Raw genomic sequence first — 57,671 nt, 5'->3', positions numbered from 1 at the left:
TTGTCGCTTTATTGATAGTGGTTTTCTCTGAAGTAATCCAATTATTGATTATGAAATTCAATGTCATTGGCATCGAACTGTAATGTCTCAGCAATTCTTCATAAGAGATCAATTCAGTTTTGATTTGGTGATTTTCTTCAATGGTTTTCAATAAATGTAATGCTTTTTCTCTCGCCTTTTTATTTCTGGATTTAATTTCAACTATTTTTTCCAGGTTTCCATATTGATTGTAAAAGAAAAAATCTGGTTTGTAACTTTTACCATCAATATTAAAAACTTGATCTTCGTAACTCCAAGGAATGGAGTAGTGATCCAAATAAACAGCATATGCATATTCATAAGAGCTTCTTAAATAAAAACCCTTATAAAATCCACCGTATCCTCTGTTCATCTATCTTACTCCTTACAAAAATATATTGAAATGTTCATTATAAAGTCATTATTTAGTGTTGCGGTCTCGTGCCTGGATTATAGTCTGTTTCCTAATTACAGAAAACAGGATCACCAGGTATGCGTTGCCCCTGGCTGAAGCTTTACCTTCAGCCTTCGGTTCGGATTGGCTTCTCAGCTTTCCCGCTTCATCCCGCAATTTTTAACGTGAGGCGAAGTCCACCACACGGGTTTGTAGCTACGACTTGCTGACCGTAAGCTTTTGCATTCGTTTCGTTATTGGCATTATCAATAAAGAATATTCCCGGTTCTGCAGAATAGGTCGCACAAATATTGATAAGATCCCATAATGCACGTGCTTTGATCGTACGGTATACCCGTACTTCACGACCAAGTCGTTCCCATTCACGGACATCTCCGATTTTATGCCATTGTTCATTATAAGCTATCATCTCGTCGGCAGAATACGACTCAACTGCCGGGAAACGCAATTGGTGTTCTCCATCCTGTTCAACCGCTTTCATAAAATCATCTGTCAACGTAATGGAAATATTAGCGCCGGTCAAAAACTCCGGATTATGAACAGAGTAAGTTCCACCATCATTGAGCTTCGTTTCTGCATCGCGCATGATCGCTTCACTAAAACCACCCATACCCGCGATTGTACGATAGTTTAATATTCCTTGGTACATTGCTTCTTCTTGAGGAGTAAGCGGCTTGAAATTCAGTTTTTCATTTACCAGTTTTTTGATCATCTCGTCTTCTGTATTCTCAATAAGATAACGAAGAATCCGGGGATTCCGCATCTTGGAGATGATGAATTCATAAATGTCAGGGTGCCAGTCCGCCAACATAATCATTTGAGCGCCGCGGCGACTTCCACCTTGTTCAACAAGATGAGTTAATTTCGCAATGTCATCCAGCCAAGACACTGATCCTGATGATTTGCCGTTCACTCCGCGTGCTAACGTGTTCCTTGGTCTAAGAGTTGAACCATTTGTTCCTACGCCGCCACCACGGCTCATGATCTCCATCACTTGCTTGCGATGATCGGAAATCCCTTCGCGTGAATCGGCTATGAACGGCATGACGTAACAATTGAAAAATGTCACTTCTGTTTCTGATCCAGCTCCGTATAATACTCTGCCTGCAGGTATGAAATTCAACTTGGACAGCTGATCGTAAAAGCGATCAAATGACACTTTGCGCTGTTCGTCGGTTGTTTCAACAGCAGACAAGCCCGTAGCATTCCTTTTGGCAATCTGCTCATAGAACACTTCAAGAGGCTTCTCAATCACTTCAAGGGGACGCGTAATGATGCCTTTTTCCTGCTCGTCAGGACTATCAAGGGACGATCGATATTCCTGTTCAATCCATATTTCCGCAAATCCTTCTTCTTTGTTCAACGACTGGATAAAGCCTAATCCACGTGCAGGGAACTTCGGATCTTCTTTCACTGTCAGAACGACAAAATCGCCAACTTTCAACGTCTTTTTTTCAGTATCTTTGAAAGAATACCGATCAATCATAACGAGACGCGATACACCATGATGAACAATTTTCATGTCCTCTGTAATGGGATGGACTTGTGGAAAGTGGGTAATATCCCCATTTAGTTGTTGCTTGTCCAATAACGGTGTCTGTTCATTTGAATAAAGAACCATTCTAGCTACCTCCTATAAACTAACTCTCAAAAACACAACATATTGTATTATTAACAATAAGATTATACTATATGTTGATTGACGATACAATACTCTTTCACTGCATATGATTATCCAAACAGTATGAATCCAGCGATTTCACTTAAAGATTAGACAAAAGTTTCATGAATTACTTTCTGTAAGTCCACTCGTCATTAGCATATTTCTTCCGTTCGATATCCTTTACGAAAAGTTCCTGATCAGCTGTCAGTTCGAAAGGTTTAAGCTGTATACACAGCGCTTCTTGGAATCCACGAGAAAACGCATCTACACATTCTTCTATTGAAATATCTCGATCAGTCAGTCTATTGATGGCGACTGCTTTTTCAGGAAGACTCTTTCTCATGCGTTCCTTACTTTCTTCTGAATCGAATTTGAACAGCGACACCAGCTTATCCTCATCAAGACCTAGTAAGATTGCTCCATGCTGTAAAATTACACCTTTTTGTCTTGTTTGCGCACTTCCAGCAACCTTTTTACCTTCTACAACTAGTTCATACCAACTTGGAGCATCGAAACACACTGCACTTTTGGGCTTTTTCAACCCGTCATTCTGCTCAACTGTAACCGGTATTGAAAACTCTGCTTGTAAACCAAGATTTTTGAAGCCTTCGAGAAGGCCGCCCGATATGACTCGATAGGCCTCTGTGACGGTTTCGGGCATATCAGGATACTCCTCAGTAACGATGACGCTATATGTAAGCTCGTGTTCATGCAATACGCCTCTTCCCCCTGTAGGACGACGTACAAATCCTAATCCGTTCTCTCTTACAGCATCGAGATCGATTTCTTTGTATACACGTTGAAAATAACCGATCGATAAAGTAGCAGGCTCCCATTCATAAAATCGGAGTACTGGACCTATTTCTCCTTTGCTATGCCATTCCAATAGCGCTTCATCAAGAGCCATATTATAAGATGGAGAACATTTCCCCGAGTTGATGAATAACCATTCCGTTTTCGCCATGTAATTGCCCCCTTTTTTACTACACAATGCTTTTCATTTTATCATTCCCATTGAACTAGTGCTACTCATTCTTTATAATGAAAGTATAGAAAGAAAGGGGAAAGTGTTTGTGAATACTAATTGGTATATTCTTGGAGCCATCGCAATCGTTGTCATTGTGTATTTTGTCGTAACGATGCTGCGTCTCCGTAAAGCTGTAAGCAATTTAACACAAGAGCAATTTATCGAAGGGTACCGTAAAGCGCAACTAATAGACGTACGGGAACCAAAAGATTTTGATGCGGGGCATATTTTGGGGGCGCGTAACATTCCTTACTCTCAATTCCGTCAGCGGTATAAAGAAATACGCCCGGACAAGCCTGTTTATTTATACGATCAGAATACAGGGAAAAGTTCAAGATCTGCGTTGTTCCTTAAGAAAAAAAATTACACACAATTGTATCAGCTCCAAGGCGGTTTCCGCACGTGGACAGGTAAAGTGAAAAGTAAATAAGTTTCTATTTAACGCATAGATTTAAAAAGGAGAAGCCCAATTAGGGCCTCTCCTTTTTGATGTTTATAAATTAAACATTTACAAGCTCTTGTTCTTTTGTATAACGCAAAACAGGATGACGGGCAGCCTTTGTTTCATCCAGACGATTGATGACCGTCGTATGTGGCGCTTCCTGAACAATTTCAGGATTCTCTTCAACTTCTTTTGCAATTTGAATCATTGCATCGATGAAGGAATCTAGCGTTTCCTTGGATTCTGTTTCTGTCGGCTCAATCATCATTCCCTCTTCAACGTTCAAAGGGAAGTAAATTGTAGGCGGATGGAATCCGAAGTCAAGCAGTCGTTTAGCCATATCCAATGTACGTACACCTAATTTCTTCTGGCGTCTGCCTGAAAGGACGAACTCGTGCTTACAGTGTTGCGTGTATGGAAGATCGAAATACGGCTCGAGTCTACGCATCATATAGTTCGCATTTAATACAGCATATTCCGTGACCGCTTTTAGGCCGTCAGGACCCATTGAACGAATATATGTGTAAGCACGCAAGTAAATACCGAAGTTTCCGTAGAAAGGTTTCACACGACCAATGGATTGCGGACGGTCATATTCAAATGTGAATGTGTCGCCTTTTTTAACTAGCACAGGTTTCGGTAAAAACGGAGCCAACTCGCTCGTTACACCGACTGGTCCTGAACCAGGTCCTCCACCACCATGGGGGCCAGTGAACGTTTTGTGCAAATTTAAGTGAACTGCATCAAAGCCCATGTCACCAGGTCTAGCTTTAGATAAAACAGCATTCAAGTTTGCACCATCATAATATAATTTACCGCCGACACCATGGACGATTGCTGCCATTTCAAGAATATCTTCTTCGAATAATCCAAGTGTATTCGGGTTTGTCAGCATCAAAGCTGCTGTATCCGGTCCGACTTTAGATCGTAAGTCTTCGATATCGACAAGCCCTTGATCATTCGATTTGACGGTTACTGTATCAAAACCTGCTACAGTTGCTGATGCAGGGTTTGTACCATGCGCAGAGTCCGGTACAAGAACTTTCGTACGGTTCGATTCTCCATTTGATTCATGGAATGCACGAATCATCATAAGTGCCGTCCATTCGCCGTGTGCGCCGGCAGCAGGTTGAAGTGTCACTTCGGGCATACCTGTAATTTCAGCCAGATGTTGTTGCAAGTCGTACATGATTTCCATCGCACCTTGCACGGTAGATTCATCTTGCAATGGGTGAATATTTGCAAAGCCAGCATAACGCGCAACTGCTTCGTTAATCTTAGGATTGTATTTCATCGTACAAGACCCAAGTGGATAAAAACCTGTATCCACGCCGTGGTTACGATTAGACAAAGCAGTATAATGACGCATAATATCAAGCTCTGAAACTTCAGGAAGTTCAGGACTTTCCTGACGTTCAAAACCGCTAGGCAAATGGCTGGATAAGTCGACTTCAGGCACGTCTAATTCCGATAGGTTATAGCCTACTCGGCCTTCTTTTGTAATTTCAAAAATAAGTGGTTGATTATCTTTATGCATGGGTAGCCTCCATTTCCTGCACAAGTGCATCGATTTCTTCTTTTGTACGTTGTTCAGTAATAGCTAATAAAACATGGTTGGATAGTTCAGGATACGTTAAACCAAGATCATATCCACCGATTATATTTTTCTCAAGAAGCTTAGCATTCACTTCTTTTACAGGCTTCTTCAATTCAACAACAATTTCATTGAAATGCGCATTACCAAACTTTACAGCGAAACCTGCTTTTTCAAGTTCACTTTTTGCATACGCTGTTTTAGCGATATTATGATAGGCAATTTCTTTCACGCCTTTTTTACCGAATGCTGTCATTGCCACAGATGCTGCCAGTGCATTTAGAGCCTGATTCGAACAAATATTAGAGGTTGCTTTATCACGACGGATATGTTGTTCACGCGCTTGTAGTGTCAATACATACCCGCGTCTGCCTTCTTCATCAGTCGTTTCACCGACCAACCTGCCAGGGACTTTACGCATCAGTTTTTTTGTCGTTGCAAAATACCCGCAATGTGGCCCGCCAAATTGCTCGGAGATACCGAACGGCTGAGCATCACCGACTGTAATATCAGCACCTAGTTTCCCAGGTGGCGTCAAAACACCTAACGCAAGTGGATTGGAGGATACTACTAATAATCCGCCATTATCATGCGCAATTTCACCGATTTTCTTAATATCTTCAATTTGACCAAAGAAGTTCGGATATTGTACAAGGATAGCTGCAGTATTATCATCAATAAGTTCTTCAAGTTTAGCCACGTCTGTTACGCCATCTTTTTGTGGAACAGTTACTACATCAATGAATTGTCCTGACGCATAAGCACTTACTACGTCACGTGATTCAGGATGTACGGTTTCAGAGATAAGAATCTTTTTACGTTTCGTATGTCCTGCAGCAAGATTTCCTGCTTCAGCAAGTGCAGTTCCACCATCGTACATTGAAGAGTTTGCAAGATCCATGCCCGTCAATTCGCAGATCATTGTCTGGAATTCGAAGATTGCTTGCAATTCACCTTGAGAAATTTCAGGTTGGTATGGCGTATAAGCCGTGTAAAACTCAGAGCGTGAAATGACATGGTCTACGATAATCGGCTTGTAGTGATCATAGACTCCTGCACCTAGGAAGGATGCATTTGCACTTGAATTCACGTTTTTAGCAGCTATCTGTGCAAGTTCCTTCGTCAAAGCTGACTCCGATTTTGCTTTTTTAATAGCTAATTCACCTTTAAAACGGACTTTTTCAGGAATATCCTCAAATAATTCATCAATTGTCGCAATACCAATCGTCGTTAACATTTCATCACGATCAGATTCCGTCATTGGAATATAACGATGGTTCATGTCAGCATGTCTCCTTTTCATTCAATTATCGTTTATAGAATGGTGTAGCAATTAGTGCCGCTTTCAAGCGCTTTCCGCGAATTTCAACTTCGACTTCAGTACCTTGTGCAGTATGTTCTGCATTCAGGAGTGCAAAACCGATGTTTTTTTTCAATGTCGGTGATTGAGTTCCTGTAGTCACTTCACCGATTTCATTATCACCGACGAAAACTTTGTAACCAGTTCTCGGAATTCCTTTGTCGATCATTTCGAGTCCGACCAGTTTACGTGGCACACCGTTCTCTTTTTGATTTGACAACACTTCTTTACCGTTGAAATCCGATTCCTTGTTCACTTTAACGACAAACCCAAGACCCGCTTCTAAAGGAGAAATATCCTTTGACAGTTCTTGTCCATAAAGAGGCAAACCAGCCTCAAATCGAAGAGTATCACGTGCACCTAAACCAGCTGGAACAAGTCCTTCTTCTTCACCCGCTTCAAGAATTGCCGGCCAAAGCGCAACCATTGACTCAGGAGCTCCGTAAATTTCAAATCCGTCTTCACCTGTGTATCCCGTACGTGAAACGAGCACTTTATGTCCTGCAACGGCTACACCTTCCTTGAAGCGGAAAAATTTAATCTCTTCCAAAGGCTGGTCTGTCAGTTTTTGCAGAATTTCCTGCGCTTTCGGACCTTGCAATGCAAGCAAGCCGTATTCATCAGATCGGTTGTCGATCACGACGTCATCAGACGCATGTTTCTCCATCCATTCCATGTCTTTATCGATATTAGAAGCATTGACGACTAGAAGATAATCATTGTCAGCTCTCTTATAAATTAGTAAATCGTCGATTGTGCCACCATTCTCATAACACATCGCCGTATATTGCGCTTGTCCATTCTTCAATTTTGAAACGTCGTTTGTCACGAGTTTCTGCAAATATGCAAGCGCGCCATCTCCGCTGACGAATACCTCACCCATATGGGATACATCGAATAGTCCAGCTTTCGTCCGGACAGCTTCGTGTTCAGCTTTGATACTTGAGAATTGGACCGGCAACTCCCATCCACCAAAATCGATTGTTTTGCCTCCGTACTGTTTATAGCTTTCAAATAAAGCGGTGCGTTTCAAAGTTTCTGCCATAGCCATTTTCCCCCTTAAAGTAATTGATGAATTGCTTAGATCGCAATATTCTTCAGACAATCTATTCAGTTATGACACTATCTTGACAGACTAGTATCAAGGAATAATTGCCATGAAAAGACAGAGATCCCCTTATCGCTAAGAGAACCTCTGTCCGTTTACCTGAAAGTTTGACCTTACGGCTTTCCTCGTTGGTGGCCGAAAAAATCGGCGCTCTCCAGAGATGCGTCCTGTATGAGTCTTGTTACCTGAGAGATTCATAACTTTCGTTACTTGCTCCTTCGGCGACGCCTAATGCGTGCTCTCCCCATACAATCATCCGCTTTAATTCAATTGATAAATATTCGTATAATGTTTCGACAACTATGTAGCCTTTCGCCTTATATCTTAACATTTTGACTTGGCAATCGCAATCTTTTTCAAGATAAGTTATTTTAACGAACAATAAACCATTTTATATTTATATCGTTCGTGTTTGTTTGTTCAGAATTTAAAATCGAGGAAAAGGTTTTATTTCTATATTTTTAACTGATATGAAGTTCAAATATAAGAAAAGCTATAGACACCATGTTGCATGAGTGTCCATAGCTTTTCCATATAAAATCTCTGGCATTAATCATTTTTCAGTCTTATTATTTGAAAAGCGATATACTGCGTAATTTCGTTAAGCGACCTACCTGCGGTTTCAACTTTGAAATGGGCACTCTCTAAATAGAGTGGTTTCCTCTTATGGTAAAGTATTTCCAGTTCATCTCTTGTTGAGCGCTGTACAATTGGTCTGTTCTTATCTGTCGACACTCTTCGCCAAATATCCCGGAAAGTAGAATTCAAACAGAAAACAAGACCGGTTTGACGCATGATTTCTCGATTCTGCGCGCGCATTGCAACACCGCCACCAGTCGCTATAATACAATACTCGTCTTGAAATCTGTGAAGAAAGTCTGTTTCCATATCACGAAACCTTTCTTCCCCGTATGTCTCGAATATTTGCGGTATTGTCATGCCTGTCCTGTTAGCAATTTCAGTATCCATATCATAAAACGGTACATGTAATACATTACTTAACCGTTTACCTACTGCACTTTTACCACTGCCCATGAACCCAATCAAATATACTTTCTTCATAATAGTAACCGCCCTGCCTCATAATCTTTGTTGTTTGATTTTCATAATACGTTTCAATGGAATCGAAAGTTCTATATAGATTACTATGCCATGAAACGAGGGTAAAAAGAAAGAGGCTAACTACAAAAAGTAAAATAATTGAGGCAGCAAGCACTGTACCACGTTCATTCTTGACGTAGTCCAATGACAAACCTCCTCTCACGGATTTTGCCATCACGCATCAGTACTTCGACAAGTAGTTCATCATCTTCATGTGTGAAAATTGCCTGTCGGATATTCGTATAAAGCGGCACGTGCCCTGTGTTATTGACGCGTTTACGGATTACGGAGTCTAGTTGACCAATTTCAATCACCCCCCTGTCATTTATAAATGAAATTGTCCGGTTTCCAACCAGAGTATTAAATTCTTCCACATCTATTAACAATGACTGTAATTCTATACCGAACAGTTCCCATTCGGTCGCATAATAATCTTCAAATTGACGTTCAATAGGAGCTTTCCAATAAAAAAACAAAATGACGAACTGAAGAAATATCCCTAAGATCAGCAATTGAAAAATGGACTCAAGTAAGGAATACCCTAATTCGTTATTCCTTTTTAGTAATCTATGCATTTTTCAACTTCATCCCCCAGCAATTCATACGACACACAAATTGTATTCCCTTCTTTTGTCCACGTGAAAGTCACTTCTTCTATAAGAGTGCTGCCTATGGCTCTCCCATAATAGTGGTTCAAAAGAGCGCCTTGATATACAATTTCTGTTGCGTGCATCTGCACTCGCTTCTTCTCCAATCCTTTTGCCATATTTGAATACAAGGGTAGTAACGTACCGAAAATGACTGTCACGACAACTAGCGCAAGAATGGATTCCGGCCATGAATAGCCTTTCTCATTGATCACGGACGAGAATCCTCCCATGTTCCATTTGCACGGTTATCAGTTTCACTCCGGTAGAAGTTTGTAGTGCAATCGTTTTCACTTCACTGACACTTCCTCTATTGTTGAAAGAAACTCCATTTTGCGAATGGCTAGAACCAATTACCCTCATACCTGGTGGGAAATCAAGTGTCACAGTGGAGGCTTCTGTAAGAGGCGTAAACAAACTATAAGAAGCACCTGAATTCCGAAGTTTGACAGCGGTCGGAACTTCATACCCGATTGCATAAGCTTGTGCATGATGAATAGTAGCAATAAAAGCATGCAGCGCTTCTGTTTCACTTTGCTTCTTCACCCATCTATCACCGCTCGGTAGTATGACTACAGTTAAAATCGCTACAATACTTAGCACTAATAGCAACTCTAAAAAAGTAAAACCCGATTGTTTACTCACCAGCATTTCCTTGCGATGTTTCTAAGCTCCCTGCTGATTTTACTATCCCGTCTGATGAAATCTCAATTGCCGTTCCGTCTGGACAGGAAGCATTTTCTGGTAAATAATCAGCGGTTTGCAACTCAGTCAAAGAAGGTACCTTATGATTTTCCATACGGTATGCCTCCACTTGACCTTGTACCATTTTCACATACGCTTCGCATCCTTTTTTATCAATGTTACTGGAATGTTTAGTGACGTTCGGTATTGCAATGAGCACTAGAACAGAAATAATTAGTAAAACGATCATCATTTCTATTAAAGTGAAGCCATTTTCATTTTTTACATTGTACATCGTCTTACCTCCTCAAATGCTATCGAACATATTGTATATAGGTAATAACAAAGCTAAATAAGCTGCCAAAATACAAATGGCAAGGATTGTGAACAATACAGGTTGTAACGAAGATAACCATTTACTCAAGTCCTCTTCTATTCTTTCGCGTAGATTTTCACTGTAGATCATTAACTCTTTAGGCAAATGACCAGCATTTGCACCATGCAATGCATACGAACTCAACTCGTTACTTAAGCCATCTGTCAGTAAAATTGCTTGGTCTAAGTTTTCTCCATAAATGACATGCTTTTTAATAGTTGTTGCAATTTCCATCATTATTTTATCCACTTGCTGATTCGTCAAAACATCGAGTGCATCTTGCATCGAAAGACCGGAATGGAGTAAACTGCCGAGTTCACTCGCGAAATCGCTTGTTTTCATCTTGACGAAAAAATCGCCGGCTATCGGGATACGCAAGAAAAACCTAATTCTCTTGGATGGTGATAGTTTGCGATAGACTATTGAGACAATTGCCACACCGATTAAAACGATTATTCCTACTATAATCATCAAATCTGGTATTTTGGAGACGATTATTGGCAAAATAGAAACGAACCCAGTACTTGTATCATTTCTCGTTATTGCTAATGCTTGTAAATTAGGAAGGAAGTAGTTGCGGAATAATACGAGCAGAACAGCCATAAAAGAAAAGAGCACAATTGGATAGAGCAAGATATTTCTTAACTTCTTGCTCCTTTCACCTGCTTTTTTCAGTCTTTCTGCAACTCCTTCCAATGCTTCTGCTAATCTACCATCCACTTCCGAAATAATAATAGGTAAAAGATTGTTTGATGAAAAACCGAGGTTCATTAATATATCTACAACCCCATCACCTGCTTTTAAATCAGTTTCAATCTGTTCGAGTAGTTCTACATAATTTTTACTGTGATATGGGAGGAGAAGTATGAGCCCGTCATGAAATGTGTAACCTTCTTTTAACAACATTGCAAGACGTCCTAGAAAGGCTGGTCGATTGATAATTCGTTCAACACGTTTATGAGAACGCTCAATTTGATGCTCAATCATGACGTAACCGTTCCTTATTTCCATATCGTTGTAAAACAGTTTCGATTTTCAATTCAGTAGGGATATTGATCCGTTCACCTTTTACAATCCCATCTGATAATTGATCGAGTAGGTCGCCATGAACAATTTCAAAAACTGCATTTGTCTGTTCTTGTTCATTGTGAACGAGTCGTTGAGCACAGATACAGACAATTGTCTGTCGAAGTTCTTCTGGTGTAATCCCAAAATCCATTAATCGATAGAAACAACCTTCCGGATCCTTCGAGTGAACGGTTGTCAAAACAAGGTGACCCGTTAGTGCTGCCGCTACTGCTGTCTTCGCCGTTTCCGCATCTCTAATTTCTCCTATCATGATGACGTCAGGCGAATGCCTTAAAATCGCTTTGAGTCCTGCAGCGTACGTCATACCGGAACGCTCATTCACTTGTATTTGCAATAAATGCGAATGATTGTTTTCGACAGGGTCTTCTAATGTGATGACATGCCGTTCCAACTCATTTACACAATGAGCAGTCAGTGAATAAATAGTAGTGGTCTTACCACTTCCTGTTGGCCCTGTAACTATGATGAGTCCTTGCCGCTCTTCTGTAGCCTGTCGAAGTTGTTGTTCCCATACAGGTTCCACACATAAATTTTCAAGCGCAACAATCTTGTCATGTTTTTGCAACCGAATGACGACACTTTCTTGCATATTGACAGAGGGAATAGTCGATACCCTAAACGAAAAATTTTCCTGTTGAATTTGTTTATGAAAAGAACCGCTCTGCGGCTTACGTTTGTCACTGATGTCTAGCGAAGATAGAAATTTGTAAAAGGAGATCATACGTCCAGCCAACTGTGGGGGAAATGAACTGGACGTTTCAAGTTTCGAATTGATTTTAAAGCGAACTTCATAATTGTCTTTCAACGGTACGAGATGGATGTCGGTCGCCTGATTGGCTATCGCATTCTCCAACAGAGCAAAGCATTTCTTCTCAATAAGATTATCCCGCTTTTCCATTGAACACCCCTCTTTCCTCAAAGACGAATGACCGCTCCTCGCCTTAACGCGAGTATACTGTACAACACCTTTAAAAGGAACAGTTTCCATCAAACTCATTTTTTGGAGGTACATAACCTATGAAAATCGATTTTTGAATCCAATTAAACCATTCCTATCCATGCATTTGTCACAATGTATGACTTCATAGGAGTTTACTTTTGAGCTTCCTATCACTTATAATGGATAAGAGAACTTTTCATCGTTTTACGTTAAGGAGGGACGGACTTATGGATAATATGTTCAAGCTATGTGGTTTCTGGACTGGTATTTTCGCAGTAATGTTTTTCATCGGCGGTATGTTGCCAGCAACCGTCATCTTTATTGCCAGCACAATTTTCTTCCTCTTGCTTGGTTATTTGAATCTTACAGAACGTATGTATATGTACATGTTCGGAGCTTATCTCATGATTTTCATGGTAGGTTTCAGTTATTACGCAACGTTCATTCACGTACCAGGTGGAGGACACTAAAAGTGTTCAAACAAAAAAACAGCCCATTCGGCTGTTTTTTTGTTTGGCTTCAGAATCCGTTCAAGAATGGATTTGAATCTTTTTCCTCACCTGGTGTTGTCGGGAACCCATGACCTGGATATATTGTATAGTCATCGTCCAGAGATAATAATTGTTCATGTATTGAAGAGAGAAGCTTTCTTGTATTCCCCCCTGGAAGATCAGTTCTTCCAATGCTCTGCTTAAAAAGGGTATCTCCTACAATTGCCGTCTTGTATTCATGAAAGACAAAAGACACGCTGCCCGGCGAGTGACCTGGTGTATGGCGCACATCAATTGTAAATGGTCCAATTTCTACAATGCCCTCTTCCAAATATGCATCGGCCGCTGCATTTTGTACCGGAGGAAATCCTGGGTATCTAGAAGATCCGTTCAAATTCGGATTAAGAAGCCAATCTTTTTCAGCTTCGTGAATAAGGACAGGGATTTTAAACCGATCCCTCACTTGGTCAACTGCACCGATATGATCAAAATGTGCATGAGTCAATAAAATAGCTATAGGTTTAGCTTCTAACTTATTTATTTTAGTATTAATTTTCTTAGATTCTGCACCTGGATCAATAATAAGACATTTTCCATCTTCGCCCATTACAATGTAACAATTGGTCCCTATCGGTCCTAATGGATAAGTATGTACTTTCAACATCATTCCCACCTCCTAAAGTAAATAATAATGAAGTGTAAAGTAAAATTCAAACTTTCGACATTTATTTGGCTCGACAAAAACTTAAATAACCATTACAATAGAGGAGGAATATTGCTAAATCGGCATTCATTTTTTCTCTATTGAAAGGAGTGTCTACCGCATGAATATATTAATGGTGATTTTCGGTCTTGTTGCAATCTTATCGGTTATAGGTACTGTACAAGGATTCAAAGAACGCAATCTGTTGAGCATCGTTTTCAACGTTGCTGCAGCTGTTATCTTTGGCGGATTTACAATTGCTACAATTGTATTCCAAGGTTATCCACCTACTCTTCATTAATCATGTATGTTAAAACAGCATCCACGGATTTTCGTGGATGCTGTTTTTATTCATCAAATTTTATCCATTCAAATCGATCCCCACTTGCCTTCTCAATTAATTCTTCAGAAGTATAACCGCTTAAACAATAGTCGCCCGAAGGTGAACACTTGAGTGGTTCTGGCCCTAGCCCTTCCAATAACTTATCGTAATCAGTTCCTTCCCACGCATACAAGTTATAAGCTGATCCTAATTCATCCAATTGGCCGCTTTTTTCAGTACCTTTAAATAACATATAGTCTTCACTAATCCACACTACTTCAGGAATGACCCATTCAGAGTAGTTGCTGACTGCAGGCATTTGCCATTCTGATATAGTTTCACCAACTAAGGAATTCATGGAAAACGTAAAAAGATTGTCTTTTGGTACTGTAACGATGAATAGACGCTCGCCATAAGTATCAAAGTACACAACATCGTCTATTTCTGAAATCGAAATCTCATCTGATTCTAAATTCAGAAACTGAAGTTTGCCTCCATCAAGTGCATGCTCAGAAATATTAATACTTGCGATTTGGTTGACACCTGCCCATTTAGGAAAAGGATCTTCAACATCGACAATCGAGAGATCCTCATCGTATCCGTCGAAAACAAAAATATCGAACGTCCAATCTTCATGAAATGCCGTTATTAATATTTTTTGTGAATCGGCAGCATTCCAATTTACAGAAAGCTCCGAGGACGCAATTTCCATTTCATGTAAGATTGTGCCTTCAAGAGATACAACTTTTAAGATAGCCGCATCTGCCTGATTACTTGTATGTATAAGCAAATAATCTTCAATTGGATGTACGATGACATCTGTAATGAAAGATTCATCTTCATATACGAGGCTTGACTCCCCTGTTTCAATATCAAAGAATTTCACTTGATAGATACTATTGTTTTTCTCAACGTAAAGAATCTTAGTATCAGTCAACCAGTCAGAAACAAAATGAAAAACAGTAGGATCGGCATTGAAAATATGTACCTTTCTAATAGGATCTTCTATTGTTGAATCAGGAATAGGAGACTGTTTTCCGTCATTCTCGTTATCAACTTCCGCCTTCGTACAAGCTGCTGTAAAGGCGAGCAGAAAACCAAGCAGTATTAGAAGTCTTTTCATCGCGACCCTCCTTCAGGTAAGTAGTTTATAGTATTCCTATGTAAAAAAAGTTCTGCACGGTAAACAAACCCGTGCAGAACTTAGTTGACTTCATGTAATTTCAACTTTGGCTATTCTTTGTCTTCCTCAGTAAATCTAAGCAAGTCGCCGTTGATGATCATGTCAGAATAGTCAAGTTCCGTTGTAGCTCGTTCATTATAAGGCTCACAAGCTCCACTATCATCCATCTCACGTGTTTTAATATCATAACATACTTCTTGCGTATAAATATGATCTTTCGTCACAAATCTTCCATCTCTGAAAATAACGAATGGTTCATGATCAGGTGAAAATACATCTGAACCCATTTGCATATCTTCTTTCGTATCGATGCCAAGTAAGTGGAGAATTGTTGGTCGTAAATCCATTTGACCAGTCAACTCATCCGTCACTTTTCCTTTTCCGTAACCAGGTATATGAATGTACATCGGTACTTTTTGTAACTCAACAGTATCTAGAGGCGTTATTTCTTTATCGAGATACATGCCCATTGCTTTATTGTGATTTTCGGAAATTCCATAATGATCACCATACATGATGATGATTGAGTTGTCGTATAGCCCACTCTTTTTCAAGTCCTCGAAAAACACTTTTATGGACTCATCCATATAACGCACAGTTTGGAAATACTGATTTAACGTTTTAGAATTTGAATTGTATGCTGGAATCATCATATCTTCTTCATCCAAATCAAAAGGATGGTGGTTTGTCAAAGTAATCATACGTGTAGAAAATGGTTGAGGCATCTCTTTCATTAGCTCGATAGATTGTTCAAAGTATGGGATATCTTTCATACCCCAGTTAACTGCTTGACCTTCCCCAATTTCATAACTATCCACATCATAAAATTTATCAACTTTCAATGCCTGGTACATAATATCTCGGTTCCAAAAACTACGGTTATTAGCGTGCATTACTGTCGTATAGTAGCCGTTTTCACCAAGTTTTTCAGACAAAGAATTATATGTGTTACCACTGTTCGTAAAGAAGACAGCCCCACCATTACGGCCATACAGAGAGTTTTCTAATATAAACTCAGAATCGGAAGTCTTTCCTAAACCTGTCTGATGATAAAAATTATTGAAATAAAATGTATCAGGATCCTTTGTAAGTTCATTTAAAAACGGAGTAATGACGTGACCATTCATTTCATTGTTAATAACAAAGTTCTGAAGTGATTCAAGTGAAATCATAATAACATTTTTTCCTTCAGCTACACCGAACATATCAGGATTAGGCTCTGCATAATTTGCATTCACATAGTTAGCAACTTCGGACAGTTCGCTTCCGTCCGCAAGCGCTCTTTGTGCATGTGTTTTAGATTGAATGAACAAATCATAAATATGGTAGTTATACGCACCAATGTTTTTAACGAGTAATTCTCTGTCAAAACTTCGCGTAAGTAATTGTGGTCTTTGCGCTTCCGAAAGTCCTAAATTGACCATCAGTACAGTTGCAGCAACTACAAAGTACAATTTGTTCCCTATTTTCCTCTGGTTGGATGGTTGTTCATTATACGGTATAAATTTCATCGCTAAAGCAATTAGTAGTACATCTGTGAAGAAAAAGATGTCCCAAACATGGATATTTGCAAAAACCGATGACGAAAGGTCGCCAAAATTACTTGTTTGGAATAAAACTGGCAATGTTATAAAATCATTGAAGAATCGATAAAACACTGCATTACTAAACATAATAATTGATGTAATTACACTAATAGAGAGAATATAAATCTTTCTTCTCTTCATACTTTTAATAAACAACGCAATTCCATATATGAATAATAAGAAACTTAGAGGATTTAAAAACAAAATAAACTCTTGAATCATATTATCAATTTTCATGTTAAAACTAGAAATATAGCCAATATATGTCGTTAGCCACGTTGCAATAATCGCGATGACGAGTATTGAATGCTTCGGCCAATTTAATTTTCTCATTATTTCCCTTCCTTTCAAAAACTCGTTTAACTATAATCAACTGAGTGAGCCCGCTCTCTTATAACTTTTGGACAGGCTATATATATAAGACGAATGAAACCATAAAAAGTTTCAATTATCCTAAGATAATCTTGATTTTTTTGCATACCATTAAACTATGTTGTGAACAATGAATAAGTGAATAGCATCATCTTCCAACTGACTATCTCAATCATTTATCATATGTCTCTTTTACTTACTTGTATTACTCATTTGCTGACGAAGGATAAGCACTGCCACCAAATAGTCTTCTTTCATTAGAAGACCATTCTCAAAAAGGTCTTTTACTTCTGTTAGCATTAATTCCAAATCTGTATTCCTGTCACCTGTATAGATGAAGACACCGAATCGCTTAAGTAATTGGAGAACGTCAAAATAAGTTTTCATAAGTTACTCCGATGACATGTGCAATCTATCATTTGATTTTCAGTAATAATCCGATCTACCGGTAAATCATGCGATTGAACAGGAACTTCATTCATCATCTGAATTTCAAAGGCTAACGATACACTATCCCCTTTGTATTGTTCCAAGTATCTATCGTAATAACCACCGCCAAAACCGATTCTGTAACCTTCTTTGGAAAACACGACGCCTGGTACAATTTGTAAATCGATTTCATCTTTTCTAACCGATTTTGTCTTTGATTCAATCGGTTCAAGCAAGTCCATATAAACTGTTTCCAAATCTTCAAAGGAGTTGATCGTGCGAAAATCCATCTCCCTTGTTCTAGCATTACATTTCGGAACTGCAACTCGTTTACCCATCTGCCAAGCGTATTTAATTATTGGACGGGTATCCACTTCAGGATATCTTGAAATCGTAACAGCGACACATTTGGCCTTTTTGAACGAATCGCTTTCAATTAGTTGATTCATTATAACTGCTGATTTTCGATCATGTTCATATTCAAACATATTATTAAGTAATTTAAGGACAGATTTGCGTATTTCAACTTTTCCCATCTACTATTCCCCCATTTTGAAATAAAAAACCAAAACCCTTTAAAGGTTTTGGCATGAGCGATTATTTTGTTTCACGGTGCAAAGTTTGTTTCTTTTCACGTGAGCAATATTTTTTCATTTCAAGACGTTCCGGATTGTTACGCTTGTTTTTCTTTGAAGTGTAATTACGCTCTCCACAATCTGTGCAAGCAAGTGTAATATTTACGCGCATTGTTGTCCCTCCCACTCATTAGCAATATAAATTAAAATATGAGCATGATTTATACGACTTTTTAATTGTATCATATCACACGTGTATGTAAAGTAGAAAGTTTCAAATTACAATATTTTCATCCATATGATACTATAGGAACAAAGTATTCTATTTTCGGAGGCGTTTCAAGTGGATATAACACTCATCTTATTAATCATCGGACTTATAAGCATAATTTTATCCTTCTTTTTCGGCAAGTCTTCCAGTGGACATGAAGAAGACATCGAAAATATCTCCATAAGCCTGCACCACGAAACAAATCAACTAAAAAAACGACTTCGTGCTGTTGAAGAGGAACTGATGATTGGCGTCAGTACAATCGCCAAAACACAACCTGTAAAAAACAAACCTGTTCATGAAATCATTATCAATCAAATCCTATCACTTCACGCTCAAGGGTATTCTGTCAATGAAATCGCAAAGCGCTCCTCTCTAGCAAATGACCAAGTGCTGGAAGTGTTAAAATCAAGAGGTGCTACAGTATGATGAAAATCGTATTTAGAAGTATAGGAATCGGTTGCATCTTGTCAGCAGCAATTTTGTATTTCACAAATCCGGAGAATCTGACAGCTTCAACACAAAATTCAGAAGCTGAATTAAAAAAAGTGCGGATGGAACTTGACCGCGTGAAAGAAGAATTAGCAGTAGCACAGACACTATCTTCTTCATCAAATCAAGGCCAGACGACCTCAAAGCCAGTTGAAAAAGAAAAATCGGAACCAGTTACTGAAGTTGTAAAAGAGTCTCTTGTCAAAACGGTCCTCTCGATAGAATCAGGTTCAAATTCCACTATTGTTTCCGAGAAACTTGAGCGTTCGGGAATAATTTCTTCTAGTAAAGAATTGGAACAATTCCTCTCTGATAATCACTTAGCAGGACGCATCCAAATCGGAGAATACGAACTTGATTCCACGATGTCCATTAAAGAAATTGCTGGTGTTATAACCAATACAAAAAAATGATAAAAGCTGCCCTATGCCGATCGGCATAAGGCAGCTTTTTACTCTTCGTCTGAATCGTTCTCATCTAATTCATGACGACGCTCGATTGCTTGACTAGTTGTTTCAACATTGTTAACAGACAGTCGTTGTTCTTTCAGTTCAAAATAATTGTCTAACGATTGTCTGACAAGTTCGCCCATCGCTTTATTCGCAAACTTATAATCCGCCCGGTTTGTTGAAGCGTACGGAATTACGAATGCATAAGCGACTTCTGGATTTTCCGCTGGTGCAAAACCTATATGCGTCAAATTCACAGATGCCATTCCGTACTTGCTACGATCATCTCCATAGTAAGAAGTTTGGGCAGTACCCGTTTTACCAGCTGGAGTATATGAAGCTCCGTCAAACAGATTGTGTCCTGTTCCATTTGGTCCGAAGTATGTGTAATGCATACCCTTTTTCACTTGTTCAATTTCTTCTTCAGTATTGTTAATGTGATTTAACACTTTCACATCCGTCTCTTGAAGTAAAGATCCTAACGTTTCTCCGTCAACGGAAGGTTCTCTTATTTCTTTCAATATTTTTGGCGCAACCCTATTCCCTCCATTTGCGACTGTCGATACATATTGCAGCAGTTGTAATGGTGTATAGGTATCAAACTGTCCAATTGAAAAGTCGAGTAACTTACCAGAAATTGTGTCTGTGCCAGGGAACCCTGAAAATTCTCCTGGCAAATCGATTTCAGTTTTCACACCTAACCCGAAAGAAGCGTAAGAATTACGTAATCTGTCAAAAGCTCCTTTATCAATTGGTAACGATTTATGTGGCCTATAAACGGCATTACCCATAGACATCGCAATCTTGAACATATAGACGTTGGAAGAACGTCCCAACGCTTGTATGTCATTAATAGGAACACGACCAAACTGATTAAAGAGTGACGCTTTCTTCGCTGTGCCACTAATATAGATCGGTTCATCAATCTTCACTTCACCGACAGATAAAACATTTTCACTATACCCCGTAAGTACAGTGGCCAATTTCACAGTGGAACCAACTTCATAAGCGGCTGTGAAAGTTCCATACGCATAATCATGAACGTCCCATTTGCCTGTATCTGAATCTTTCACAAGTCTCTTGCCAACTAACGCCAAGACTTCCCCATTATTAGGATCCATCATTACAATAAAAGCCCGGTCGAGCAATCCTGCTTTTGGATCTTTCTTCATTTCTAATAATTTTTCAGATAATAGTTGTTCCAAAAATTCCTGTTGCTCACTATCCATTGAAAGGACTAGATCTTTGCCGGGAACCCCTTCTCTCACGGTCTTTGTCTCAACGACACGTCCTGTTCTGTCTTTAATGTTTTTAACTATCGTCTTTTGACCTTTTAACAACTCTTCATACTGCTGTTCAAAATAACTTCTGCCGATGCGGTCGTTTCTTGAATAATCACGCGCTAAATAATAATTAAGATGCGATTTCGGGATACCTTCTACTGAACTTGTCATAGTCCCAAGAATTGTACTACTTGAAAACTTGACGCGATTCCAATCAGTTGTCGTATTTATCCCTTTCAAGTCACCAAGGCGCTCTGATACCGCAGCAAATTCTTGGTCGGTCACATTGGTACTTTTAATAATTTGAGGCGAATAAGCATATCCTGACATCATTTCACGGTAAATCGCCAAAACTTCTAAATCATGGTCGGTAAAGGAATTAATTTCCTCATCCGTTATTCTTTCTCTTGTCAACTTGTTTATTTTGCGTTGTATATCACTTTTAGAAACAGTACCATTTGAACTAATTTTTTTTATTTCCTCCGGACTAACTTTCTTTGCCGCTTTTTTAGGATTCTTTAGTATCCAGAAGTCACGTTTGTCTCCTAAAGTTACTCGCTTCGTATCTTGATTGATAAGTTCAGATAAATCTTCCGCAATTTCCAGCATCTGTGCAGACGTTGTGGAAGTTGTCTTAGTATATGTAATGGCATTCATAGGTTTATTGTCTACAAGTATTTTACCAGTACGGTCATAGATTCTTCCTCTTGGGACACTTGTATTTACCGGAATTTCTTCGGTCTTCTCTAACAGTTTGGCATAAGTTTCACCTTTAACGATTTGCAAATAGCCAAGTCTGAAAATCAACATGGAAAACAAGATGAAAATGGAAAAGAACAGTAAATTCATCCTGAAAGCGATATGTTTTCGTTGCCGGATTTTTGCTTGGTCCACTTTGCGCATAGGCTTCTTCATAATAATTCCCCTAACAAGTTTAGTTCACATTGCATTATAGCATTTCGCAATATAAAAAGCATACATCCTGACGAACAGGACGTATGCTTAGTTGCATATTAGAAATTAATTTTTAAAATTTTTAGCGACAGCGTCCCAATCTACTACATTCCAAAATGCTGAAATATAATCAGGGCGTCTGTTCTGATAGTTCAAATAGTATGCATGCTCCCAAACGTCAAGACCTAGAACCGGCTTTTTGCCGTCCATTAATGGTGAATCTTGGTTTGGCGTCGATGTGATTTCAAGTTCGCCATTATTTGAAACAAGCCATGCCCAACCTGAACCGAAACGAGTTGTAGCAGCTTTTGCAAACTCTTCTTTAAATGCGTCAAAGCTGCCGAACTTCTTGTCGATCGCCTCAGCCAATTCGCCAGTAGGGTTGCCGCCTCCATTCGGAGAAAGCGTTTTCCAGAAGAAAGAGTGGTTAGCATGTCCACCACCGTTATTACGGACAGCTGTACGGATATCTTCAGGAATAGCATCCATGTCAGCAATTAGTTCTTCAACAGATTTAGAAGCTAACTCTTCATGACCTTTCAACGCGTTGTTTACGTTTGTTACATACGTATTGTGATGTTTCGTGTGGTGAATGTTCATCGTTTCTTTGTCGATATGAGGCTCTAGTGCGTCATAAGCATATGGTAATTCTGGTAATGTGTAAGCCATTTGTACATTCCTCCTCGTGTGATAGTGATTTTTCCTACCCTTTAACATTATCAAAAGAGAAGATGTCATTCAATTGAAATGAATTATATGGCAATGAAAATAATAAAAATGCCAATCATTAGAAGCATTACAAAGCCTTTCGTGACAATCGAAGTTAAGAATCCGACCAAAGATCCAACTCCTGTCATTAATGACTGTTTAAGTCCTGTGCGTGAAAATAACAGTTCGGCTATAACGGCTCCTAGGAAGGGGCCAATTAAAATCCCTGCAACCGGTATGATGAATGGACCGATCAATAACCCTATCGTACTTCCCCACATCCCTGCTTTTGAACCGCCAAACTTTTTCACACCAACAACGTTTGCAAGTGTATCTGCTCCAAACAATAAAATGACAAAAAGTACTTGGATAATCCAGAAAATCCATCCCATGTCCTCAAATGATACTATCCAGCCATACAGCAGAAATCCACCAACAATAAAGAAAACAGAAGGGATTATTGGATAAATCAATCCGATAAATGCGACGACAAACATGACGATAGCTACAATCCATCCGATAATTTCCAATGCTATCCCTCCTCTTTACACGCGTTTTCCTAAAATTGCTTCTGCGATATTTACCGCATGGTCACCAATACGTTCCAAATTGGAAACAATATCAACAAATACAATGCCTGCTTGTGCTGAACAATGACCGCCATTAAGACGTACAATATGATTTTTTCTAAATTTACGTTCCATCTTATCAATAAGATCTTCTTGCTCAGCAACTGTTTTTGCCAATTCAATGTCATTTGTATCCAATGAACGAATTGCCTTGTCTACTGTTCCAATAGTCAATGTAAACATTTCAGTCAAATCGTCCATCGCATCTTCGGTCAATTTCACTTTATTTACCTCTCTAAAATCAATTAGTTCAATGATGTTTTCAAAGTGGTCTCCGATCCGTTCAATGTCCCTAACCGTATCCATTAACATGACATGTCGAGCTGATTCAACCGGTGAAATATTAACCGCAGAAATTTCCACAAGATAATCAGTAATTTTTCGATCTAAGTTATTAATTGCATCTTCAATTTGATAAGCAGTTTCTGCATTTCGTTTATTGCTTGTTTTTAAATATTCGTAGGTCTCTTCAAGACCTTGCACTGCAAAATCACCCATACGAATAATTTCTTCTTTTGCTTGTCCAATCGCTACAGCAGGTGACTGGTTAATAAAGTTTGGATCCAGATGCTTCGGTTTGTATTCAATCGTTACATCCTTACCTGGAATGATTTTAGTAACAAATAACGCCCATGCTCCAATTAAAGGGAACTGGATCAACGTATTTACGACGTTAAATGTTCCGTGGGCAAATGCAATTTGCATTTTGCTTTCGAGATTCAATACACCCGCAATCCATTCAACATACAATGTAAAAGGATGAAGCAATATCAAGAATACGATTGCGCCGACAATATTGAATAATACATGTGTTGCCGCAGCACGTCTTGCAGCTACAGAAGCGCCAATTGAAGCAAGAATCGCTGTAATTGTCGTACCGATGTTATCGCCAAACAATACTGGCAACGCTGCTTGCAAATCAACAAGATTTTCAGCGTACAAGCCTTGCAAAATCCCGACAGTCGCACTCGAACTCTGTACAATAAGTGTAAATACTGTACCTGCGACTACACCTAGTAAGGGATGATCTGCCATCGTCACGGTAAAGTCCGAAAAAGCCGACAAAGAACTGAGCGGTTTCATGCCTGCGCTCATCAGTTCCAATCCGAGGAATAATCCACCGAAACCGAAAATGACTTCACCCATATTTTTAATAGAATTCTTTTTGATGAAAAAGATGAGAAATGCTCCAAATGCCATAATTGGCAATGCGTATGCACCTACGTCAAGACCGATAATAAAAGCCGTAATCGTTGTACCAATATTGGCGCCCATTATGACACCAATAGCCTGACGCAATGTCATGAAACCTGCGCTTACCAATCCTACGGTAATGACTGTCGTACCTGAACTTGATTGTATAAGGACGGTGACGATGATACCGACTAATACACCCATGAAAGGATTTGTCGTAAAACGATCTAAAATCGATCTTAATCGGTCTCCCGCTGCTTTTTGCAAACCGTCACCCATGTACTTTATGGCGAATAGGAAGATTCCGAGACCCCCTATAAATTGAAACAGCATCTCTTGCCAATTAACATCCATTCAACAGTCAACCTCCATCATGCTTATATGTATAACAACCTTATTATGTTGATAGTATGTCCCGATTGTAAATAGAAGTGAGCAAATCTTTACATTCCCTTAACAATTGATATTAAAAATGTCATCATTCTGTCGTATATTGATTTCTTACCCTATAAATAGAGGTCGTTGATGTCCACTAAAATGCCGAAAAATGATAAACTGATTTCAGTTAAAGGGGGGGTACTTTTCTGTGAAGTTCCATCAATTATTCGTTGCCTCGCTGCACGAACCAAAAAAGCTGGCAGCATTCCGGTTATTGCCTATCGGACGGGTCATTAAATATGTGTTCTTTTTCGTCTCCATTATGACTGTCATCTCTTTTGGGCGTTTCCTATTTGGAGATACTGAACTATTTGTCGATTCACCAGAATTGAATGAATACAGCAAAACGATGGGCGGTTTAATTTATCCGTCCGCTCTTATTTTCCAATTTGTCATTGCTACTTTTTATGTATTTGTAAGAATAAGCTTATTCGCAGCAATTGGTCTTGTAATCGGAAAAGTCTTGAAAAAACGTGTCGAATATCGCTTTTTATGGAGGACTGCGGCTATGAGCATTACAGTCCCCCTATTATCTACAATTTTATTCGACTTCTTCCCTATGATGGAAACTTGGAGCACGTTGGTGACGTCCATTATTCATATCGCATATATTTTGTTTGCTCTTAAGTATTATCCAAAAGCGATTCGATGAATACAATCCCTCCTCATGCATATAGTGTTTGAAGGGAGGGATTGCTCATGCGCACAATCGTTATCGCAGCTATATTATTTCTCATTTTTCATATTGTACGGGTGGATCTTTTTGATGGGACAATCCCTCTTGCCGCTTTTTTCGGCGAAGATACGCCGTGCGTTGAACCGAAAATACAAGTAATACAAGTTACAACGATACAAGGAGATACAATTGAAACATTGCTTTCAATGTATCCAGATCCAGAGTCGACATTTGTCGAAAGGCTATCAGCATTTTATTCCCTCAATCCACACCTTCAAAACCAAGAGTTAATAGGTGGCTTGATTATAAAACTGCCAGTGACAAAGTTAGCTAACACAGTATGTGATTAATAAGCTTAAGAGGTGTGCCTTGTCTTTTAAGGTTAATGATTGCTAAAATAGAAGTCAGTTAATAGTTTCTTTAAGGAGAGAAAATCCATGAATGAAATGATCCACAGATCTAAAACGCGTCCTGTCCGTGTAGGAAATTTAACAATTGGCGGCAGCGATGAGTTATTCATCCAAAGTATGTGTACGACGAAAACGCATGATGTCGAAGCGACAGTAGAAGAAATTCTACGTTTAGAAGAAGCAGGTTGTCAGATTGTCCGTGTAGCTTGTCCGGATGAACGTGCAGCTTATTCAATTGGTGCCATAAAAGCTCGTATTAATATCCCTTTAGTCGTTGATATTCATTTTGATTATAAGCTTGCGCTAATTGCGATTGAACAAGGCGCAGATAAGATACGTATTAATCCTGGTAACATCGGACGTCAAGAAAAGGTTGAAGCTGTCGTAATGGCCGCCAAAGCAAAAGGCATCCCTATTCGGATCGGTGTAAATGCTGGATCTCTTGAGAAGCATATTCTTAAAAAGTATGGCTATCCGACAGCTGACGGAATGGTTGAAAGTGCTTTGCATCATATAAAAATATTGGAAGACTTGGATTTCCACGATATTATCGTTTCGTTGAAAGCATCCGATGTTAATCTAGCAGTTGAAGCTTATAAGAAAGCCGCAGCAGCTTTCGATTATCCTTTACACTTAGGGATTACCGAATCTGGTACGTTGTTTGCGGGATCCATTAAAAGCGCAGCAGGACTAGGCACTTTGCTTTCAGCAGGTATCGGTAATACACTTCGAGTATCATTAAGTGCAGATCCAGTTCAAGAAATAAAAGTGGCACGAGAGTTGTTAAAAGTATTTGGCCTTTCATCTAACGCAGCAACACTTATTTCTTGTCCTACTTGCGGTCGGATTGAAATCGACTTGATTTCAATTGCGAATGAAGTGGAAGAATATATCTCGACGATCAAGGCACCCCTTAAGGTCGCTGTGCTCGGTTGTGCAGTCAATGGTCCAGGAGAAGCCCGTGAAGCTGATATCGGAATTGCAGGCGCTCGGGGTGAAGGTCTTCTGTTCATGAAAGGGAAAACTGTTCGTAAAGTTCCAGAAGAGACTATGGTTGAAGAACTGAAAATGGAAATTGATAAGCTAGCTGAAGAATATTTCGAAAAGAAACGTCAAGAAGAATTACTTTTGCAAAGTGGAACTGCTGAATGAGAAAGCTTCGTTTCGGAATTGATATTGATGGAACTGTAACTTGCCCCACTTCCCTACTTCCACATATCAATGAACAATTCGGTTGCAACCTTTGCCTTGATGATATAAAAGAATACGATTTAACAAAAGCTTTTCCAATTAGTGAAAAAGAATTTTATGATTGGTATATGACTGCAGAATCTGTAATTTACGCAACTTCACCTGCACAGGAATACGCCAAAATGATTTTGTCCGAGTGGCAGAAACGTTTCGAGCTTTACTACATTTCAGCTCGTGGTGAAAATGTCCTAGATTGCACACGCCAGTGGTTTGATACAGAAGAGATTCCGTATGACCATATTGAACTTATTGGATCCCACCATAAGATCGAGGCTGCAAAAAAGTTCAAAGTCGATGCTTTTTTTGAGGATAAACATGATAATGCGGTAGGTATTCATGAAGAACTTAATATCCCTGTTCTTCTTTTCGATACCCCTTATAATCGTGAGCCGATTCCTGAGGGCGTCATTCGTGTTAATGGTTGGAAAGAAGCCGATGAATGGATCAATAAACTGTTCCCGACTGAGGCTGAAATTATTGGATAATAAAAGGAAGCTGGATGAATAATCCAGCTTCCTTTTTAAATTTCTGAAGACTACATATCATGGATGAACACAAACAGGGCATTTTCCATACACTTCAAATTTATGACCTTCCACTTCATAGCCTGGTAGATTGACAGCAAGTGTTTCCATTGGACAATGCGGAATGTTCTTTGTTTTTCCGCAATCCGTGCAAATGAAGTGATGATGATGCACGCCATGATCGCATTGCATTCTGAACTGACGCTCCCCATTCAATTCTGTTTCTTCCAATATGCCAAGTTCCGAAAACGTCGACAGATTACGGTAAATCGTATCAAAGCTCACACCAGGATTATCCGCTGCCATATGATTCCGAACTTCCATAGCTGTTACATAACGGTCTTTTGCTATTAGAAACTCTAATATGATTTCCCTATTTCTCGTGCGTTTGAACTGATTTTGTATAAGAACCTCCCAAGCTTCATCCAACGTCATGCATAAGATCCCCTTTCACTTTGCCTACACGCTTTTTGCCTTTGAATTTGTTCCATCCAAGTACGCCGAGCAAGATGATAATTGACGTAATGACGATTGTCCCCCCTGGCGCAATATCAAGATGATAAGCTGAAAATAGCCCGACTATTACAGACAGTTCACCAATTGTTATTGACAGTAGCATAGCTCCCTTGAAACTCTTTGCAAGTTGAATAGCTGCTGCAACAGGAATGGTCATTAATGACGAAACCAGTAGAATTCCGACAATGCGCATCGATGCCCCGATAACGAGCGCGACGATAATCATGAACACAGTTTGAATGATTTTTCCGTTGATGCCTGATACTTTAGCATATTCCTTATCAAATGATAGCGCAAATAACTCTTTATAAAAAAACCGAATAAATGCGATGACAACAATTGCTATTGTAACGATGACCCATAAATCCTGTCTGCTTACTGCAGAGACTGAACCGAATAAATAACCGACAAGATCAGAACCGAATCCTTTTGCCAGAGAGATGAATATCGCTCCGAAACCGATTCCGGCAGACAAAATAATCGGAATGGCGAGTTCTTCAAAATTTTTATATGCACCTCTCAACCTCTCAATGAGCAAGGAACCGCCAACTGCTGTAGCCATGCCAAGATAAATTGGATTTAAAGCAGAAAAGAACAGCACTGATTGACTAAGATAAAGGCTACCAGCTATTCCTGCAAGCGCAACATGGCTTAATGCATCAGCAATGAGGGCCAATCTTCGTACGACGATGAATAATCCTAGGAGAGGCGCTATAACACCGATAATGAGACCAGATAAAAATGCGTTCTGTAAAAATTCAAAATTAAGTAAGGCGCTGATCATTTGTCCATGTCCCCCTTCGATGCATGTACACGTCTGACTGGATGTCCATACCAAGAAGAGATATGCTCATCGTCCATTTTTCTATAATCCGATTGTACTCCGTGAAAATGGATGGAACGGTTCAAACAAGCAACATGTGACGCAAGTTCAGTGACGAGATCGATTTCGTGTGTTACAAGTAAGATGGCTATGCCATGTTCACGGTTCAGATCATTGAGCATAGAATAGAATGACGCCACATTTTTCTGATCGATGCCAACTGTCGGCTCGTCCATAATTAGAAGATCTGGATCTCCGACCAATGCGCGGGCAATAAATACCCGTTGTTGTTGCCCGCCCGATAGCTCGCCAATATTCGATGTAGAGAACGAATCCATCTTGACAATTTTTAGAGCGTCGACAGCGCGTTGTTCATCTTGCTTTGAAAAACCTTTGAAAAGACCCACTTTGCGTGTTAGTCCACTTTTAACAACTTCCAAGACAGTTGCAGGAAAGCCAGAATTAAAGGAATTGGACTTCTGTGAGACAAAACCGATTCTTTCACGTTGCTTGAACGATTCTGCACTATGCCCAAAAAGTTTTACAGTCCCTTCATCAGGCTTTAAGAGACCAAGAATAATTTTGATTAGCGTTGACTTGCCAGATCCGTTTGGACCAATTAATGCCCAAAACTCTCCCGCTCTAACTTGTAAAGAAATATTTTCAAGTACTGTGGAATGGCCATAATGGAACCCGACATTCTCACAATCAATTAGTATTTTTTTCATTTCATGTACCCTCTCTGACTTTGCATAACTTACATTTAAAGTGCTTCATTATTTCCAATCTTTAAATAGGAACGATTACTATTACGACCACTCGTAGTAGTATAAACGATGTTTGGATTCGACACAACTCTTTGAGAAGGAATGGTGAACTTTGGACTCTATGCAATTATTGAATGATATAAAAATGAAAAGCGATCACGAAGCGAAGTTGTTAGCAGATTCTTATGGTATCGATTTATCCATTAAAGAGATACGCGCACTTCGTCCGTTAATTGATGACATATCATTTCATTGGTTATTTACAGGAATACCGGAAAGTTTTATTACTAAAGTGAAAGTTGCTGTAGGAGAAAAAAAAGGAGAAGAGCTCTTGCGTCAGTATTTGGATATGATTTAACAAACTGACGCCATTCCTAATATGAGAGGAATGGCGTCACTTTAATTACTTATTGTAAACAGCTTTTTATTCAAAACGACTTAAACAAATAACAATTCACGCATTGCAGGTTGGAAAATGCCTGCTTTAAACATTTCGATTTCCATTTCGTATGGAGCTTTTTTCTTTTTCGGATCATTTCCTACAAATGGTGTTTCGAGGATTTTAGGCACTTGTTTGAAATCTGGGTGATGTACAATATAGTTAAGCGCATCGAATCCGATATGACCGTGCCCGATATTTTCATGACGGTCTTTCATTGCTCCACGTTCATTTTTGCTATCATTCACATGAATGACGGAAATTCTCTCTTTGCCGATAATCTCATCGAATTCTTTAAGAACACCTTCGAAATCATTGACAATATCATACCCTGCATCATGTACGTGACATGTATCGAAACATACACTAAGACGCTCATTGTTCTCAACGCCATCAATGATTCTCGCAATTTCATCAAAACTTCTGCCGCATTCACTGCCTTTGCCGGCCATTGTTTCAAGTGCAATCCGAACAGTTGCGTCATCTGAAAGTACTTCGTTCAATCCTTCAATAATTTTCGCAATTCCGGCATCTGCTCCAGCCCCGACATGTGCTCCTGGGTGCAAGACAATCTGATTAGCACCAAGCGCTGCAGTACGGTGAATTTCCGATTGGAGAAAATCCACGCCTAATCTAAACGTTTCAGGTTTAGTTGTATTTCCGATATTAATAATATAAGGAGCATGTACGACAATATTCGATAGATTGTTGGCATTCATATGTGCTGTGCCTTCTTCAATATTGAGTTCCTCTATCGGTTTTCTTCTCGTATTCTGTGGTGCACCCGTATAAATCATGAATGTAGTCGCTCCGTATCCCGCAGCTTCTTCACTCGAACCAAGCAACATCTTTTTGCCGCTCATAGATACATGAGAGCCTAACAGCAATTGTTGATCATTTCCCATTTTTACGGTTCAGTCTCCTTTCCCTCTTTTTAAAGTTCTCGATATCTTTCGTCATTTTCTTTTTATAACCCGGTTTTACTTTATCAGGCTTTCGGATATATGAACTAGCTTTGCGATCTAATTCGTCGCTCTCTTTGACACGTTTTTTACGCGCATTCCGTTCTTTAACTTCCGTCCATTCACCGTTTTTAATATCTTCATGAACAAAGGGAATACCTAACTTTTCAATCTGTACGATTTTATCTTCCTCTGAAGGATCGTATAACGTAATTGCAATTCCTTCAAGACCTGCACGTGCTGTTCTTCCTACGCGGTGTATGAAGAATTCATTTTCTTCAGGAAGCTCATAGTTCACAACATGGCTTACACCAGGAATGTCTATACCGCGTGCCGCAAGATCTGTTGCAACGATGTACTGATATTCAAGATCGCGAATTTGCTTCATCATCCTTGTACGTTCACGCGCGTTTAATGCACCATGGATTCTTCCCGCTTTAATACCGTGACTGGCAAGATAATTAGCAACTTCATCCGTATTTTGCTTCGTATTCGTGAAAACAATTGCCAAATAAGGGTTTATCGCCTGTAAGACATGAAGTAATTTCTTTTTGCGATCCATACTACGAATTGGTACTAATGAATACTGCATCCCTTCAGTTAACGGCTTTTTATTGCCAATTTGTACATGAACCGGGCTATCCATATATTTAGAAAGGAATGGCTTCAGTTTTTCAGGAATAGTCGCTGAAAATACATACATTTCAAGATTATGCGGCATTTTAGAAGCGAATTGATCGATATCCTCGATGAATCCCATATCAAATGCCAGGTCCGCTTCATCAATGACGAGTATAGAAGCTGTGTGGATATTCAGCGCTTTCACTTCAGTCAGATCACGAATTCTCCCAGGTGTTCCGACAATTATATGAGGGTTGGATTTCAATTTGTCAATGGAACGTTGTTTGTCTGTTCCTCCGATTAGAATTGAACTGCGGAGCCCTGTATGTTCAATCATTTTATTGAGTTCTTCATAAAGTTGCGTTGCAAGCTCTCTTGTTGGTGCAGTAATGACCGCCTGTAATTCCTCTTTCTGCTCATCAAGACGTTCGACAATTGGAATGAGAAAACTATGGGACTTCCCTGTACCTGTATGGGCTTGACCGATTGCATTTGATCCTTTTAGGATTAATGGAATCATCTCTTTTTGAATAGGTGTCGGCTGTTCGAAACCTAACCGTTCAATCGCTTCGCGCAAAAACGGTTTAAAATTGTAATCTGTGAATTTAGACATTTTTTATGCCTCCTAACGTATTCCTATTGTAACATGATTCCGTTCCGCCGTATGCGATTTTCGCATAGTATATATTGTGAATGCTCACAATGACTAAAAGAAAGGGGTTTATGATGAGATACGAATCCTTCTATCCATTTTCGGGCAATCAGCCTCCTCCAGTCGCGATGAGACAGCCCATACAATACGGCTACTTGCCACAGCAATATGTCAATCCAGGCTTGGAACAGAGGCAGGCTTTTCCTATTGACCAAATGGCTAATCAGTATGGCGCGCCTGCTCAAGGACAGCAACAAGATGGTTCAAAGATGGAAATGTACATGCAGACAGCCAACCGATTTTTGAATACCGCTCAACAATTTGCACCGATTGTCCAACAAATGGCTCCTATGGTTCAAAACCTACCTGCAATGTGGAGACTGTATAAAGGTTTCCAATCACTCCCTTCTGCTGGAGCGGGAGTGGCGGCATCGGCAGCTACAGCACCAGGTGTGTCACAAGCAAGTTCACCACTTGGCCCATCTAATCCACGAATCTTCCAACCGCCCAACTAATAATTTTGAATCGGTTGCCAGACTCCGCTATAATGGATACAGATCCCTTTTGAGGAGTGTGGAGTTGAATGAAAGTGATGAAGATTTCCCCGCGCGGTTATTGTTACGGGGTTGTCGATGCAATGGTCATAGCAAGAAATGCAGCACTCGACAAAACATTGCCAAGACCTATTTATATACTCGGCATGATTGTTCATAATAAACATGTGACAGATGCTTTTGAAGAAGATGGCATCATTACATTGGACGGGGAAAACCGTTTGGAAATTCTGGAGAAGGTCGAGTCAGGTACGGTCATCTTCACTGCACACGGTGTCTCGCCTGAAGTGCGTGAACTGGCTAAGCGTAAAGGACTTGTCTCTATCGATGCCACTTGTCCTGACGTCACTGTGACACATGACTTAATTGAAGAGAAGACTTCTCAAGGTTACGACATTATCTACATTGGTAAGAAGCATCATCCAGAACCTGAAGGGGCTATTGGAGTCGCTCCTCATGCCGTTCATTTAATTGAAACGCTAGAAGATGTTGAAGGTCTTGAACTTTCCAATGAAAAATTACTGGTCACGAATCAGACGACGATGAGTCAATGGGATGTTGTGCACATTATGGAGGCATTAAAAGAGAAGTTTCCTCATATCGAAGTGCATAAAGAAATTTGCCTAGCAACGCAAGTACGTCAAGAAGCGGTCGCTGAACAAGCGGGCGAAGCAGATCTGCTTATCGTCGTCGGAGACCCTAAAAGCAATAACTCCAATCGGTTGACACAAGTATCGGTCGAGATTGCCAATACACCATCTTATCGAATTTCAGATGTTTCAGAGATTGATATCAGTTGGCTAGAAGGCGTCGAAACGGTGGCGGTCACTGCAGGAGCATCTACACCTACATTAATTGTTAGAGAAGTGATCAGCTTCTTGGATACGTTTGATCCAGCAGATCCCACGACCCATGTACCAGAAAGCACGTTCAAATTGGACCGAATTCTACCAAAGATTAAGAATCCCGAGCCAGTTAAACGCATTGAACCTTATCCTGTGAATGAATAAAAAAAGTTGTTCTGCCATCAATAGATGGCGGGACAACTTTTTTCTATCTTACATAATAAATCGAAACGGCTCAGTGTCAATAGCAGAACGGATGAACGTGACATCATAGCTCATATCATTGCACATATCCTCCAATTTTTTAGCAACACCTTCAATCATCACTTTCTCAACATGATGTCCTGGATCGACAATTCCTAGATCCATCATTTCCGCATCTTGTGCACTATGGAAATCCATGTCCCCAGTGACAAAGACATCCGCACCTTTTCGTTTTGCCGCGCGTATATACTTGCTGCCGCTTCCACCTAGAACAGCGACTTTGCGAACTCGCGTATTTAACTCTCCAACAACCCTAACAGCTGGCACATCAAAAGCTTTTTTAACAAATAATGCAAATTCTTCCAAAGTCATTTCATTATCCAACTTACCTACTCTACCAAGTCCAAACTCTTCTGTACGCTGGTCTAACACAAAAAAGTCATAAGCAGGCTCTTCATATGGATGGGACGCGAGCATTGCTTTTAACACTTTTTCTTTTAACGGTCCTGGCAACACCACTTCAATTCGCTCTTCTGAAACAGCTTCCTCGTTACCAACTTTGCCAATGAACGGTTCCGCACCCGCAATAGGCGTAAACCGACCAGTTCCAGTTGAACTGAAACTGCATCCTATATAATCTCCAATCGCGCCTGCACCTGCATGTGCTAGTGCAGCACGTAAGTTGTCCGCATGATCGACTGGACAAAATACTGCAAGTTTGTAAAGTGGGTCGGATAGCGTTGGTTCCATCACTTCCACTTGTTGTAGATGGAGACATTGTGCTAATAAATCGTTCACGCCTCCTGGAGCTACGTCCAAGTTTGTATGGGCCGCATAGACCGCAATATCGTGTTTGATGCATTTCTCGATTAGCCGACCTTGAGGTGTATCTGTCCAAATGTACTTCATCGGTCGAAAAATAGGAGGATGATGGGCGATGATCAAATTAGCTCCTTCACTTATTGCCTCATCAATGACTTTTTCATTGACATCTAATGTAATAAGAACTTTTTCAACTGGCCGGTTCAATTGTCCAATATGAAGACCTACTGGATCCCAATCTTCTGCAAACCGTTTGGGCGACCATTGTTCAAATAAAGAAATGATTTCATGGCCATTCACTTTTTTCACGTCGATAAAACCCTCCTGATTAACTCAATTTTCTTTTTCAGTTCCTGTTTTTTATTCGTAACATCTTCCGAATTACCCGCTTGCTCTAAAGAATCTGCAATTCGTTGCCACTCAGAGGATTCACGATTCCATTTATCTATAAATACAGTCGATTTATCAACCATTAAAATAGGTCCTACTAGCATTTGTAGTTCATCGTAAGTCGCTGTTCCTCTTTCGAGTACAATAATTTCATAAATTTTATTATCTTCTTCTAAAATTTGTTCGCCTACAACTTTCCATTCGTTATTAACAGCCCATTCACGAATTGAAGAAGCATGAATGTTCGGTTGTGTAATAATTTTTTTCACAGATGCCAATTCAGTTGATCCTGCGTCCAATATCGAAGCAATTAGCGGTCCACCCATTCCTGCGATAGTAACCGTGTCTATTTCATCAGTCGATTTAATTGCCGCCAAACCATTTGCCAACCGGACTTCGATCTTTTCTGACAGTCCTTTTTTTGCTACATTCCTTTTTGCGGACTCATAAGGGCCTTTCACTACTTCTCCGGCAATCGCTTTTTTCACTTTACCGTTACTGACTAAATAGCACGGCAAATAAGCATGGTCGCTTCCGATATCAGCTAAGATTGCACCTTGTTCAACAAATTCCGCCACTGCCGTCAGTCTTGCTGATAATTTATCATGATTCACTAAAGTTCCCGCCTTTCTATTCATCTAATTGTAATGGATAGACGTTTTCTTTTCCAGAAAACAAAAAACCATCGGAAAGGCAATTATTCTGCCATTTCCGATGGTTTTTATCTCTTATTTAAGTGAAAAGAGATACTCAGTCAATTCATCAATTTGCTCATCTGCAAGCTTGTCACCAAACGGAGGCATCATATCGCCTTTACCGTTTTTAATGAAGCCGTGGACCTCTTCTTCTGAGTCAGTCAAACCAACTAAGCTTGGTCCCATTCCTCCAGTTAGGTCACCACCATGACAGCCAATACATTGTCCTTGAACGAAGGTTTCAGGATCGAAATCTTCAGCTGCTGCTGAATCACCTTCTGTTTCTTCAGTCTTTCCATCTTCATCAGTTGCAGTAATCTCTTTTTTCTGGTCAAGACCGTAAAGTGACATGAAGAAAATAAGTCCTAATCCTAGCGCAAATATTAGGATATAAGGCACTACGGGATTGTTTTTCATTGAATTACCCTCCTTCACAAGGAAATATTCTGTAAATATATACAGTGCACATCTAATATTGTACTGTATCCGGCGAAAAACTGAAAGAGTTATCACTATACATTTTGCCCTTTGTGACAAATTAGACAAACTTTCTACATCAGCAGCCAATTTGGCGTGCAATGACCATGCGCTGTACTTCAGAAGTTCCTTCTCCAATTTCAAGAAGTTTCGCATCTCTCATATAACGCTCCACTTCGTATTCTTTCATATAGCCGTAGCCGCCATGAATCTGAATCGCTTCATCCGCGACTTCCATCGCAATTTCAGATGCGTATAATTTACACATCGCTGCTTCTTTTGTAAATGGACGACCCTGATCTTTCAGCCAAGCCGCCTTATAAACCATCGTCCGCGCCAATTCAATTTTCATCGCCATATCCGCTAATTTAAATTGAGTGATTTGGAATTCCGAAAGTGTCTTGCCGAACTGCTTACGCTCTTTAGAGTATTTTAGCGCACGATCAAAGGCCGCCTGAGCGATTCCTACAGCCATTGCGCCTATTCCAATGCGTCCACCATCAAGTGTGACTAAGAACTGTCTAAAGCCGTCCCCTTGCTTACCGAGCAGGTTTTCTTTAGGTACTCGTACGTTATCAAGTACTAGTTCAGTCGTATTGGAGGCATTCAGTCCCATTTTCTCATAATTGTCGATAATCGTAAATCCTTCGGCATCCGTTGGTACGATAATTGCACTGATCTCTTTCTTGCCATTTTCTGTACCTGTAATCGCAGTCAATGCCAAATGTTTCGCAAGACTAGCATTCGTAATATACACTTTAGATCCATTAATGACATAATCATCACCATCTTCAACTGCAGTCGTCTGTGTTCCTCCAGCATCTGAACCTGCATTAGGTTCTGTCAAACCGAAGGCACCGAATGATTCCCCCGTACAGATCGGTGCTAAATACTTTTGTTTCTGCTCTTCTGTCCCAAATAGATTTAAAGGAGCCCCGCCTAAAGATATATGTGCCGAGTATGTAATTCCCGTTGAAGCGCATCCCCTACTTAACTCTTCTGTGACAATTGCAAAACTAGTTGTATCCGCTCCACCACCACCATATTCTTCAGCGAAAGGTAGCCCCATCATTCCCATTTCCGATAGTTTTTTAAATATTTCTGTTGGAAACTGTTTTGTCCTGTCTCGCTCAATAGCCCCAGGCGCAACAACTTCATCTGAAAACTCCCGCATCATCTTTTTAATCATTTGTTGCTCATCTGTCAAATCAAAATTCATTTTCTTCATCCCCTTTAATTGTGAACGCTTACAATTCTATTATACAGAAAAATGCCCGACTATCAAAATCAATCTTGAGGAAGATTAACAGACGTCGGACATTCTCAAAAATTATTATATGGTTTTAATGAAGAAACCAATGATAAGTAGCAATCCTCCAGCTCCTGAAAGTGTAAAATAAATCAGTTTCAAAAGCCTTCCTGCTAAAAGCCAAAGCAAGCAGTTTAAGATTAATAGAACGACAAGCAAATAAGAGTGTTCCGCAAAAAACAAAAACCATATTTTCAATGATATAAGTAGCAGCATGAATGCCGAAATGATATACAAAAATGTGTTTAATCCAGATGCAGTCGCTTTACTAAAAATCGTTTTCGCCAATAACGTTACCGTGAATAATAGAGCGATCAAAAGCGTAACAACTGGATAAGCGGAAACAAAGAACATCGTCAATCCTATTCCAATTGTAAGCAACAGAAAAAATAGGATAGTCCGATTCATACTCTTTTTTTCTTTCACAAGAATTGCTTCAGAAATATTGACTTCACTATCTTCCTCGCCTTGCGTATACAACGTAATTAAAAAATCACAATAATGTTCTGGAAGCAGCTTATTACTTTTCCAATAATTAATTTCTGTCATAATTATTTTCTTGCGTTGCGCATTCATACAATTTCGCCCCTACTCTTTCTCAGTCAGGTAGATTCAGTTACTGTCTAGTTCACCGTATGCTCCTATTAAAAAAACATCGGCATAGTCCAACTGCCGATGCGTGCTGCTTATTCCAAAAAGTCTTTCAACCTTTTACTTCTTGAAGGATGTCTTAATTTGCGCAGTGCTTTCGCTTCGATTTGACGAATACGCTCGCGTGTGACGCCAAATACCTTACCTACTTCTTCAAGAGTTCTTGTCCTTCCGTCATCAAGACCAAAACGCAGACGCAAAACATTTTCTTCACGGTCTGTCAACGTATCCAACACATCTTCCAGCTGTTCTTTCAACAATTCGTATGCAGCATGATCAGAAGGAGACTGCGCTTCGGAATCTTCGATGAAATCGCCAAGATGAGAATCGTCCTCTTCACCAATAGGCGTTTCCAGTGACACAGGCTCTTGAGCAATTTTTAGTATTTCACGCACTTTTTCCGCTGTCAGTTCCATCTCTTCTCCAATTTCCTCAGGAGACGGTTCGCGACCGAGATCTTGAAGCAATTGACGTTGTACACGGATTAGTTTATTAATTGTTTCCACCATATGAACTGGAATACGGATTGTACGCGCTTGGTCAGCGATTGCACGCGTGATTGCTTGACGAATCCACCATGTTGCATACGTACTGAATTTAAAGCCTTTTGTATGATCGAATTTCTCAACAGCTTTGATTAGTCCCATATTTCCTTCTTGGATTAAGTCAAGAAACAGCATTCCACGTCCGACATATCGCTTTGCAATACTTACAACAAGACGTAAATTCGCTTCAGCAAGTCTCTTCTTAGCGTTTTCACCTTTCTCAACAAGGTCTAACAGCTCAGGAGAAGGTTTTTTCATATCAGCAAGTTTCTCTTCAGCAGCAACGCCTTCTTTTATACCAATCGCTAATTTGACTTCCTGATCGCCTGTTAACAGGTCAACTCGGCCGATTTCCTTCAAATACATACGCACAGGATCGTTGATTTTGACGCCAGGGGGAACACTTAAGTCATTCAAGTCAAACGTCTCTTCCTTAGCAGGTACTTCTTCATCGTCTTTACGTTCCATTTCAATACCTGCAGCTTCGATTTGATCAAGGAATTCCTCAAATTGTTCAGGTTCCATCTCAAAAGTGGATAGTTTTTCTGCCACTTCATCTTGAGATAACTCCCCTGCTTTCTTACCTGCTTCCAATAAGCTTGCTTTCATTTCGTCTAACGTCATTTCATTCTCCATTTCGCCGGATTGCTCTTTTTTAGTCATAATACCCGTTCCTCCTTAATTCACCGGAATACGGCTTACATTGCCGATAATGATTTCCGGAGCTGTATAATTTCCCTGGCCAGCTCCAGCGCCCGGGTATAATCTTTCATTTTTTCCGCTTCCTTAGATTCATGCATCATCATGTCGATTTTCAATGTTACGTGATGCTTTTTCAGATGATGGATGCAGTCATGTATTTCCTGTTCTGCAAAACCAGGATCCCTTTCAAGCATCGCCGCTTCCATGACGATTTTTCGAAGTTCACGGTCATCTATCGATTCTGCAAACCTGTGGAAATCAGGTGACTTGTGCTCTTCATAGAATGCAGCAAGCTTCACAAAAATCGTTACATATTCTTCCCGATTAAAAAGCTCCTGGTGCTCATCACGTATCCTGTCAAATAGATTTCCGTCATTCAGCAGATGACAAAGAAGAAACCTTTCAGCCCTTTCCACGCTGTTCGTTTTACGATTCCTTGCCAATTCAATTGGCTGAACAGCCTGGATACTTGGTTCAGTCGACTTTTCCTTCTGTGCAAGTTTGCCGATAATTTTGGTATGCTGTTCCTTAAGTGCTTCTGCAGATATCCCCGTTTCGGCATTCAATTGTCGAATCAGCAAATCTCTTTCAACAGGAGAGACTTTCGAAGCAAGCTCTTCCATAACTTCATGGATATATTGCAACACATCGTTCTCATGTGACAAATTCTTTGATCTTTTGTAATAGGCCAGTGTAAACGACATATAAGAATGAGGGCTCCCAATAATTTTAGTAGCAAATGCTTCGCCGCCATACGTCGAAATATAATCATCTGGATCTATCTTTTCCGGTAAAAGAGCTATTTGCGCATCCAGGCCTTTCTGATCTGCCAGTATGGCAAAACGCCTAGCCGCTTCCCAACCTGCATTATCACCATCACAACAAATGATCAGTTGATTAGCAATTCTCTTCAACTTCGTCAAATGGGTGTCAGACAAGGATGTGCCCATTACTGCGACACTATTCATGATGCCTGCTCTTTCTGCAGCAATTGTATCCATAAATCCTTCAAACAGTATTACTTTACCCGTTTTACGCACATTAAGACGTGCATTATGAAAATTATAGAGCAAACGACCCTTTTCAAAGATCGGTGTCTCGGGACTATTCAAATATTTCGCTTCGTCTTTTGAGTCCTTTATAATTCTTCCAGAGAAAGCAACGACATTTCCGCTATCATCATGTAAAGGGAACATGATCCGTCCACGGAATCTGTCGAAATATCCTGTTCCATCGTTTTTCATGATGCATAGTCCTGCCTGCTCCATCTCCTTCATATCGAATTTCTTTCTTTGTAATAGTTGGGACAGTACTTCACGATCATCGAGAGACCATCCTATACCATACTTTTCGATATGTTCACGCAAAAACCCTCTTTGTTCCAAATAACTTAATGCCTTTTCACCCTCTTCAGTATTCAGTAATAAATGACTATAGAAATTAGCCGCAAGTTTATGAGCTTCAATCATCGATTGGTTTTCGACTTTCCGAACGTTTGCAGAACCGCTATTCAGTTCAACACCCAATTCAATACCAGATCGATCTGCAAGTTTTGAGACCGCTTCTGTAAACGGATAGTTCTCAATATCCATAACAAAAGTTATTGCATTCCCACTCGCACCACAACCAAAACAATGAAATAACTGCTTGTCTTCCGAAACAGAAAAAGAAGGTGTGCTTTCACCATGGAAAGGGCATAGCCCAAACCAGTTCTTGCCTCTTCTTGTCAGTTGAACATATTCACCTATCAAGTCGACGATATCTGTCTTCGCTCTAACTTCTTCGATTGTCTCTTCGGGAATCTTCGTCATCCTATCACCATTCTTTTCATACATACTTGAATTCTAGATAGCTTTCAAAAATCCTTCTTATTCGACAAAATAATTTTATAACAATATTTGTCACCGCTAGTCCTTGAACACAAAACCGAACAGTCGGCGGCAATATACTATTGTACACAATCCCAAAAGAAGAACCAACCATTATTTACTGGAAGGCTCTTGTTTTTACTAGATTATACTTGCGGATTCGACAAGTCGCTTAAAATCAGGTTCGCTGTTTCTTCCACTGCCCGATTAGACACATTAATCACTTTACATCCTATTTTGTTAACGACTCTCTCAAAATGTTGTAACTCTTGCTCAATGCGGTCAATCTGAGCATAATTGGCATCGTCTTTTAACCCTAACGCTATCAGTCTCTCTTTCCGAATAGAGTTGAGTACGGTAGGAGAAATGACTAACCCAAAGCACTTTTTAGGATCGATTTGGAATAATTCTTCAGGAGGATCTACTTCAGGTACTAGGGGGACATTTGCCACTTTAAATCTCCGATGAGCCAAATATTGCGATAGAGGGGTCTTCGATGTCCTCGAAACGCCGACTAGTACTATATCTGCTTTTAGAACTCCCCTTGGATCACGTCCATCATCATATTTGACTGCAAATTCTATCGCTTCGATTTTTTTGAAGTAATCTTCGTCCAATTGACGAACCAGTCCTGGTTCTTCATACGGACTCTCATTAACAGTCTCGCCTATTGATTTCAACAGAGGACCAAGCAAATCTACACATTTAAGACCGTTTAATCCGCATTCTTCTTTTATTTTTGCACGCATAGAACTTTTTACTAATGTATAAACGACAATCGCTTCCTGTTGTTTTGCTAAAAACGCGATTTCCCTAAGTTGTGATTCGTCTTCGACATGAGAAAAGCGTTTTATCAAAACAGTTTCCAAGTCCTGTCTGAATTGGCTAGCTGCAGCTTTAGCAACAAGGTCGGCCGTCTCTCCTACAGAATCAGAAACAATGAACATTGTCAATTTCGTCATTGTATCACTCCTTTATACACAACTTCAACATGTAATTTCAATGAACGTCAAATAAGAATTTATGAACTAATTATGTAGCATTCAAAGATCATGTTCTTCTGCAAGTGAAAGGAAGGCAGCAGTAATGTTCGTTTTTGTAATGCGGCCGACGACTTCCATCCCTTCATTTTTGCTAATGACTACAGGAAGAGAGTCAATTTGATTATCCATCATTTTTTTCGCAACGTGAATGAGGGAATCCTGCTTTTTGCAATAAGTAATGTTTGGCATTCTTGTCATAATGACGTGTACTGGAATTTTATCCAGTTCGGTATTGCCTAAACTTGTGCGCAATAGATCCTTACGTGATAAAACACCAGTCAACTTTGATGATTTATCTACAACGAACAACGTGCCAACATCATCTAAAAACATTTGGCAAATCGCATCATAAACTGTCACGTTTTCATGTACTACTACTGGAATGGACTGAAAATCCCCGACCTTCATCCCAATCATGCCGTCAGCAATTGATTGGACCGGTTTTTTCCCCGAATAAAAATAGCCGACACGTGGTCTTGCATCCAAATACCCCGCCATAGTGAGAATCGCCAGATCAGGTCTAATTGTAGCTCTTGCCAGACTCAGTCTTTCTGCAATTTGCTCACCCGTGATTGGACCATCCATCTTAACAATTCCAAGGATCTCGGTCTGGCGCTTATTCAATTCCATATGAATCACCGCCCTAAACGTTCGATAATATATCCTCGATAAGTATAGCATTTAGCTACTACAATTCCTATCGGCATGGCTTCTTCTGTTTATTGGCCAGGCAATCTACTCCATCATTGCAGATAGTTTGGAACCATGCTACACTATTACTGAATTCAATAGGCGATGATGGGTCAATGAGTAATGCCACTTTAGCGAACGGGGATAGTGAAAGCCCGTACCGGCATGAAACGGCAACCTTGAGCCACTACTTTCAAGTGGGTTGTTTATACAACCAATCGGGGTGGAACCGCGGGTCATTACGCACTCGTCCCCGGACTTTATGTCCGGGGATGGGTGCTTATTTTAATTGGAGGGATTTACATGTTAACTATGGAACAGATTGTCAATTTATCGAAGCAGAGAGGGTTTGTTTTTCCGGGATCAGATATTTATGGCGGATTAGCGAACACTTGGGATTACGGTCCACTAGGCATCGCGCTTAAAAATAATATTAAGCGTGCATGGTGGCAAAAATTTGTTCAGGAGTCCCCTTATAACGAAGGACTCGATGCGGCTATCCTTATGAATCCAAAAGTTTGGGAAGCATCCGGTCATATCGGTAATTTTAATGATCCGATGATTGACTGTAAAAAATGTAAAACACGTCATCGTGCCGATAAACTGATTGAAGATGCGCTTGACGAAAAAGGAATGGAAGTCGTTGTAGACGGAATGCCATTTGAAAAGATGGAAGAACTGATTAACGAGCACAATATTGTCTGCCCTAATTGTGGTGCACTTGAATATACAAGTATTCGCCAATTTAACTTGATGTTTAAGACATCACAAGGTGTTACTGATTCATCAGCTAATGAAATTTTCTTACGTCCTGAAACAGCACAAGGAATCTTTGTGAACTTCAAGAACGTTCAACGGTCTATGCGTAAAAAGATGCCTTTCGGTATTGCCCAAATCGGTAAAAGTTTCCGGAACGAAATTACACCTGGTAACTTCACTTTCCGTACGCGGGAATTCGAACAGATGGAATTGGAATTCTTCTGTAAGCCTGGCGAAGATATGAAATGGTATGAGTACTGGAGAGACTTCTCTGAAAAGTGGTTGCATGACTTAGGCTTAACTGCAGGCAACATGAGACTTCGTGAACATAACGCTGATGAGCTATCCCACTATTCAAAAGGGACTGTAGATATCGAGTATAAATTCCCGTTTGGTTGGGGCGAACTTTGGGGTATTGCAAACCGTACAGATTTCGATCTAACGCGTCACATGGAACATTCCGGTGAAGACTTTATTTACCAAGATCCTATTACAAATGAAAAGTATGTCCCTTATTGCATAGAGCCTTCAGTCGGAGCAGACCGTGTAACATTAGCATTCCTTTGTGATGCAATTGTTGAAGAAGAACTTGAAGGGGACGACAAACGTACAGTTATGCGATTCCATCCTGCTTTAGCACCGATTAAAGCGGCTGTCTTGCCATTATCTAAGAAACTCGCTGAAGGCGCTGATGAAGTGTATGCAGAACTGCGTAAGCACTTCCCTGTTCAATATGATGATTCACAATCCATCGGACGCCGCTACCGTCGTCAGGATGAAATCGGTACTCCTTTCTGTATCACGTATGATTTCGATTCAGAAGAAGACCGTCAAGTAACAGTGAGACATCGCGACTCAATGGAACAGATTCGCATGCCGATTGCAGATGTCCGTTCGTATATCGAAAAACACCTTGCATTTTAATGAACAAAAATAAAAAAACCGTAGGAAAAGGGTTATCCCCCTTCTTCCTCCGGTTTTTCTTTTTGTGGCAACAATTCAGGCGTACGCTCCAATTGATCGAGAAATTGTCTTGACTTTAAACGGATTCCCACTTGCTCATCATAAACAGTTCTGACGATTTTCTTCATGAACTGCTTCGTCGTTTTCTTTAACGTAAGTGATTCCACTTCCTGAATCGGTACAGTGAAGAATGTTCGGATCAATCGTAGTTGAGTCGGGGTCAATCTTACTAAATAAGGGTCAATCTGAAAACATCGGTGACAAAGAAATCCGATTTCCTGAAAAGAGAACGCAAACTCTCCATCCGTTGCGCTACAATTGGCGCATTGATGAAGAACGGGATGCACCCCCGCTACAGGAAGCATTTTCCATTCAACGAATAATGCAATCGCTTCAGGATCATATTGCTCATTTATGGCATGCAATGCATCATAAAGGAGAGGGAAAACGTTTTGGCTCTGACCCTGATCATCCGTCAACCGGTCGATCAGCTCGACGATAAAGCTAGCATACGCTGTCGCCTCGAGATCCTCTCGTATATGACGCATGGAGTCAATGGGTTCACCTTGCTCAAGCGTTCCCATTCCTCGTCCAGAGCGTAAAAGAAAATATCCATGCGTAAAACTTTGCGTGACGGCAGCTAATCGACTCGCAGGTTTTTTTGCGCCTCTTGCCATCGCCGTCAACTTGCCTGCTTCACGCGTGTACAAAGTAACGATCTTATTAGATTCGCCGTATGGAATGCTTTTTAGGATAATGCCTTCCCATTTATTTAACAAGGACATCACCTCTATCGTAAATGTAACTGATCAATATTCGTCGTCACGGAATCCGAATTCACGCAGTTGTCCTGGCTTATTACGCCAGTCCTTCTGTACTTTGACCCACAACTCAAGGAATACTTTAGTGCCAAGTAACATCTCAATATCGTGACGGGCTTTTGTTCCAATTTCTTTCAGTAAAGCGCCTTTTTTACCAATAACAATTCCTTTTTGCGAATCGCGGTCAACAATAATGGTCGCGGAGACGTCAATGATTCCACGTTCTTCGTCCCTGTCAATCTTCTCAATGACAACGGCGACCGAGTGAGGAATTTCTTCTCGCGTCAGATGGAGCACTTTTTCTCTAATGAACTCAGAAATGATAAAACGTTCCGGATGATCTGTCACTTGATCGTCAGGATAATATTTCGGCCCTTCAGGCATATACTTTGTTAATGTCTCCATAAGTCGCTCCACATTATTACCATTGAGCGCAGACAAAGGAACAACTTCAGCAAAATCATATACTTTCGTGAAAGAAGTAATTGTTGTTAAAAGAGCATCGGGATGAACAAGATCTATTTTATTGATGACAAGGAAGACGGGCGTCTCGGTATGTTCCAGCATGTCGATTACGAATCGGTCGCCACCACCAATTGGCTCATTTGCATTCACCATGAACATGATGACATCTACTTCTTTTAATGTATTACGGGCAGATTTCACCATAAAATCTCCGAGTTTGTGCTTCGGCTTATGAATTCCTGGAGTATCTATGAAAACTAATTGTGACTCATCTGTCGTAACGACACCTTGTACTTTGTTTCTCGTTGTCTGCGGTTTATCGCTCATAATCGCTATTTTCTGTCCAACGACGCGATTTAAAAATGTTGATTTACCAACGTTTGGACGGCCAATTATCGATATAAAACCTGATTTGAAATGGTCATTGTTTTTCTGCATAATCTAAATCCTCCTTGGAAAAAGCTCCAGGCAACAGTTGTCCTACTGTCGTCGCTTGAACGTCACCTTTTAAGTTCGTTAAATAGACAGGCATGTCCCCATCACAAAATTCAGCGATGACTTGTCTGCATGCTCCGCAAGGTGAGATTGGCCCTTCCGTATCGCCGACAACTGCAAGAGCAGTGAATTTTTTTACGCCTTCTGAAACTGCTTTAAAAAACGCCGTTCGTTCAGCGCAGTTCGTCATACTATATGCAGAGTTTTCAATATTACATCCATAATAGATTTGGCCGCCTTCTGCAACTAATGCAGCTCCTACGGGAAATTTCGAATAGGGAACGTAAGCCTTTTCACGGGCTTTCTTTGCTTCAGCCATTAATTTTTCTCGATCCATCATTACACCTCTACCTTAAATTTAATAAAACCATTTCGGAATGAATATGATTAATCCGATGATTGCACTTATAATTGCGAACACTAAAACTGCACCTGACCCCACATCCTTTGCCTGTCCAGCCAATGGATGGTGTTCTGTTGTAATAAGATCTACAACTCGCTCAATTGCCGTATTCATCATTTCTAGAGCGAGCATCCCACCGAATAGAATGAGAATAATAAGCCATTCAGTCGTCGAAAGTCCAGTGAATAATCCTGCTATCGAAACGATGATTAAAGCGACAGCATGGAACTTCACATTTCGTTCGGTACGCATACTATGTACGATTCCATTCGCCGCATAGTGGAAAGCTTTAAAAAAAGTAAGCACTTTCTCTCACCTTTCAAGTCCTAGAGATGACAGAATTGCGTCTTGTCTTCCGAACATTGTTTTTTCATCCGCCTTCGTCATATGATCGTACCCTAAAAGATGAAGGAATCCGTGCAGTGCAAGAAAACCGATTTCCCGACGAAGATCATGACCATATTCACTGGCCTGCCGTTTTGCAGTTTCAACGGATATGACAATATCTCCTAATACAACAGGCATTCCTTGTTGTTGCACTATCGCAACTTCCCCTTCTCCCATCTCTTCAAGAGCGAATGAAATGACGTCTGTGGCCGAATCTTTGCCTCGGTATTCAGCGTTAACAATTTTTATTTCTTCATCATTCATAAATGTCACGGATACTTCAGTATTTGCATTGCATTTTTCCATTTTTGCAGCATGATTCAAAACGGATGCCACTAAGTCCACGATATCTTCGGATACACTTCCCGTTACATCTTCAAAATAAAGATCAAGCATTTTCTCTCCTTCTTTCCTTATTAATCCGGATATTCGATACGGCTATGGAAAATGCCGTTCAACGTTTCGCAAATGACACTTTCAACTTTTTTCAATTCTTTCATCGATAGGTCACACTCATCAAACTGGCCATCGTTCAGTTTTCCGCCAATTATCGATTTGACTAACTTCGCAATCTTATCTGGTGTAGGTTCTTTCATGGATCGCACTGCCGCTTCAACACTATCGGCAATTGAAATGATCGCAATTTCCTTTGTCTGTGGTTTAGGACCTGGATATCGGAAATCGTCTTCAATTACATCCTGTCCCATTTCTTTCGCTTTAACAAAGAAGAATTTCAAGAAGCTTGTACCATGGTGTTGTCTAGCAATATCTACAATTTCTTTTGGTATTTTATGTTTAGCCAGAAGTTCTGCTCCGTCGACAGCATGGGCAATAATGATATCACGACTTCTTTCTGGCGGCAATTCATCGTGCGGATTAACGCTGCCGTGTTGGTTCTCGATGAAGAAATTTGGACGTACTGTTTTGCCGATATCATGATAATAGCTCCCTACACGAGCAAGCAATCCGTTTGCGCCGACAGATTCACAAGCAGCATCCGCCAAATTGGCAACCATTACACTATGATGATAGGTACCTGGTGTTTCGGTCAGTACTTTTTTAAGTAATGGGTGGTTCGGATTTGATAATTCAATCAATCTCATATCAGACAATAAGCCGAAGAAAGTTTCAAAGAACGGCATGAGTCCGATCGTCAATGCACCAGACAATATCCCTGACGTAATTGCTGCTATGCAGTAAAACAATAATTCGGACAACTCGTATGTCGACTGAGTCATCTGTAAATAAAAGATAATGAATAAGATATTCGATCCAGCGACCGCTAGACTCGTCCGTAATATATTTGATCTACGACCATTACTTCCAAGAAGGTAAATACTAATGATCCCACCAAATAGAATATATAGAGCAATCTCCATTTGCATGATTGCAGAAAATCCTTCAAGAAGCATGATGCCAGCTGTTGCAGCAGTAACAATTGTCGTCATATAAGCCATTCGTTCATTCGTCAGAAGCTTGACGAGTAACGGTGCTAGCGCTGTAGGGAATAGGAATGCAACTTGAACATCGAATTCCTTATCTATAAGACTTAAAAGTTTCATGATGGATACGAGGATGAAAAAAATCGCTAAAACGATTAATAACGACTTCTTTTTCGTATAACTGTCTTCTTGCCAAGTGATGAAATGCAAGTAAATGATGAGCATTACAAAGAAGACATACGCAATAAGACCGATAACCGGTTTATTCGAAGATTGATTTTTCAACAAGCCCGTAAGTTCCAATTGTCGGTAAATTTCAGCGTCAATAAACTGACCTTCTCGTACAATCACTTGTCCTTGAAGAATTCTTGTCGGCTCTACCGCATTTTTCTCTTCTTCAATTCTCTTTTCAGTACGTGATTTATTGATAGTTTCCGTTTCCACCACTAGTGACCTACCGAGCGTAATTAAAGTCTGCAGTTCAGCTGGTGGGATTGCTTCGGATAAACGAAGTTTCCGCTCCACTTCATAACGTACAGGTGAAAGATCGCCACTGCGAATCGGCTTCGAAAGTTCTTCGCCAATGATCTTGACGAGTTCTTGTTTCATTTTATCAAGCCGAGATGCTTCGTTAGTCAACAGACTGGCAATTGCTTCATCCGTTAATCTTAGACTAGGTTCTTCTTCTTCCAGTTTAGTCAGTTCTTTCCTCACATCTTTCACTTGTTCCGACCGAGTCTTCACAGGTTCCTCTTTCTCGATGTCTTCTAAAGAAGGCACATTCGCTTGTTTTTCTTTAATGATGAAATCGAATAAAGAAGATGCGACTGCCTGTCTGTTACCTGCTACACTTTCATCAAACTGATAAAATGGTGGCACTTCCGATTCAATGCGGCGCTTTTCCTGTTCGGTTTTCACTGTGTCTTCAACAGTTTTTAAAGAACGTATTGTTTTTGGTGATATTTTAAATTCATGTAATTCATACGTCTCTTGCTTAACATTTCCGTGCATGAGTGCAAAAAGCCCGAATGCTGCAATCAATAGAATGAACAACGAAAAATAATTGAATTTTAACGATTTAAATAGTTTTAATACGGGTTTGAACACAAATTATACCCCACCTATCTCTTTAACTTCCCAATTTCGGTGCAAATGATGAAAAAGCAGCCATTTTAAGATGACTGCTCGTTTTCATATGCTTCAATAATTTTAGCTACAATCGGGTGACGGACAACATCGCCCTGCTCCAAGTATTGGAAGTGAATTTCTTTTACATTTTTCAGAATTGATTCAGAAGCAATGAGACCTGATTCAATACCACGTGGTAAGTCTATTTGGGTTTTATCGCCTGTAATGACCATTTTCGAACCGAAGCCTAGTCGGGTCAAAAACATCTTCATTTGCGCTTTTGTCGTATTTTGCGCTTCATCCAATATGACAAATGCATCGTCAAGTGTACGACCTCTCATATAGGCCAGTGGCGCAATTTCTATAGTCCCCCGCTCCATTAGCCGTTCTGTATGTTCAGCTCCTAAAACATCGTGTAGAGCGTCATACAGCGGGCGTAAATAAGGGTCGACCTTCTCTTTTAAATCTCCAGGTAGAAAACCGAGACTTTCGCCCGCTTCAACAGCAGGGCGGGTCAAAATAATCCGTTTTACAGCTCCCGTTTTCATCGCTTGAATGGCAAGTACGACAGCAAGATATGTCTTTCCTGTTCCAGCAGGTCCAATACAGTAGACAAGATCATTCTGTCTAATCGCATGGACATACTCTCGTTGACCGATCGTTTTTGCACGGATTGCTTTCCCTTTGGCAGTTCTTGCAATTTCCTCATCATATAATTCAGAGAAATATTCGATAGTCTCATTTTTCACCATTTCAACAGCTGTGGATATATCACGCAAGTTTATATTTATCCCTTTACGTATAACTTTCAATAGCTGTTCTAATAAGAATTTACCGGAAGTGATATCTTTTTCTTCACCTGCAATGGAAATTGTGTCACCCCGAGTAATAATGGTAATATTCAAGGATTCCTCAATCAATTTCATGTTTTGATCGGAAATTCCAAGAAGCATAACTGCATCATTCGGCTCTTCAATATGAAGTTGAATCGTCTGTTCGCTCAATAGTTTCAGTCTCCTTGGGATATCGGTCTTTTTATTGCGATATTTTCATTCATCAAAAATAATATAGTCCCTACAACTGTATCATTATCAAACGTCAAGTGTAAAATATTTTCATCTTTAATAACCAGATCTGATTGCGATTCTGACATAATTTTATATTTTATTAAAGGCAATATTACTGTCTCTTCCATTCCTTCCTCCAACTGGAATTTAACTGCCGTATCAGAACGGTGTTTCTCAGTTTGAAGAAATGAGCGGAAAGTAGGCATGTTAGACGTTTTACTCCATATAAGTGGGTTTTGCCACTTAAATGTTCTTCGCTCTTCGCCCAGCAAGTGATAATCGATTGTTCTTGGAATTTCAAAGGAATATTCTGACCAATAATCAGCATAAACCATTCCCTCAGCTCCTACAACGGCTGTTTTGTTCCCTTGTACGAGTATTCCGGTTGCTAATAGATCACCCTTCTTAACTGTTTCGTGCAATCTGGCAACCCTTTCACCACGACTCAACTGAAATCTTGTAATAACTCCACCGGTTCTTGCGACCAAATCAGAGACCGTCTCCTCTTTTTCAACTGAATCATTCAGCTTCGGCGAGTGCATAGGTATGATTGTTAATTTACTGCCTGATCGTACAAACCTCACCCATGATAAAGATGGAATATCTTGCATTAATGACCTTCTGATGTCCCCTTCATCAGGAATGTCAGAAAGCAGTTTATACGTTTTGATGGATGCTTTTTCAAGATTATTTTCAATTCGTTCAACTACTTCAGGAGCATCTGCTTCAATTGTAATATCCCATAGAAACAAAGACGCTACGAGCGGTATGATACAAGCGATCAAAAAACGGAATGAACTGAACAACCTCCTCTCCAACGATCTTTCTTCAGCTCTTCTAATTAACACTTTCACTTTGTATTTCCGCCTGTTCTTCCTAATGAATTCGACACCTTTCTTGTCAGTAAAGAATCGAATTTCACCATCTTGTTCTGAAATGGAGATCGTTTTTACACCTGAAGAGGCCAAATGACTAATAAAACGTGTCGGATGCGACTTGCCTTTAATACTAATTTCAAATCTCTTATAGATCATAATCTTCCTGCCCATCACGTATTTCTTTTACAGAAACTGAAGTGATAAAGTCGAATGACAGGACCGCAATTTCTTCAGACAACGTTTCTACAATCAGCTCTTCTCCTACAGCCTCAATAATGTGGTCACCACTTCTGAACGCAGCATAGTTCGGACCGAGCTTTAATAATGAGTAGGGCCCCGTAATCCGAATAGTAACAAATTCTTCAATTGCAATGGATGAGTTCATTTTAAATAATTTCTTCAACATAAAAACCCCCTATCCAATCTTATGATTTGGATAGGGGGTCGATGATTATTGTTTTGACTTAGGTGGTCCTAATATTTCAGAGAAGATGATTCCTTTTATAAGATCACGTTCATTTTTCGGAACCATTTCGTGATGTTCGACAGGTTCTGCCCACACATGCTTCGCGCCATGCGCGGAGAGTCTGCCGCGATGTGTGCTTTCCCTTGTCGATGACCTTTCCACCGAAGGACGTCCAGCTGCAGGAGCCTTCTCCCTCGGCTTAGCAGGCATCCGGGTTTCAGCACGCGTCACAGCAGGTCTAGCTGCTTCATGCCGCGGCTGAGGGGCTTGCGGAACCTGTCTGCTAGGTGGCTCTTCGATTTCCGTCTGAAACTCACGTTGTATCTCTTTATACATCTCTTGAGACATTTCTTTCAGTTTTCTCATCGGATCAGGCTTCACCGGTTGTGCAGAAGGCTGCCCTGGTCTTTGTTGTTTTTGAGCTTCCTCAGGTTTTTTACCTTTAAAGAGCATACTGATGATACCGATGACGGCAAATATAATTAGCGATTCCATCTTTGTATCCCCTTTCCGGGAACTACATAGTCAAACATTACTCTTTAGAAGAGTCAGGTTTTTGCTGATCCCCGCCGATTTTACTGATGGAATCACGCATTCCTGTATCCGCTTGAATGTTCTTGTAGTTCATGTAGTCCATGATACCGATATTGCCCGAGCGCAGAGCTTCCGCCATAGCTAATGGAACTTCTGCTTCGGCTCCAACAACTTTTGCACGCATCTCCTGTACTTTCGCTTTCATTTCCTGTTCATTCGCAACAGCCATTGCACGACGTTCTTCAGCTTTTGCCTGTGCAATATTCTTATCCGCCATCGCTTGTTCAGTCTGAAGTTCAGCACCAATATTCTTACCGATATCAACGTCTGCAATATCGATAGATAGAATTTCAAATGCAGTCCCGGAGTCAAGACCTTTCGCTAATACAGTCTGTGAGATCAGATCCGGATTTTCCAAAACTTTCGCATGGTCGATGGAAGAACCTATTGTAGATACTATACCTTCACCAACACGTGCTACGACAGTCTCTTCACCTGCACCGCCGACAAGTCGGTCGATGTTTGCACGAACAGTAATTCTAGCTTTCGCCTTCACTTCGATACCGTTCATTGCTACACCTGCGATAAATGGTGTTTCAATTACTTTCGGATTAACGGACATTTGTACGGCTTCCAAAACGTCACGTCCTGCAAGATCAATCGCAGCTGCACGTTCGAATGTCAACTCGATGTTTGCACGGTGTGCTGCAATTAACGCGTTAACAACGCGGTCAACGTTACCACCTGCCAAGTAATGGCTTTCCAACTGATTGATCGTTACATTCAAACCGGCTTTATGAGCCTTGATTAACGGATTTACGACTCTACTCGGAATTACACGACGTAAACGCATACCGATTAAAGTGAAAATACTTACACGTACACCTGCAGCCAATGCGGAAATCCACAAAGTAACTGGAACAAGTGTGAAAAACACTGATAATACGATGATCGCCAAAATGATGATGACGATTGGAATCATAATTCCGCCCACTCCTAAAGCTTCTAACATTATTCATTTTCCCCCTTTTCGTAAGATTCCCGAACAACGATACGAGAACCTTCAACCTTTACTATGATAACATGTTTACCCTTGTCGATGTAACTTCCTTGCGAAACGACATCGACCCGCTCTCCATTCAAGTCAATTGTGCCCGATGGTCTGAGCGGTGTTATTGTAAGTCCTCTTTTACCTAAAATGTCTATCCGGTTAACGTTAGATACATAACCACTTTCCGTATCTGTTGCATCCATCAGAACCATTTTATTAAGCAAATGAAGTTTTCTACCGAAAAATTTCATAATGATCACCATCCCACTGGCAGCAACAGCTATTGCGATCAGGACAGAATATGCCATGTACGCAGGATTAGCGCCTGCCATAATAATACTTGCAACGATAGCGATCGCTCCTAAAGCCCCGGCTATCCCCCCAGCTAAGAAAAACTCCAATATGACGAGCGTTATGCCGATTAAAAAGACAATCATCGTCTCATATCCGGCGAGTCCTGCAATAAGGTGTCCAAAAAAGAACAATAACAACGATGAAATAGCCATTGTCCCCGGCACGCCAAAACCAGGTGAATATAATTCAAGTATTAGGCCAAGGCCAGCTATTGACAGTAATATCGGCACGACAACGGGGTGTGTAATATAACGAGCAAGCGATTCAGTAAACGTCAAATCCGTCTTTACAATTTCAGCTTTTTCGAAACCGAGCAATTGTAACAATTCATCGAAGGATGCTACCGTTCCCTCACTGTACCCGACTTTTTCATCTGCAGCTTCTTGTGCAGTCAACGTTAACAACTTGCCTATCCCTGCTCGATATTCAGATTTATCTACAGTGTCATCTGCCATTGCAAGCGCAAATTCGGGATTACGTTTTGAAGAGTTTGCGGCACTGATCATTTCCGCTTTCCAAAAACTGTCCGCTTTCTCATCAGCTGCATTCCCTGAACCTACAATCGCTTGCGCTGCACCGATTTTACCGTTTGGCGACATATATATTTCATCTGCATGAAGCGCTATGAATGCACCGGCAGAAATTGCACGGTAATTGATGTATGCAATAATCTCGGGTTCTGTTTCATCCATCAGTTTACCAATTTGACCGGCAGCGTCTGTAAAGCCACCAAGCGTGTCGATTTCGAGAATAATCGCTTTGGCATTTGCCTCTTCCGCTTCTTTGAATGCACGTTTCAAATAAGCATGGAGACCTCTCTCGACTGCCTCATCGAGTTTAACATGGTAAACTTTATCCTCAGCGGCTTCTGCATTCGAAAAAGGAACCGCTATGACCGAAAATACCAAAATGAACAGAAGCAACTTCCCAATCATTTTATGCATCAGTATGTTCACCTCTTTCTTCATATGTAATTATACCTTTTATACGTAATGGAAAGCCAAAGGTTTCACTTTTTTTAAAAAGAATAGTAAAAAAACCGAAAAACCCATTAGGATTTTCCGGTTTGATACATTGTCATGCTTAGTTTATCAACTCATATGGACAGTTATTAGAATTTACGCTTACGAGCAGCCTCAGACTTCTTTTTACGTTTAACACTTGGCTTTTCGTAGAATTCACGCTTTCTTACCTCTTGTATTGTACCGCTTTTCGATACAGTACGTTTGAAGCGGCGAAGAGCGTCTTCAAGCGATTCATTTTTGCGAACGACAGTTTTAGTCATATCTCTTGTCCCTCCCTCCGAGCACACTTCGAACAAGGATTTACTCCTTGTACTAAAAAATTATATCCTATTATTTGTTTGTGGTCAATAAAAAACTTTCAAAATAGCAGATTGAAAATTGGAATTCCGTTACGATTCCACTTTGAACCTATCAATAATCAGAATCGCTTTGTAAACCTTGCATAATTTGAACGCCAGAACTTGCTCCAATTCGTGTAGCTCCTGCTTCAATCATCATTTCCATGTCACTAAAACTACGTACGCCTCCAGAAGCTTTCACTCCCATTTCAGGTCCTACAACTGCACGCATCAACTTTATATCCTCAACTGTCGCACCGCCTGTTGAAAAGCCTGTTGACGTCTTAACAAAATCGGCACCGGCAGAAACAGCTAGTTCACATGCTTTTCTTTTCTCAATATCTGTCAACAGCGATGTTTCAATAATTACTTTTACAATTGCAGATCCCTTTGCCGCTTCGACGACTGCTACGATATCCTCTTTAACAGTCGCATCATCACCACTTTTGAGAGCACCAATGTTAATAACCATATCGATTTCAGTAGCGCCGTTGTTGATCGCATCAGATGTTTCAAATTTTTTCACTGCTGTTGTTGAAGCACCTAATGGAAAACCGATAACTGTGCAAACTTTAACCTGCGACCCATCCAAACATTCACTCGATGTTTTCACCCAAGCCGGATTAACACAAACCGATGCAAATGAGTATGTTTTCGCCTCTTCACACAATGACAAGATTTGCTCTTTTGTCGTATCCGCTTTTAAAGCTGTATGATCAATATAGGAAGCATAATTTTTCTCCAATGTAAAACCCTCCTCGAGATGTATGTACCTCTTTCATCATAGCAAATTAAAAGTATCAACGCATTAAAACAGTCCACTCGTTTTGAATGGACTGTTTTGAACTTCATTATACTAATGTTTCGACAGATTCCATGACGCGGACAAAGTGCCCTTCGTTGTATGGATATCCTGATTTAGTAATTTTCACTCTGACAATTTGACCTACCATTGACTCGTCAGCAGCAAATACAACTTTCAAATAGTTGTCTGTATATCCTTCGTAAAGACCACTATTAGGATCCAGCTTATACTTCTCTTCAGGAATGACTTCAAGAACTTCATTCTCAAACTCTGATGCGTACTGCTTCGCAAGTTGGTCGTTCAAAGCTATCAGTCGATGAACTCGTTCATTTTTCACTTCTTCATCCACTTGGTCTTCCATACGCGCTGCAGGAGTGCCTGTACGTTTGGAATACGGGAAAACATGCAATTCGGAAAAGCGTTGGTCACGGATGAAACTATATGTCTCCATGAATTCTTCTTCCGTTTCGCCAGGGAATCCAACAATTACATCAGAAGTAATAGCGAGATGGGGTAGAGCTTCACGTAAACGATCAAGACGCTCCGCGAAAAATTCCATTGTATATTTTCGTCGCATCCGTTTCAAGACAGTATTCGAACCCGATTGGATAGGAATATGGAGATGACGCACAATTGTCTTCGACTCTTTGAGCACTTCGATAACTTCATCAGTCAGTTGGCTCGCTTCAATCGAACTAATACGCAATCTTTTCAGACCTGTCACTTTCGTTTCAAGGTCTCTTAGCAATCGCGCAAGATTATAATCTTTTAAGTCTTCACCGTAACCACCTGTATGTATACCGGTAAGGACAATTTCCAAATATCCTGCATCCACAAGCTGTTGCGCCTGTCTAATAACTTCTTCAGGATCTCTTGAACGCATAAGTCCACGAGCCCACGGAATGATACAGAACGTACAGAAGTTATTGCATCCTTCCTGAATTTTGAGCGATGCTCTCGTTCGGTCGGTAAATGCAGGTACATCCAATTCTTCATAAACACGGTTTTTCATAATGTTCCGTACAGCATTGATGGGTTGACGTTCAACTTTATACTCGTCTATCAATCCCAGCAGTTTTGTACGGTCCTGTGTACCAACAACAATGTCGACACCAGGAATTGCCATAATTTCTGCAGGTGACGTCTGAGCATAACAGCCCGTGACACAAATGACTGCGTCTGGATTACGTCGTACCGCACGTCTAATGACCTGGCGGCTTTTCTTATCTCCAGTATTAGTGACAGTACAAGTATTAATAACGTACACGTCAGCATTTTTTTCGAATTCGGAACGCTTATAACCGGCATCTT

At 40.3% G+C, this 57,671-nt stretch carries 65 protein-coding genes, 1 pseudogene and 2 riboswitches (2 of these 68 running past the window's edge); of the genes and pseudogenes, 13 read left to right on the top strand and 53 right to left on the bottom strand.

Translation table 11 applies throughout. From position 1 onward, the window contains the following. The 3 genes and pseudogenes from H9649_RS01175 to H9649_RS01165 all read right to left on the bottom strand — a co-directional run. A protein-coding gene (locus H9649_RS01175) for an NUMOD3 domain-containing DNA-binding protein (RefSeq protein WP_191692814.1) crosses the window boundary here: on the bottom strand, positions 1–391 show its start. Its footprint begins 545 nt before the window's first position; the window shows 391 of its 936 coding nt (coding positions 1–391); the start codon lies at positions 389–391; its stop codon lies off the left edge, out of view. A 220-nt stretch (positions 392–611) separates the two neighbouring features. Next, positions 612–2,054: pseudogene (locus H9649_RS01170) on the bottom strand (vitamin B12-dependent ribonucleotide reductase); the annotation flags it as partial. A 169-nt stretch (positions 2,055–2,223) separates the two neighbouring features. Further along, positions 2,224–3,060 carry a lipoate--protein ligase family protein gene (locus H9649_RS01165; RefSeq protein WP_191692812.1) on the bottom strand — a complete coding sequence of 279 codons (837 nt, stop codon included), beginning with the start codon at positions 3,058–3,060 and terminating at the stop codon, positions 2,224–2,226. A 127-nt stretch (positions 3,061–3,187) separates the two neighbouring features. Here H9649_RS01165 and H9649_RS01160 point away from each other — a divergent pair, with 127 nt between their 5' ends. Beyond that, a complete protein-coding gene (locus H9649_RS01160; RefSeq protein WP_404828693.1) occupies positions 3,188–3,553 on the top strand; it encodes a rhodanese-like domain-containing protein in 366 nt (121 codons plus the stop codon). A gap of 70 nt (positions 3,554–3,623) precedes the next feature. Here the strand turns inward: H9649_RS01160 and gcvPB are convergent, their stop codons facing one another. From gcvPB to comGA, 11 genes are all read right to left on the bottom strand, one after another. Beyond that, positions 3,624–5,102 (bottom strand): aminomethyl-transferring glycine dehydrogenase subunit GcvPB, encoded by a 1,479-nt coding sequence (gcvPB, locus tag H9649_RS01155; protein WP_191692811.1) that lies wholly within the window; start codon positions 5,100–5,102, stop codon positions 3,624–3,626. Further along, entirely contained in the window at positions 5,095–6,441 is a 1,347-nt protein-coding gene (gcvPA, locus tag H9649_RS01150; RefSeq protein WP_191692810.1) for an aminomethyl-transferring glycine dehydrogenase subunit GcvPA, read from the bottom strand. Before gcvPA ends, gcvPB begins: the two co-directional genes overlap by 8 nt. Positions 6,442–6,466: 25 nt before the next feature. Beyond that, positions 6,467–7,564: a glycine cleavage system aminomethyltransferase GcvT gene (gene gcvT / locus H9649_RS01145; RefSeq protein WP_191692809.1), complete on the bottom strand. Its 1,098-nt coding sequence runs from the start codon at positions 7,562–7,564 to the stop codon at positions 6,467–6,469. Positions 7,565–7,710: 146 nt separating this feature from the next. Next, positions 7,711–7,789: riboswitch (glycine riboswitch) on the bottom strand. A gap of 1 nt (position 7,790) precedes the next feature. Beyond that, a riboswitch (glycine riboswitch) is annotated at positions 7,791–7,883 on the bottom strand. 293 nt (positions 7,884–8,176) lie between these two features. Then, positions 8,177–8,689, bottom strand: a complete 513-nt coding sequence (locus H9649_RS01140) for a shikimate kinase (protein WP_191692808.1) — start codon at positions 8,687–8,689, stop codon at positions 8,177–8,179. Further along, positions 8,649–8,873: a hypothetical protein gene (locus H9649_RS01135; RefSeq protein ID WP_191692807.1), complete on the bottom strand. Its 225-nt coding sequence runs from the start codon at positions 8,871–8,873 to the stop codon at positions 8,649–8,651. Before H9649_RS01135 ends, H9649_RS01140 begins: the two co-directional genes overlap by 41 nt. After that, complete coding sequence (locus tag H9649_RS01130) at positions 8,854–9,303, bottom strand: ComGF family competence protein (protein ID WP_191692806.1); 450 nt, start codon at positions 9,301–9,303, stop codon at positions 8,854–8,856. Before H9649_RS01130 ends, H9649_RS01135 begins: the two co-directional genes overlap by 20 nt. Continuing rightward, positions 9,288–9,590 (bottom strand): type II secretion system protein, encoded by a 303-nt coding sequence (locus tag H9649_RS01125; protein WP_191692805.1) that lies wholly within the window; start codon positions 9,588–9,590, stop codon positions 9,288–9,290. The genes H9649_RS01130 and H9649_RS01125 overlap by 16 nt, the downstream gene beginning before the upstream one ends. Then, positions 9,580–10,020 (bottom strand): prepilin-type N-terminal cleavage/methylation domain-containing protein, encoded by a 441-nt coding sequence (locus H9649_RS01120; protein ID WP_191692804.1) that lies wholly within the window; start codon positions 10,018–10,020, stop codon positions 9,580–9,582. The genes H9649_RS01125 and H9649_RS01120 overlap by 11 nt, the downstream gene beginning before the upstream one ends. Next, on the bottom strand, positions 10,013–10,354 hold the full coding sequence (gene comGC / locus H9649_RS01115; protein ID WP_191692803.1) for a competence type IV pilus major pilin ComGC: 342 nt from the start codon (positions 10,352–10,354) through the stop codon (positions 10,013–10,015). The genes H9649_RS01120 and comGC overlap by 8 nt, the downstream gene beginning before the upstream one ends. Positions 10,355–10,366: 12 nt before the next feature. Continuing rightward, positions 10,367–11,422 (bottom strand): competence type IV pilus assembly protein ComGB, encoded by a 1,056-nt coding sequence (gene comGB / locus H9649_RS01110; protein WP_191692802.1) that lies wholly within the window; start codon positions 11,420–11,422, stop codon positions 10,367–10,369. After that, positions 11,415–12,422 (bottom strand): competence type IV pilus ATPase ComGA, encoded by a 1,008-nt coding sequence (gene comGA, locus H9649_RS01105; RefSeq protein ID WP_191692801.1) that lies wholly within the window; start codon positions 12,420–12,422, stop codon positions 11,415–11,417. The genes comGB and comGA overlap by 8 nt, the downstream gene beginning before the upstream one ends. Before the next feature lie 269 nt (positions 12,423–12,691). On the opposite strand from comGA, the gene H9649_RS01100 reads away from it, so the two are divergent. Next, the gene (locus tag H9649_RS01100; RefSeq protein WP_191692800.1) at positions 12,692–12,934 is read left to right on the top strand and encodes a DUF2626 family protein; all 243 of its coding nucleotides are present in this window, start codon (positions 12,692–12,694) and stop codon (positions 12,932–12,934) included. A gap of 49 nt (positions 12,935–12,983) precedes the next feature. On the opposite strand, the gene H9649_RS01095 is transcribed toward H9649_RS01100, so the two are convergent. Further along, positions 12,984–13,619 (bottom strand): MBL fold metallo-hydrolase, encoded by a 636-nt coding sequence (locus H9649_RS01095; RefSeq protein ID WP_191692799.1) that lies wholly within the window; start codon positions 13,617–13,619, stop codon positions 12,984–12,986. Between the two features lie 160 nt (positions 13,620–13,779). On the opposite strand from H9649_RS01095, the gene H9649_RS01090 reads away from it, so the two are divergent. Next, positions 13,780–13,959, top strand: coding sequence for a DUF2759 domain-containing protein (locus H9649_RS01090; RefSeq protein WP_191692798.1), 180 nt, complete (start codon positions 13,780–13,782; stop codon positions 13,957–13,959). Positions 13,960–14,005: 46 nt separating this feature from the next. On the opposite strand, the gene H9649_RS01085 is transcribed toward H9649_RS01090, so the two are convergent. The 5 genes from H9649_RS01085 to rpmG all read right to left on the bottom strand — a co-directional run bounded on the left by H9649_RS01085 (position 14,006) and on the right by rpmG (position 18,297). Then, positions 14,006–15,103, bottom strand: a complete 1,098-nt coding sequence (locus H9649_RS01085; RefSeq protein ID WP_191692797.1) for a YqgU-like beta propeller domain-containing protein — start codon at positions 15,101–15,103, stop codon at positions 14,006–14,008. A 110-nt stretch (positions 15,104–15,213) separates the two neighbouring features. Beyond that, entirely contained in the window at positions 15,214–17,082 is a 1,869-nt protein-coding gene (locus H9649_RS01080; RefSeq protein WP_191692796.1) for an LTA synthase family protein, read from the bottom strand. A gap of 231 nt (positions 17,083–17,313) precedes the next feature. Continuing rightward, complete coding sequence (locus H9649_RS01075) at positions 17,314–17,508, bottom strand: YqgQ family protein (RefSeq protein ID WP_191692795.1); 195 nt, start codon at positions 17,506–17,508, stop codon at positions 17,314–17,316. Beyond that, positions 17,505–18,086, bottom strand: coding sequence for a 5-formyltetrahydrofolate cyclo-ligase (locus H9649_RS01070; RefSeq protein WP_191692794.1), 582 nt, complete (start codon positions 18,084–18,086; stop codon positions 17,505–17,507). Before H9649_RS01070 ends, H9649_RS01075 begins: the two co-directional genes overlap by 4 nt. 61 nt (positions 18,087–18,147) lie before the next feature. Continuing rightward, the gene (gene rpmG / locus H9649_RS01065) at positions 18,148–18,297 is read right to left on the bottom strand and encodes a 50S ribosomal protein L33 (RefSeq protein ID WP_191692793.1); all 150 of its coding nucleotides are present in this window, start codon (positions 18,295–18,297) and stop codon (positions 18,148–18,150) included. Between the two features lie 171 nt (positions 18,298–18,468). Here rpmG and H9649_RS01060 point away from each other — a divergent pair, with 171 nt between their 5' ends. Then, positions 18,469–18,825 (top strand): helix-turn-helix domain-containing protein, encoded by a 357-nt coding sequence (locus H9649_RS01060; protein WP_191692792.1) that lies wholly within the window; start codon positions 18,469–18,471, stop codon positions 18,823–18,825. Further along, positions 18,822–19,301, top strand: a complete 480-nt coding sequence (locus H9649_RS01055) for a hypothetical protein (protein ID WP_191692791.1) — start codon at positions 18,822–18,824, stop codon at positions 19,299–19,301. Before H9649_RS01060 ends, H9649_RS01055 begins: the two co-directional genes overlap by 4 nt. 38 nt (positions 19,302–19,339) lie before the next feature. On the opposite strand, the gene H9649_RS01050 is transcribed toward H9649_RS01055, so the two are convergent. From H9649_RS01050 to H9649_RS01035, 4 genes are all read right to left on the bottom strand, one after another. Continuing rightward, complete coding sequence (locus H9649_RS01050; RefSeq protein WP_191692790.1) at positions 19,340–21,535, bottom strand: peptidoglycan D,D-transpeptidase FtsI family protein; 2,196 nt, start codon at positions 21,533–21,535, stop codon at positions 19,340–19,342. A 105-nt stretch (positions 21,536–21,640) separates the two neighbouring features. Beyond that, the gene (gene sodA / locus H9649_RS01045) at positions 21,641–22,243 is read right to left on the bottom strand and encodes a superoxide dismutase SodA (protein ID WP_191692789.1); all 603 of its coding nucleotides are present in this window, start codon (positions 22,241–22,243) and stop codon (positions 21,641–21,643) included. Between the two features lie 83 nt (positions 22,244–22,326). Next, positions 22,327–22,812, bottom strand: a complete 486-nt coding sequence (locus H9649_RS01040) for a DUF456 domain-containing protein (protein WP_191692788.1) — start codon at positions 22,810–22,812, stop codon at positions 22,327–22,329. Positions 22,813–22,827: 15 nt separating this feature from the next. Continuing rightward, positions 22,828–24,459: a Na/Pi cotransporter family protein gene (locus H9649_RS01035; protein ID WP_191692787.1), complete on the bottom strand. Its 1,632-nt coding sequence runs from the start codon at positions 24,457–24,459 to the stop codon at positions 22,828–22,830. A 232-nt stretch (positions 24,460–24,691) separates the two neighbouring features. Between H9649_RS01035 and H9649_RS01030 the strand changes: the two genes are divergently transcribed. The 4 genes from H9649_RS01030 to H9649_RS01015 all read left to right on the top strand — a co-directional run bounded on the left by H9649_RS01030 (position 24,692) and on the right by H9649_RS01015 (position 27,365). Next, a complete protein-coding gene (locus tag H9649_RS01030) occupies positions 24,692–25,195 on the top strand; it encodes a DUF1189 family protein (RefSeq protein ID WP_191692786.1) in 504 nt (167 codons plus the stop codon). A gap of 47 nt (positions 25,196–25,242) precedes the next feature. Further along, positions 25,243–25,569 carry a hypothetical protein gene (locus H9649_RS01025; protein ID WP_191692785.1) on the top strand — a complete coding sequence of 109 codons (327 nt, stop codon included), beginning with the start codon at positions 25,243–25,245 and terminating at the stop codon, positions 25,567–25,569. An 87-nt stretch (positions 25,570–25,656) separates the two neighbouring features. Continuing rightward, positions 25,657–26,781 (top strand): flavodoxin-dependent (E)-4-hydroxy-3-methylbut-2-enyl-diphosphate synthase, encoded by a 1,125-nt coding sequence (gene ispG, locus H9649_RS01020; RefSeq protein ID WP_263613395.1) that lies wholly within the window; start codon positions 25,657–25,659, stop codon positions 26,779–26,781. Then, complete coding sequence (locus H9649_RS01015) at positions 26,778–27,365, top strand: hypothetical protein (protein WP_191692784.1); 588 nt, start codon at positions 26,778–26,780, stop codon at positions 27,363–27,365. Before ispG ends, H9649_RS01015 begins: the two co-directional genes overlap by 4 nt. Before the next feature lie 57 nt (positions 27,366–27,422). Here H9649_RS01015 and H9649_RS01010 read toward each other — a convergent pair whose 3' ends face one another. From H9649_RS01010 to H9649_RS01000, 3 genes are read right to left on the bottom strand one after another with little or no spacing between them, the layout of a single operon-like run. Continuing rightward, the gene (locus H9649_RS01010) at positions 27,423–27,839 is read right to left on the bottom strand and encodes a Fur family transcriptional regulator (RefSeq protein WP_191692783.1); all 417 of its coding nucleotides are present in this window, start codon (positions 27,837–27,839) and stop codon (positions 27,423–27,425) included. Further along, positions 27,826–28,704, bottom strand: coding sequence for a metal ABC transporter permease (locus tag H9649_RS01005; RefSeq protein WP_191692782.1), 879 nt, complete (start codon positions 28,702–28,704; stop codon positions 27,826–27,828). The genes H9649_RS01010 and H9649_RS01005 overlap by 14 nt, the downstream gene beginning before the upstream one ends. Beyond that, a complete protein-coding gene (locus tag H9649_RS01000) occupies positions 28,701–29,471 on the bottom strand; it encodes a metal ABC transporter ATP-binding protein (protein WP_191692781.1) in 771 nt (256 codons plus the stop codon). Before H9649_RS01000 ends, H9649_RS01005 begins: the two co-directional genes overlap by 4 nt. Before the next feature lie 151 nt (positions 29,472–29,622). On the opposite strand from H9649_RS01000, the gene H9649_RS00995 reads away from it, so the two are divergent. Then, entirely contained in the window at positions 29,623–29,868 is a 246-nt protein-coding gene (locus H9649_RS00995) for a hypothetical protein (RefSeq protein ID WP_191692780.1), read from the top strand. Positions 29,869–29,948: 80 nt separating this feature from the next. Here the strand turns inward: H9649_RS00995 and H9649_RS00990 are convergent, their stop codons facing one another. Continuing rightward, on the bottom strand, positions 29,949–30,836 hold the full coding sequence (locus H9649_RS00990; RefSeq protein WP_191692969.1) for a deoxyribonuclease IV: 888 nt from the start codon (positions 30,834–30,836) through the stop codon (positions 29,949–29,951). 7 nt (positions 30,837–30,843) lie between these two features. Then, positions 30,844–32,145 carry a DEAD/DEAH box helicase gene (locus H9649_RS00985; protein WP_191692779.1) on the bottom strand — a complete coding sequence of 434 codons (1,302 nt, stop codon included), beginning with the start codon at positions 32,143–32,145 and terminating at the stop codon, positions 30,844–30,846. A gap of 113 nt (positions 32,146–32,258) precedes the next feature. On the opposite strand from H9649_RS00985, the gene vrrA reads away from it, so the two are divergent. Further along, on the top strand, positions 32,259–32,699 hold the full coding sequence (vrrA, locus tag H9649_RS00980; protein WP_191692778.1) for a VrrA/YqfQ family protein: 441 nt from the start codon (positions 32,259–32,261) through the stop codon (positions 32,697–32,699). Positions 32,700–32,767: 68 nt separating this feature from the next. After that, positions 32,768–33,748, top strand: a complete 981-nt coding sequence (locus tag H9649_RS00975) for a 4-hydroxy-3-methylbut-2-enyl diphosphate reductase (protein WP_191692777.1) — start codon at positions 32,768–32,770, stop codon at positions 33,746–33,748. Positions 33,749–33,796: 48 nt separating this feature from the next. Here the strand turns inward: H9649_RS00975 and H9649_RS00970 are convergent, their stop codons facing one another. The 9 genes from H9649_RS00970 to H9649_RS00930 form a co-directional block, all read right to left on the bottom strand. After that, positions 33,797–34,918, bottom strand: coding sequence for a Nif3-like dinuclear metal center hexameric protein (locus tag H9649_RS00970; protein ID WP_191692776.1), 1,122 nt, complete (start codon positions 34,916–34,918; stop codon positions 33,797–33,799). Beyond that, a complete protein-coding gene (locus H9649_RS00965) occupies positions 34,915–35,613 on the bottom strand; it encodes a tRNA (adenine(22)-N(1))-methyltransferase (RefSeq protein ID WP_191692775.1) in 699 nt (232 codons plus the stop codon). Before H9649_RS00965 ends, H9649_RS00970 begins: the two co-directional genes overlap by 4 nt. Before the next feature lie 114 nt (positions 35,614–35,727). Continuing rightward, positions 35,728–36,111: a c-type cytochrome gene (locus tag H9649_RS00960; RefSeq protein ID WP_191692774.1), complete on the bottom strand. Its 384-nt coding sequence runs from the start codon at positions 36,109–36,111 to the stop codon at positions 35,728–35,730. Between the two features lie 139 nt (positions 36,112–36,250). Then, positions 36,251–37,390: an acyl-CoA dehydrogenase family protein gene (locus H9649_RS00955; protein ID WP_191692773.1), complete on the bottom strand. Its 1,140-nt coding sequence runs from the start codon at positions 37,388–37,390 to the stop codon at positions 36,251–36,253. 114 nt (positions 37,391–37,504) lie between these two features. Continuing rightward, a complete protein-coding gene (locus H9649_RS00950; protein ID WP_191692772.1) occupies positions 37,505–38,056 on the bottom strand; it encodes a hypothetical protein in 552 nt (183 codons plus the stop codon). Between the two features lie 110 nt (positions 38,057–38,166). Beyond that, on the bottom strand, positions 38,167–39,339 hold the full coding sequence (rpoD, locus tag H9649_RS00945) for an RNA polymerase sigma factor RpoD (RefSeq protein WP_225229597.1): 1,173 nt from the start codon (positions 39,337–39,339) through the stop codon (positions 38,167–38,169). 35 nt (positions 39,340–39,374) lie between these two features. Further along, positions 39,375–41,189: a DNA primase gene (gene dnaG, locus H9649_RS00940; RefSeq protein ID WP_191692771.1), complete on the bottom strand. Its 1,815-nt coding sequence runs from the start codon at positions 41,187–41,189 to the stop codon at positions 39,375–39,377. A gap of 203 nt (positions 41,190–41,392) precedes the next feature. Beyond that, positions 41,393–42,208 (bottom strand): pyruvate, water dikinase regulatory protein, encoded by an 816-nt coding sequence (locus H9649_RS00935; protein WP_191692770.1) that lies wholly within the window; start codon positions 42,206–42,208, stop codon positions 41,393–41,395. A gap of 81 nt (positions 42,209–42,289) precedes the next feature. Beyond that, positions 42,290–42,919 (bottom strand): helix-turn-helix transcriptional regulator, encoded by a 630-nt coding sequence (locus tag H9649_RS00930; RefSeq protein WP_225229596.1) that lies wholly within the window; start codon positions 42,917–42,919, stop codon positions 42,290–42,292. 363 nt (positions 42,920–43,282) lie between these two features. On the opposite strand from H9649_RS00930, the gene H9649_RS00925 reads away from it, so the two are divergent. Next, a complete protein-coding gene (locus H9649_RS00925; protein WP_191692768.1) occupies positions 43,283–44,662 on the top strand; it encodes a glycine--tRNA ligase in 1,380 nt (459 codons plus the stop codon). A gap of 32 nt (positions 44,663–44,694) precedes the next feature. Here H9649_RS00925 and recO read toward each other — a convergent pair whose 3' ends face one another. The 15 genes from recO to mtaB all read right to left on the bottom strand — a co-directional run. Beyond that, positions 44,695–45,480, bottom strand: a complete 786-nt coding sequence (gene recO, locus H9649_RS00920; RefSeq protein ID WP_191692767.1) for a DNA repair protein RecO — start codon at positions 45,478–45,480, stop codon at positions 44,695–44,697. Positions 45,481–45,510: 30 nt separating this feature from the next. After that, positions 45,511–46,425, bottom strand: a complete 915-nt coding sequence (gene era / locus H9649_RS00915; protein ID WP_191692766.1) for a GTPase Era — start codon at positions 46,423–46,425, stop codon at positions 45,511–45,513. Further along, positions 46,409–46,819: a cytidine deaminase gene (locus H9649_RS00910; RefSeq protein ID WP_191692765.1), complete on the bottom strand. Its 411-nt coding sequence runs from the start codon at positions 46,817–46,819 to the stop codon at positions 46,409–46,411. The genes era and H9649_RS00910 overlap by 17 nt, the downstream gene beginning before the upstream one ends. Positions 46,820–46,840: 21 nt before the next feature. Then, positions 46,841–47,191: a diacylglycerol kinase family protein gene (locus H9649_RS00905; RefSeq protein WP_318241632.1), complete on the bottom strand. Its 351-nt coding sequence runs from the start codon at positions 47,189–47,191 to the stop codon at positions 46,841–46,843. 6 nt (positions 47,192–47,197) lie between these two features. Then, complete coding sequence (gene ybeY, locus H9649_RS00900) at positions 47,198–47,668, bottom strand: rRNA maturation RNase YbeY (protein WP_191692764.1); 471 nt, start codon at positions 47,666–47,668, stop codon at positions 47,198–47,200. Between the two features lie 20 nt (positions 47,669–47,688). Beyond that, entirely contained in the window at positions 47,689–49,821 is a 2,133-nt protein-coding gene (locus H9649_RS00895) for an HD family phosphohydrolase (RefSeq protein WP_318241631.1), read from the bottom strand. A 65-nt stretch (positions 49,822–49,886) separates the two neighbouring features. Next, entirely contained in the window at positions 49,887–50,846 is a 960-nt protein-coding gene (locus H9649_RS00890) for a PhoH family protein (protein WP_191692763.1), read from the bottom strand. 5 nt (positions 50,847–50,851) lie between these two features. Then, a complete protein-coding gene (locus H9649_RS00885) occupies positions 50,852–51,943 on the bottom strand; it encodes a sporulation protein YqfD (RefSeq protein ID WP_191692762.1) in 1,092 nt (363 codons plus the stop codon). Then, positions 51,933–52,193, bottom strand: a complete 261-nt coding sequence (locus H9649_RS00880; protein ID WP_191692761.1) for a hypothetical protein — start codon at positions 52,191–52,193, stop codon at positions 51,933–51,935. The genes H9649_RS00885 and H9649_RS00880 overlap by 11 nt, the downstream gene beginning before the upstream one ends. A gap of 45 nt (positions 52,194–52,238) precedes the next feature. After that, positions 52,239–52,748 (bottom strand): hypothetical protein, encoded by a 510-nt coding sequence (locus H9649_RS00875; protein WP_191692760.1) that lies wholly within the window; start codon positions 52,746–52,748, stop codon positions 52,239–52,241. A gap of 37 nt (positions 52,749–52,785) precedes the next feature. After that, entirely contained in the window at positions 52,786–53,769 is a 984-nt protein-coding gene (gene floA / locus H9649_RS00870; RefSeq protein ID WP_404828692.1) for a flotillin-like protein FloA, read from the bottom strand. A 29-nt stretch (positions 53,770–53,798) separates the two neighbouring features. Further along, entirely contained in the window at positions 53,799–55,136 is a 1,338-nt protein-coding gene (locus H9649_RS00865; protein WP_191692758.1) for an NfeD family protein, read from the bottom strand. 167 nt (positions 55,137–55,303) lie between these two features. Continuing rightward, complete coding sequence (rpsU, locus tag H9649_RS00860; protein WP_009496905.1) at positions 55,304–55,477, bottom strand: 30S ribosomal protein S21; 174 nt, start codon at positions 55,475–55,477, stop codon at positions 55,304–55,306. Between the two features lie 151 nt (positions 55,478–55,628). Further along, positions 55,629–56,300, bottom strand: a complete 672-nt coding sequence (gene deoC, locus H9649_RS00855) for a deoxyribose-phosphate aldolase (RefSeq protein WP_191692757.1) — start codon at positions 56,298–56,300, stop codon at positions 55,629–55,631. A gap of 106 nt (positions 56,301–56,406) precedes the next feature. Further along, positions 56,407–57,671 carry the 3' portion of a tRNA (N(6)-L-threonylcarbamoyladenosine(37)-C(2))-methylthiotransferase MtaB gene (mtaB, locus tag H9649_RS00850; protein WP_191692756.1) on the bottom strand. The gene runs 76 nt beyond the window's last position, so 1,265 of the gene's 1,341 nt are visible here — the last part of the coding sequence; its start codon lies beyond the right edge, outside the window — the gene reads right to left on this strand; the stop codon is at positions 56,407–56,409.

The sequence above is a fragment of the Sporosarcina quadrami genome (genome assembly GCF_014836615.1).
Classification (GTDB): Bacteria; Bacillota; Bacilli; order Bacillales_A; family Planococcaceae; genus Sporosarcina; species Sporosarcina quadrami.
This window is presented reverse-complemented; position numbering and strand designations above follow the sequence as displayed.

Excerpts from the sequence above, each read along its gene's own strand:
- comGB (WP_191692802.1), bottom strand. The coding sequence starts at position 11,422 with ATGATTGAGCATCAAATTGAGCGTTCTCATAAACGTGTTGAACGAATT.
- H9649_RS01140 (WP_191692808.1), bottom strand. The coding sequence starts at position 8,689 with ATGAAGAAAGTATATTTGATTGGGTTCATGGGCAGTGGTAAAAGTGCA.
- H9649_RS01095 (WP_191692799.1), bottom strand. The coding sequence starts at position 13,619 with ATGTTGAAAGTACATACTTATCCATTAGGACCGATAGGGACCAATTGT.
- H9649_RS01165 (WP_191692812.1), bottom strand. The coding sequence starts at position 3,060 with ATGGCGAAAACGGAATGGTTATTCATCAACTCGGGGAAATGTTCTCCA.
- floA (WP_404828692.1), bottom strand. The coding sequence starts at position 53,769 with ATGATTCCAATCGTCATCATCATTTTGGCGATCATCGTATTATCAGTG.
- H9649_RS01070 (WP_191692794.1), bottom strand. The coding sequence starts at position 18,086 with ATGGGAAAAGTTGAAATACGCAAATCTGTCCTTAAATTACTTAATAAT.
- H9649_RS00935 (WP_191692770.1), bottom strand. The coding sequence starts at position 42,208 with ATGACGAAATTGACAATGTTCATTGTTTCTGATTCTGTAGGAGAGACG.
- sodA (WP_191692789.1), bottom strand. The coding sequence starts at position 22,243 with ATGGCTTACACATTACCAGAATTACCATATGCTTATGACGCACTAGAG.
- gcvPB (WP_191692811.1), bottom strand. The coding sequence starts at position 5,102 with ATGCATAAAGATAATCAACCACTTATTTTTGAAATTACAAAAGAAGGC.
- H9649_RS00930 (WP_225229596.1), bottom strand. The coding sequence starts at position 42,919 with ATGGAATTGAATAAGCGCCAGACCGAGATCCTTGGAATTGTTAAGATG.
- comGC (WP_191692803.1), bottom strand. The coding sequence starts at position 10,354 with ATGTACAATGTAAAAAATGAAAATGGCTTCACTTTAATAGAAATGATG.
- H9649_RS00925 (WP_191692768.1), top strand. The coding sequence starts at position 43,283 with ATGTTAACTATGGAACAGATTGTCAATTTATCGAAGCAGAGAGGGTTT.
- H9649_RS00960 (WP_191692774.1), bottom strand. The coding sequence starts at position 36,111 with ATGAAAAACAATCCCGTAGTGCCTTATATCCTAATATTTGCGCTAGGA.
- H9649_RS00880 (WP_191692761.1), bottom strand. The coding sequence starts at position 52,193 with ATGTTGAAGAAATTATTTAAAATGAACTCATCCATTGCAATTGAAGAA.
- comGA (WP_191692801.1), bottom strand. The coding sequence starts at position 12,422 with ATGGAAAAGCGGGATAATCTTATTGAGAAGAAATGCTTTGCTCTGTTG.
- H9649_RS00885 (WP_191692762.1), bottom strand. The coding sequence starts at position 51,943 with ATGATCTATAAGAGATTTGAAATTAGTATTAAAGGCAAGTCGCATCCG.
- H9649_RS01025 (WP_191692785.1), top strand. The coding sequence starts at position 25,243 with ATGCGCACAATCGTTATCGCAGCTATATTATTTCTCATTTTTCATATT.
- rpsU (WP_009496905.1), bottom strand. The coding sequence starts at position 55,477 with ATGACTAAAACTGTCGTTCGCAAAAATGAATCGCTTGAAGACGCTCTT.
- H9649_RS01055 (WP_191692791.1), top strand. The coding sequence starts at position 18,822 with ATGATGAAAATCGTATTTAGAAGTATAGGAATCGGTTGCATCTTGTCA.
- H9649_RS01130 (WP_191692806.1), bottom strand. The coding sequence starts at position 9,303 with ATGCATAGATTACTAAAAAGGAATAACGAATTAGGGTATTCCTTACTT.
- H9649_RS01005 (WP_191692782.1), bottom strand. The coding sequence starts at position 28,704 with ATGATCAGCGCCTTACTTAATTTTGAATTTTTACAGAACGCATTTTTA.
- H9649_RS01085 (WP_191692797.1), bottom strand. The coding sequence starts at position 15,103 with ATGAAAAGACTTCTAATACTGCTTGGTTTTCTGCTCGCCTTTACAGCA.
- H9649_RS01035 (WP_191692787.1), bottom strand. The coding sequence starts at position 24,459 with ATGGATGTTAATTGGCAAGAGATGCTGTTTCAATTTATAGGGGGTCTC.
- era (WP_191692766.1), bottom strand. The coding sequence starts at position 46,425 with ATGCAGAAAAACAATGACCATTTCAAATCAGGTTTTATATCGATAATT.
- rpoD (WP_225229597.1), bottom strand. The coding sequence starts at position 39,339 with ATGACTAAAAAAGAGCAATCCGGCGAAATGGAGAATGAAATGACGTTA.
- H9649_RS01010 (WP_191692783.1), bottom strand. The coding sequence starts at position 27,839 with ATGACGTTGGATGAAGCTTGGGAGGTTCTTATACAAAATCAGTTCAAA.
- H9649_RS01100 (WP_191692800.1), top strand. The coding sequence starts at position 12,692 with ATGGATAATATGTTCAAGCTATGTGGTTTCTGGACTGGTATTTTCGCA.
- vrrA (WP_191692778.1), top strand. The coding sequence starts at position 32,259 with ATGAGATACGAATCCTTCTATCCATTTTCGGGCAATCAGCCTCCTCCA.
- H9649_RS01090 (WP_191692798.1), top strand. The coding sequence starts at position 13,780 with ATGAATATATTAATGGTGATTTTCGGTCTTGTTGCAATCTTATCGGTT.
- H9649_RS01050 (WP_191692790.1), bottom strand. The coding sequence starts at position 21,535 with ATGAAGAAGCCTATGCGCAAAGTGGACCAAGCAAAAATCCGGCAACGA.
- H9649_RS00865 (WP_191692758.1), bottom strand. The coding sequence starts at position 55,136 with ATGCATAAAATGATTGGGAAGTTGCTTCTGTTCATTTTGGTATTTTCG.
- ispG (WP_263613395.1), top strand. The coding sequence starts at position 25,657 with ATGAATGAAATGATCCACAGATCTAAAACGCGTCCTGTCCGTGTAGGA.
- H9649_RS01015 (WP_191692784.1), top strand. The coding sequence starts at position 26,778 with ATGAGAAAGCTTCGTTTCGGAATTGATATTGATGGAACTGTAACTTGC.
- H9649_RS00950 (WP_191692772.1), bottom strand. The coding sequence starts at position 38,056 with ATGAATGCGCAACGCAAGAAAATAATTATGACAGAAATTAATTATTGG.
- H9649_RS00975 (WP_191692777.1), top strand. The coding sequence starts at position 32,768 with ATGAAAGTGATGAAGATTTCCCCGCGCGGTTATTGTTACGGGGTTGTC.
- dnaG (WP_191692771.1), bottom strand. The coding sequence starts at position 41,189 with ATGACGAAGATTCCCGAAGAGACAATCGAAGAAGTTAGAGCGAAGACA.
- H9649_RS00910 (WP_191692765.1), bottom strand. The coding sequence starts at position 46,819 with ATGGATCGAGAAAAATTAATGGCTGAAGCAAAGAAAGCCCGTGAAAAG.
- H9649_RS00985 (WP_191692779.1), bottom strand. The coding sequence starts at position 32,145 with ATGTCTAAATTCACAGATTACAATTTTAAACCGTTTTTGCGCGAAGCG.
- H9649_RS00875 (WP_191692760.1), bottom strand. The coding sequence starts at position 52,748 with ATGGAATCGCTAATTATATTTGCCGTCATCGGTATCATCAGTATGCTC.
- H9649_RS01075 (WP_191692795.1), bottom strand. The coding sequence starts at position 17,508 with ATGAAAACTTATTTTGACGTTCTCCAATTACTTAAGCGATTCGGTGTC.
- ybeY (WP_191692764.1), bottom strand. The coding sequence starts at position 47,668 with ATGCTTGATCTTTATTTTGAAGATGTAACGGGAAGTGTATCCGAAGAT.
- H9649_RS01000 (WP_191692781.1), bottom strand. The coding sequence starts at position 29,471 with ATGAAAAAAATACTAATTGATTGTGAGAATGTCGGGTTCCATTATGGC.
- gcvT (WP_191692809.1), bottom strand. The coding sequence starts at position 7,564 with ATGGCAGAAACTTTGAAACGCACCGCTTTATTTGAAAGCTATAAACAG.
- rpmG (WP_191692793.1), bottom strand. The coding sequence starts at position 18,297 with ATGCGCGTAAATATTACACTTGCTTGCACAGATTGTGGAGAGCGTAAT.
- gcvPA (WP_191692810.1), bottom strand. The coding sequence starts at position 6,441 with ATGAACCATCGTTATATTCCAATGACGGAATCTGATCGTGATGAAATG.
- H9649_RS00955 (WP_191692773.1), bottom strand. The coding sequence starts at position 37,390 with ATGAATTTTGATTTGACAGATGAGCAACAAATGATTAAAAAGATGATG.
- H9649_RS01080 (WP_191692796.1), bottom strand. The coding sequence starts at position 17,082 with ATGAGAAAATTAAATTGGCCGAAGCATTCAATACTCGTCATCGCGATT.